54 protein-coding genes (2 of these 54 only partly in view) are annotated in these 57,124 nt (G+C 68.7%); 23 read left to right on the forward strand and 31 right to left on the reverse strand.

Annotation, left to right across the window (positions count from 1 at the left end):
• Positions 1–361, forward strand: partial view of an alpha/beta fold hydrolase gene (locus FDK12_RS08040; RefSeq protein ID WP_137369090.1) — the end only. It extends 473 nt beyond the left edge of the window; only the last 361 of its 834 coding nucleotides appear in the window; its start codon lies off the left edge, out of view; its stop codon occupies positions 359–361.
• A 104-nt stretch (positions 362–465) separates the two neighbouring features.
• On the opposite strand, the gene FDK12_RS08045 is transcribed toward FDK12_RS08040, so the two are convergent.
• The 7 genes from FDK12_RS08045 to FDK12_RS08075 all read right to left on the reverse strand — a co-directional run bounded on the left by FDK12_RS08045 (position 466) and on the right by FDK12_RS08075 (position 8,160).
• A complete protein-coding gene (locus tag FDK12_RS08045; RefSeq protein ID WP_137369091.1) occupies positions 466–1,467 on the reverse strand; it encodes an acetamidase/formamidase family protein in 1,002 nt (333 codons plus the stop codon).
• Positions 1,468–1,602: 135 nt separating this feature from the next.
• Positions 1,603–2,892, reverse strand: coding sequence for a glycerophosphodiester phosphodiesterase family protein (locus FDK12_RS08050; RefSeq protein ID WP_223263166.1), 1,290 nt, complete (start codon positions 2,890–2,892; stop codon positions 1,603–1,605).
• A gap of 126 nt (positions 2,893–3,018) precedes the next feature.
• The gene (locus tag FDK12_RS08055) at positions 3,019–4,233 is read right to left on the reverse strand and encodes an NAD(P)/FAD-dependent oxidoreductase (RefSeq protein WP_137369216.1); all 1,215 of its coding nucleotides are present in this window, start codon (positions 4,231–4,233) and stop codon (positions 3,019–3,021) included.
• Positions 4,234–4,412: 179 nt separating this feature from the next.
• Entirely contained in the window at positions 4,413–4,775 is a 363-nt protein-coding gene (locus FDK12_RS15225) for a hypothetical protein (RefSeq protein ID WP_137369092.1), read from the reverse strand.
• Between the two features lie 87 nt (positions 4,776–4,862).
• Positions 4,863–5,597: a glutamine amidotransferase gene (locus FDK12_RS08065; protein ID WP_137369093.1), complete on the reverse strand. Its 735-nt coding sequence runs from the start codon at positions 5,595–5,597 to the stop codon at positions 4,863–4,865.
• A 131-nt stretch (positions 5,598–5,728) separates the two neighbouring features.
• Positions 5,729–7,501, reverse strand: coding sequence for an MFS transporter (locus FDK12_RS08070; protein ID WP_137369217.1), 1,773 nt, complete (start codon positions 7,499–7,501; stop codon positions 5,729–5,731).
• A gap of 89 nt (positions 7,502–7,590) precedes the next feature.
• Positions 7,591–8,160: a MarR family winged helix-turn-helix transcriptional regulator gene (locus FDK12_RS08075; protein ID WP_137369094.1), complete on the reverse strand. Its 570-nt coding sequence runs from the start codon at positions 8,158–8,160 to the stop codon at positions 7,591–7,593.
• Positions 8,161–8,412: 252 nt separating this feature from the next.
• Here FDK12_RS08075 and FDK12_RS08080 point away from each other — a divergent pair, with 252 nt between their 5' ends.
• Positions 8,413–10,830, forward strand: coding sequence for an FdhF/YdeP family oxidoreductase (locus tag FDK12_RS08080; RefSeq protein ID WP_137369095.1), 2,418 nt, complete (start codon positions 8,413–8,415; stop codon positions 10,828–10,830).
• A 138-nt stretch (positions 10,831–10,968) separates the two neighbouring features.
• Entirely contained in the window at positions 10,969–12,219 is a 1,251-nt protein-coding gene (locus tag FDK12_RS08085; RefSeq protein ID WP_137369096.1) for an MFS transporter, read from the forward strand.
• 10 nt (positions 12,220–12,229) lie between these two features.
• On the opposite strand, the gene FDK12_RS08090 is transcribed toward FDK12_RS08085, so the two are convergent.
• Positions 12,230–12,541 carry a DUF6457 domain-containing protein gene (locus FDK12_RS08090; protein ID WP_137369097.1) on the reverse strand — a complete coding sequence of 104 codons (312 nt, stop codon included), beginning with the start codon at positions 12,539–12,541 and terminating at the stop codon, positions 12,230–12,232.
• 227 nt (positions 12,542–12,768) lie between these two features.
• Here FDK12_RS08090 and FDK12_RS08095 point away from each other — a divergent pair, with 227 nt between their 5' ends.
• Entirely contained in the window at positions 12,769–14,664 is a 1,896-nt protein-coding gene (locus FDK12_RS08095) for an adenylyl cyclase (RefSeq protein WP_137369098.1), read from the forward strand.
• 148 nt (positions 14,665–14,812) lie between these two features.
• Here the strand turns inward: FDK12_RS08095 and FDK12_RS08100 are convergent, their stop codons facing one another.
• Positions 14,813–15,793, reverse strand: coding sequence for a LacI family DNA-binding transcriptional regulator (locus FDK12_RS08100; RefSeq protein WP_223263167.1), 981 nt, complete (start codon positions 15,791–15,793; stop codon positions 14,813–14,815).
• Between the two features lie 65 nt (positions 15,794–15,858).
• A complete protein-coding gene (locus FDK12_RS08105; protein WP_137369100.1) occupies positions 15,859–16,029 on the reverse strand; it encodes a WYL domain-containing protein in 171 nt (56 codons plus the stop codon).
• Positions 16,030–16,126: 97 nt separating this feature from the next.
• On the opposite strand from FDK12_RS08105, the gene FDK12_RS08110 reads away from it, so the two are divergent.
• From FDK12_RS08110 to FDK12_RS08135, 6 genes are all read left to right on the forward strand, one after another.
• Positions 16,127–16,555 carry a GntR family transcriptional regulator gene (locus FDK12_RS08110; protein ID WP_137369101.1) on the forward strand — a complete coding sequence of 143 codons (429 nt, stop codon included), beginning with the start codon at positions 16,127–16,129 and terminating at the stop codon, positions 16,553–16,555.
• Positions 16,552–17,478 (forward strand): ABC transporter ATP-binding protein, encoded by a 927-nt coding sequence (locus FDK12_RS08115; RefSeq protein WP_137369102.1) that lies wholly within the window; start codon positions 16,552–16,554, stop codon positions 17,476–17,478. Before FDK12_RS08110 ends, FDK12_RS08115 begins: the two co-directional genes overlap by 4 nt.
• Positions 17,475–18,215 (forward strand): hypothetical protein, encoded by a 741-nt coding sequence (locus FDK12_RS08120; protein WP_137369103.1) that lies wholly within the window; start codon positions 17,475–17,477, stop codon positions 18,213–18,215. The genes FDK12_RS08115 and FDK12_RS08120 overlap by 4 nt, the downstream gene beginning before the upstream one ends.
• 175 nt (positions 18,216–18,390) lie before the next feature.
• Positions 18,391–19,908 carry a flavin-containing monooxygenase gene (locus FDK12_RS08125; protein WP_137369104.1) on the forward strand — a complete coding sequence of 506 codons (1,518 nt, stop codon included), beginning with the start codon at positions 18,391–18,393 and terminating at the stop codon, positions 19,906–19,908.
• A complete protein-coding gene (locus FDK12_RS08130) occupies positions 19,905–20,777 on the forward strand; it encodes an SDR family NAD(P)-dependent oxidoreductase (protein WP_137369105.1) in 873 nt (290 codons plus the stop codon). Before FDK12_RS08125 ends, FDK12_RS08130 begins: the two co-directional genes overlap by 4 nt.
• Before the next feature lie 207 nt (positions 20,778–20,984).
• Entirely contained in the window at positions 20,985–21,371 is a 387-nt protein-coding gene (locus FDK12_RS08135; RefSeq protein WP_137369106.1) for a hypothetical protein, read from the forward strand.
• A gap of 53 nt (positions 21,372–21,424) precedes the next feature.
• Here FDK12_RS08135 and FDK12_RS08140 read toward each other — a convergent pair whose 3' ends face one another.
• Positions 21,425–21,814, reverse strand: a complete 390-nt coding sequence (locus FDK12_RS08140) for a tautomerase family protein (RefSeq protein WP_137369107.1) — start codon at positions 21,812–21,814, stop codon at positions 21,425–21,427.
• Between the two features lie 75 nt (positions 21,815–21,889).
• Positions 21,890–22,879, reverse strand: coding sequence for an alpha/beta hydrolase (locus FDK12_RS08145; protein ID WP_223263168.1), 990 nt, complete (start codon positions 22,877–22,879; stop codon positions 21,890–21,892).
• 161 nt (positions 22,880–23,040) lie between these two features.
• Here FDK12_RS08145 and FDK12_RS08150 point away from each other — a divergent pair, with 161 nt between their 5' ends.
• Entirely contained in the window at positions 23,041–24,840 is a 1,800-nt protein-coding gene (locus tag FDK12_RS08150; protein WP_137369108.1) for a bifunctional metallophosphatase/5'-nucleotidase, read from the forward strand.
• 95 nt (positions 24,841–24,935) lie between these two features.
• On the forward strand, positions 24,936–25,484 hold the full coding sequence (locus FDK12_RS08155; protein WP_137369109.1) for a GNAT family N-acetyltransferase: 549 nt from the start codon (positions 24,936–24,938) through the stop codon (positions 25,482–25,484).
• Here the strand turns inward: FDK12_RS08155 and FDK12_RS08160 are convergent.
• Entirely contained in the window at positions 25,481–25,801 is a 321-nt protein-coding gene (locus FDK12_RS08160; protein WP_137369110.1) for a putative quinol monooxygenase, read from the reverse strand. The genes FDK12_RS08155 and FDK12_RS08160 overlap by 4 nt on opposite strands.
• A 92-nt stretch (positions 25,802–25,893) precedes the next feature.
• Entirely contained in the window at positions 25,894–26,664 is a 771-nt protein-coding gene (map, locus tag FDK12_RS08165; RefSeq protein WP_137369111.1) for a type I methionyl aminopeptidase, read from the reverse strand.
• 66 nt (positions 26,665–26,730) lie between these two features.
• Here map and FDK12_RS08170 point away from each other — a divergent pair, with 66 nt between their 5' ends.
• The 4 genes from FDK12_RS08170 to FDK12_RS08185 all read left to right on the forward strand — a co-directional run bounded on the left by FDK12_RS08170 (position 26,731) and on the right by FDK12_RS08185 (position 29,522).
• Complete coding sequence (locus tag FDK12_RS08170; protein ID WP_137369112.1) at positions 26,731–27,030, forward strand: helix-turn-helix transcriptional regulator; 300 nt, start codon at positions 26,731–26,733, stop codon at positions 27,028–27,030.
• A gap of 226 nt (positions 27,031–27,256) precedes the next feature.
• The gene (gene sigK / locus FDK12_RS08175) at positions 27,257–27,895 is read left to right on the forward strand and encodes an ECF RNA polymerase sigma factor SigK (RefSeq protein WP_137369113.1); all 639 of its coding nucleotides are present in this window, start codon (positions 27,257–27,259) and stop codon (positions 27,893–27,895) included.
• A gap of 110 nt (positions 27,896–28,005) precedes the next feature.
• Positions 28,006–28,449, forward strand: a complete 444-nt coding sequence (locus tag FDK12_RS08180; RefSeq protein WP_137369114.1) for a YkvA family protein — start codon at positions 28,006–28,008, stop codon at positions 28,447–28,449.
• Positions 28,450–28,493: 44 nt separating this feature from the next.
• Positions 28,494–29,522, forward strand: a complete 1,029-nt coding sequence (locus FDK12_RS08185) for an isopenicillin N synthase family dioxygenase (RefSeq protein ID WP_137369115.1) — start codon at positions 28,494–28,496, stop codon at positions 29,520–29,522.
• A 152-nt stretch (positions 29,523–29,674) separates the two neighbouring features.
• On the opposite strand, the gene FDK12_RS15405 is transcribed toward FDK12_RS08185, so the two are convergent.
• Genes FDK12_RS15405 through FDK12_RS08200 form a run of 3 tightly spaced genes read right to left on the reverse strand, consistent with a single transcriptional unit; the run spans position 29,675 to position 31,254 of the window.
• Positions 29,675–30,400: a DUF3253 domain-containing protein gene (locus FDK12_RS15405; RefSeq protein WP_317616723.1), complete on the reverse strand. Its 726-nt coding sequence runs from the start codon at positions 30,398–30,400 to the stop codon at positions 29,675–29,677.
• Complete coding sequence (locus FDK12_RS08195; RefSeq protein ID WP_137369116.1) at positions 30,393–30,785, reverse strand: 2-polyprenylphenol hydroxylase; 393 nt, start codon at positions 30,783–30,785, stop codon at positions 30,393–30,395. Before FDK12_RS08195 ends, FDK12_RS15405 begins: the two co-directional genes overlap by 8 nt.
• Before the next feature lie 10 nt (positions 30,786–30,795).
• Complete coding sequence (locus FDK12_RS08200; RefSeq protein ID WP_104116907.1) at positions 30,796–31,254, reverse strand: DUF3817 domain-containing protein; 459 nt, start codon at positions 31,252–31,254, stop codon at positions 30,796–30,798.
• 158 nt (positions 31,255–31,412) lie between these two features.
• Here FDK12_RS08200 and FDK12_RS08205 point away from each other — a divergent pair, with 158 nt between their 5' ends.
• Positions 31,413–35,027, forward strand: coding sequence for a TM0106 family RecB-like putative nuclease (locus FDK12_RS08205; protein WP_137369117.1), 3,615 nt, complete (start codon positions 31,413–31,415; stop codon positions 35,025–35,027).
• A gap of 130 nt (positions 35,028–35,157) precedes the next feature.
• Here the strand turns inward: FDK12_RS08205 and FDK12_RS08210 are convergent, their stop codons facing one another.
• A complete protein-coding gene (locus FDK12_RS08210) occupies positions 35,158–35,361 on the reverse strand; it encodes a cold-shock protein (RefSeq protein ID WP_026533290.1) in 204 nt (67 codons plus the stop codon).
• Positions 35,362–35,572: 211 nt separating this feature from the next.
• Complete coding sequence (locus FDK12_RS08215) at positions 35,573–36,562, reverse strand: LLM class flavin-dependent oxidoreductase (protein WP_137369118.1); 990 nt, start codon at positions 36,560–36,562, stop codon at positions 35,573–35,575.
• Between the two features lie 157 nt (positions 36,563–36,719).
• On the opposite strand from FDK12_RS08215, the gene FDK12_RS15055 reads away from it, so the two are divergent.
• Positions 36,720–36,881: a hypothetical protein gene (locus FDK12_RS15055; RefSeq protein WP_189636303.1), complete on the forward strand. Its 162-nt coding sequence runs from the start codon at positions 36,720–36,722 to the stop codon at positions 36,879–36,881.
• Here FDK12_RS15055 and FDK12_RS08220 read toward each other — a convergent pair whose 3' ends face one another.
• The gene (locus FDK12_RS08220; protein WP_223263169.1) at positions 36,882–37,475 is read right to left on the reverse strand and encodes a helix-turn-helix transcriptional regulator; all 594 of its coding nucleotides are present in this window, start codon (positions 37,473–37,475) and stop codon (positions 36,882–36,884) included. It abuts the gene before it with no gap.
• Between the two features lie 76 nt (positions 37,476–37,551).
• Here FDK12_RS08220 and FDK12_RS08225 point away from each other — a divergent pair, with 76 nt between their 5' ends.
• Positions 37,552–38,739, forward strand: coding sequence for a benzoate/H(+) symporter BenE family transporter (locus FDK12_RS08225; protein ID WP_223263170.1), 1,188 nt, complete (start codon positions 37,552–37,554; stop codon positions 38,737–38,739).
• Positions 38,740–38,743: 4 nt separating this feature from the next.
• Here FDK12_RS08225 and FDK12_RS08230 read toward each other — a convergent pair whose 3' ends face one another.
• Positions 38,744–40,045, reverse strand: a complete 1,302-nt coding sequence (locus FDK12_RS08230; protein ID WP_137369120.1) for a cation:proton antiporter — start codon at positions 40,043–40,045, stop codon at positions 38,744–38,746.
• Positions 40,046–40,224: 179 nt separating this feature from the next.
• Between FDK12_RS08230 and FDK12_RS08235 the strand changes: the two genes are divergently transcribed.
• Positions 40,225–43,521, forward strand: coding sequence for a DEAD/DEAH box helicase (locus FDK12_RS08235; protein WP_137369121.1), 3,297 nt, complete (start codon positions 40,225–40,227; stop codon positions 43,519–43,521).
• A 38-nt stretch (positions 43,522–43,559) separates the two neighbouring features.
• Here FDK12_RS08235 and FDK12_RS08240 read toward each other — a convergent pair whose 3' ends face one another.
• The 8 genes from FDK12_RS08240 to FDK12_RS08275 all read right to left on the reverse strand — a co-directional run bounded on the left by FDK12_RS08240 (position 43,560) and on the right by FDK12_RS08275 (position 52,802).
• Positions 43,560–44,423 carry an alpha/beta fold hydrolase gene (locus FDK12_RS08240; RefSeq protein ID WP_223263171.1) on the reverse strand — a complete coding sequence of 288 codons (864 nt, stop codon included), beginning with the start codon at positions 44,421–44,423 and terminating at the stop codon, positions 43,560–43,562.
• Positions 44,424–44,465: 42 nt separating this feature from the next.
• The gene (locus FDK12_RS08245; protein WP_137369122.1) at positions 44,466–45,959 is read right to left on the reverse strand and encodes an ABC transporter ATP-binding protein; all 1,494 of its coding nucleotides are present in this window, start codon (positions 45,957–45,959) and stop codon (positions 44,466–44,468) included.
• Entirely contained in the window at positions 45,956–46,714 is a 759-nt protein-coding gene (locus FDK12_RS08250) for an energy-coupling factor transporter transmembrane component T (RefSeq protein ID WP_137369123.1), read from the reverse strand. Before FDK12_RS08250 ends, FDK12_RS08245 begins: the two co-directional genes overlap by 4 nt.
• Positions 46,715–46,717: 3 nt before the next feature.
• Positions 46,718–47,560 (reverse strand): ECF transporter S component, encoded by an 843-nt coding sequence (locus FDK12_RS08255; RefSeq protein WP_317616724.1) that lies wholly within the window; start codon positions 47,558–47,560, stop codon positions 46,718–46,720.
• 212 nt (positions 47,561–47,772) lie between these two features.
• Positions 47,773–48,807: a nucleoside hydrolase gene (locus tag FDK12_RS08260; RefSeq protein WP_223263172.1), complete on the reverse strand. Its 1,035-nt coding sequence runs from the start codon at positions 48,805–48,807 to the stop codon at positions 47,773–47,775.
• 2 nt (positions 48,808–48,809) lie between these two features.
• Positions 48,810–49,475: a GntR family transcriptional regulator gene (locus tag FDK12_RS08265; RefSeq protein ID WP_137369124.1), complete on the reverse strand. Its 666-nt coding sequence runs from the start codon at positions 49,473–49,475 to the stop codon at positions 48,810–48,812.
• A 112-nt stretch (positions 49,476–49,587) separates the two neighbouring features.
• Entirely contained in the window at positions 49,588–52,431 is a 2,844-nt protein-coding gene (locus FDK12_RS08270) for an aconitate hydratase (RefSeq protein WP_137369125.1), read from the reverse strand.
• 107 nt (positions 52,432–52,538) lie between these two features.
• The gene (locus FDK12_RS08275) at positions 52,539–52,802 is read right to left on the reverse strand and encodes a YegP family protein (RefSeq protein WP_189636304.1); all 264 of its coding nucleotides are present in this window, start codon (positions 52,800–52,802) and stop codon (positions 52,539–52,541) included.
• A 219-nt stretch (positions 52,803–53,021) separates the two neighbouring features.
• Here FDK12_RS08275 and FDK12_RS08280 point away from each other — a divergent pair, with 219 nt between their 5' ends.
• On the forward strand, positions 53,022–53,468 hold the full coding sequence (locus FDK12_RS08280) for a hypothetical protein (protein WP_137369127.1): 447 nt from the start codon (positions 53,022–53,024) through the stop codon (positions 53,466–53,468).
• 8 nt (positions 53,469–53,476) lie between these two features.
• Here FDK12_RS08280 and FDK12_RS08285 read toward each other — a convergent pair whose 3' ends face one another.
• Positions 53,477–54,298: an SDR family NAD(P)-dependent oxidoreductase gene (locus tag FDK12_RS08285; RefSeq protein ID WP_137369128.1), complete on the reverse strand. Its 822-nt coding sequence runs from the start codon at positions 54,296–54,298 to the stop codon at positions 53,477–53,479.
• Between the two features lie 216 nt (positions 54,299–54,514).
• Here FDK12_RS08285 and fdhA point away from each other — a divergent pair, with 216 nt between their 5' ends.
• Complete coding sequence (fdhA, locus tag FDK12_RS08290; RefSeq protein ID WP_104116919.1) at positions 54,515–55,732, forward strand: formaldehyde dehydrogenase, glutathione-independent; 1,218 nt, start codon at positions 54,515–54,517, stop codon at positions 55,730–55,732.
• A gap of 399 nt (positions 55,733–56,131) precedes the next feature.
• On the forward strand, positions 56,132–56,791 hold the full coding sequence (locus FDK12_RS08295; protein ID WP_137369129.1) for a transglycosylase family protein: 660 nt from the start codon (positions 56,132–56,134) through the stop codon (positions 56,789–56,791).
• Positions 56,792–56,914: 123 nt separating this feature from the next.
• Here FDK12_RS08295 and FDK12_RS08300 read toward each other — a convergent pair whose 3' ends face one another.
• Positions 56,915–57,124, reverse strand: partial view of a hypothetical protein gene (locus FDK12_RS08300; RefSeq protein ID WP_137369130.1) — the final stretch only. The gene runs 462 nt beyond the window's last position; 210 of the gene's 672 nt are visible here — the last part of the coding sequence; the start codon falls outside the window, past its right edge; its stop codon occupies positions 56,915–56,917.

Here is a 57,124-nt window from a genome sequence, read left to right on the forward strand (position 1 = left end):
CTGGTTCACGAACTTCTACAACGACTTCTTCAACACCGACAACTTCCTCGGCAACCGCCTCAGCGAAGAAGCACTGCGCAACGCCTGGAACGTCGCCGCGGGCTCGTCCTGGTACGCCTCCTTCGCCGTCGTCGACTCCTGGCTCACCGACTTCCGCTCCGACATCGACAAGGTCACCGTTCCGGCCCTGATCGTCCACGGCACCGACGACCGCATCCTGCCCATCGACGCCACCGGCCGTGAGTTCACCAAGCGCCTGCCGTCCGCCGAATACGTCGAGATCGACGACGCACCCCACGGCATGCTCTGGACGCACGGCGCCGAGATCAACGAGATCCTCCTCCGCTTCCTCGCCAAGTAGCACCCCGAAGGCGAAGGGCGTCGGTCACCACCGGCGCCCTTCGCCATGCGCCGCCGGGCGGAGCTCCGCTGTGGCAGTCCGGCCGGCCGAGCCTCCGGTGCCGCTTAGCGGAGCTCCGCAGCGCGCCTCCGCAGGTTCGCGTGCAGGCCGCCGTAGGCGTCGACGGCCGGGAAGAGGGCCTTCGGTGCCTTCACAACCACGCTGTAGTTGGCGTCCACCGCGTTGGCGATCGGCGCCAGCGCGGTCTGGGTCAGGAGTTGGTAGGCGTCCAGCCGGTGCAGCCCGAAGAGATCGCCGAACCACCGCACCATCTCCAACTGGCCGATGCGCCACGAATCCTCCATGGGCCGGGAGGAGCCCACCGCCATCCAGTGGTAGTCGGTCTCGAGCCGGGGCCACGCAGGAGCCCCGCCCTTGATCAGCTCGACGATGATCGTCGAGTGCATGGCTCCCTCGACCGCGGTACCGCAGGCCTCGCCCTCACCCTGGCGGTAGTGCCCGTCGCCGATCGAGAAGAGAGCACCCTCGACGTTCACGCCGAGGTAGACCGTCGTCCCCGGTTTCACGTCCGGTGCGTCCATGTTGCCTCCGAACCGCTCAGGCACCAGCGCCGAGCGCACCTCCCCTCCGGGTGGCGCCACTCCGACCGTGCCGAGCATGGGTTCGAGCGGCAGCGCGACTTCGAAGTCCCCGAGCCGGGACTGGAACCCGACCGTCCGCCGTTCGGTGTCCACGTGGTAGATCCAGGTGATGTCCGGCAGGGGTTCCTGCAGCGTGGCGGTGCGGTCCGTGCTGGTGAGACCGCCGAAGAAGGGGATCGTGGCAGAAGCGCCGTAGGACCGGGCAGGTGTCAGGTCGGCGATGTGCAGGGCCAGCGTGTCCCCCGGTTCGGCGCCCTCCATGTAGAAGGGACCGGTCTGCGGATTGATGAAGTTGAGGTCCACCTTCTCCCCCGACACGTCGTGCACCGACGTCAGGGCGTTGTTGAAGGCGTCCTCCGACCAGAGCTTCAGCGCAGTCCCGGGCCGCACGCTCAGTACCGGGGCGCTGCCGCCGAAGGTGTACACGAGCTCGTCAGGCCGTGGGTGATACTCGACGATGTCCATGACCGGATGCTACGGGGCCGTTCAGGCGGGAACAAGGGTGCCGGAAGCGACGACGGCGGCACCCGTGGTGCCGCCGTCGTCACTGATACTGCCGTCGTCCTCGGTAGCGGGAAGCGATGCGCGAGAAGAACTACCTCAGTTCGCGAAGACGTCGACGAGGCGCAGGTCCGGCGTCCACAATCCGAGTGAATCCCCGGTGTTGTTGAGCAGGGACGCGCCCTGGCCGTTGTAGTAGTCGGAGGCGGAGTTCGTGCCCGGTCCCGTGTAGACACGCAGCTCACCGCCCGGCTGCAGCACGTAACCGTCCCCTACCACCAGGATGTTGTTGGCGGCGTCCCGCAGGAAGTAGCCGCTGACGTCCACAGCCGTTCCGGACGCGTTCCGCAGCGCGACGTACTCGCCCGTCTCTGGCTGCACGTCGTTGCCCAACGGGTCGTTCACCGCTCCGCTGATCTCGATGATGGCGCCCGGGAAGACCGGCAACCCACGGAGGTGGCGGCTGCTCTCGGTCGGGAAATCGGTGGTGACGGCGTCTACCCCGAGATCCGTGACCGCCTGCACGGCCTCCGGCGAGTTGACGGTGTAGACGCTCATGGCCAGTCCGGCGGCCTTCACCCTGGCGACGTCCTCCGCTTTCACCACCCGGTAGTTGGCACCGACGGAGTCCACGTAGGTTGCCCACGCGGCGAGCACATCGGCTCCGGGAACCGCACCGGTGAGCTGCTGCAGCTGCACCTCGGGGGCGAGCTCCGCGAAGCGCTGGTTGGATGCCTCGTCGAAGCCGATGACCTGCACCTTGTCCGCCGCGACCAGTTTCTGCCAGGCAGGGTTGGTGTGCAGCTCGTCCGCAACCAGCTGCTCGATCCCGGGGGAGTTCCAGGGAGACTTGATCTCGATGTAGACGCCCGTCGTGCGCGTTCCGACGGCGGCGGCGTCGTCGAGGTGGGGAATCCTCTCGCCGGTGAAGCGCCGGTCGAAGTACGAGCCTGCATCGAGCTGCTGCAGTTCCGCCCAGGTGAAGGACGTGATCGGATCGGCGGCGCGGGCGGGGAAGACGTCCTCGACGTTGGTCGTCCGCGCCGGGGTGTCGTCATGGAAGAGGAACGGAACGCCGTCGGCACTGAGTTGGACGTCGATCTCGATGAAGTCAGCACCGGAAGCGCGTCCACCCTTCAGCGCGGAAACCGTGTTCTCCGGAGCCGTGCCGCCCGCACCGCGGTGCCCCACCAGGATCGGCGTCGCGGCGGGGCGTTTCACGGACGCTTGCCGCAGGTCGGGTGCCGGCGTCGCGGGAGCGGAGACAGCGAGGAGCGAGAGACCGACGGCGGCGACGGCGGCGGTGCGGACGGAGCGGGCGGTACGGGTGGAGCCGATGGAACGGGAATTCTCGGCGGAGCGGGCAGAGCGGAAGGCGCGAACTGGCAAGGGTGGTCCCTTCGGAACTATCGGTGGCGGGACCGGCTGGACCGCCTCGACGATCCAACCGCCCCTACCCGACACCGCCGTCAACCGCGGATGAATTGCCGGTGAAGCGCGCACCCACTTTTGGGATCAGGCGCGGCCCTTGAGGATGAGGTTCCAGTAGACCTTCGGAAGCACGATGCGCTCGAGGAAGAACGTCAGTCTCCGCTCCCGGGCGAGGTTCTTCCACCCCGGCACAGTGGGCATGGGAGCGTACTTGTCGTCGAATTCCGAGAAGACCACCGTATTCCTGCTGACCACGAAGGGGCAGGCCGAATAGTGGTTGTACTTCGCCGTCGGCTTCCTGCCCCTGATGACCGCTCGGACGTTCTTGGCGAGCACCTTCGTCTGCATGCGCAGTGCCGCGCCGGACTTCGAGTTCAGCGTGGACGCGGCATCACCCAGGGACCAGATGGCCGGGAAACGCGTGTGCCGCAGGATGACCGGATCCACCTCGACGAAGCCGCCCGGGTTGCCCCGCGCCGGGAGGTCGGTGGTCTTCAGCCATTCCGGCGCGGACTGCGGGGGCACCGCGTGGAGGACGTCGTAGGACAGGGTCTCCGGGACGCCGGTAACGCTGTTCCTGAGCTCGACCGACCGGTTGTCCGGGTCCACGGAGGCGAGTTCCGTGCTGTAGCGGACCTCGATCCCGTATTCCTCGATCTTCCGGGTCAGCTCCTCGTCGATGATGTCCATGCCGAAGATCGTCGGCGTGGACACGGCCAGGACAACCCTGATGTCCTTGAGCACCCCGTTACGTCGCCAGTGGTCGCACGCGAGGTACATGGGTTTCTGGGCGGCGCCGTCGCACGAGGCCGGCCCGGGCGGCTGGGTGAAGACGACCGTTCCGCTGGTGAGGTCCCTGAAAAGTTTCCAGGCCTTCGGAGCGAGTTCGTACTCGTAGTTCGATCCACCGTGCGGACCCTCCATCGCCTCCTTGAGGCCCGGCACCACCGCCCAGTCGTTCTGGATGCCGGGACACACCACGAGGTGGTCATAGGTGACGGCGGAACCGGAGGCCAGGAGCACGGTGTTGGTGTCCGTACTGACGTCCGTCGCCTTGTCCTGGATCCAGGTGACACCCTTCGGCATCACGGCGGACTGCAGCCGGACTGCCTCCAGGGCGTCGGCTGTTCCACCTGCGATGTGCGAGAAGAGCGGCTGGTAGAAGTGGCGTTCCCGGGGCTCGATGACGGCGATGTCCTTCATCCGGTACCGGCGGAGGCGCCCGGCCAGGGACACCCCGGCATTGCCGCCGCCGATGATGAGCACCTGGTGGTGGCGTTTCTCGCCGGGCGCGGGAATGACCGGAACGGCCCGGCCCGCTGATGTGGTGCTCTTGCTGGAACCGATGACGGGTACCTCTTCCGTGTCGTCCTGCGCGGTGCTGTCCTTCGACACTACCGCCCGGCACCGACGCAGGGACAGGGACAGCGTGCCGACGAGGGAAACGATGCCCCACGAAGCAGCGGCACTGCCCCGGCTCACCCTCCGGAGCTGTACGAGGTACTTGCTTCGCCGACCACGGCGGGCTGATGGACGCTGTAGCCGGCGGCGTCCTGGCCGGGGCTCGCGAGGATGGCGAGCAGGAGATAGAAGGTCACGAACCAGACCGCGACGCCGACGCCGCGCTCTTTCCTGCGCAGCGGCCCTCGGCCTGTGCTTCGATGGGCGGCCGCGGCGTCGGCCGGCGGAACGGCCGGCGCCCCGTGCCGCCGGTGCAGCTCGAGCTCGCACCGGGCCCGGGTCAGTTCCTCGCGGAGCCGCTCGGCCTTCTCCGCAGCGACCCATGGCTCGTCCTGCCGGGAGCGGCGCGCCACTCCGAACGGATCTGCTGACTTCATCATCGTCGATTCCCCATGCCGTCATCGTAGGCAGGGCTTCACGCAACCGACCCTCAGCGTTGCGGCAGGATCGCCGCAGGCAAGGGCTGGTCAGTTCCGCGCGTAGCGGGTGACGAAGGCGCGGAGGATCGCCGCGGGCTGGTCGACCGCCGTGGCACGTGCGCGCTCGATGTAGTCGTCCGCCTGCTCCGGCGGGAAGTAGCCGGCATGGCGGTATGTGCTGATGCGGCCCACGAGCGCCTCGACGTCGAGTTCCGGGTGGAACTGCGTCGCGTACACGTTCTGCCTGACGCGGAACATCTGCACGGGGCACGTCGCGGAGGATGCCAGCAGCACTGCACTCTCCGGCAGCGTAGCGCACGCCTCCTTGTGCCCCACGTAGGCGGCGAACGACGACGGCAGGTCCGCGAGGAGCGGGTCGGCAACGCCGTCCTCGGTGAGCGTGATCTCGACCGCGCCGATCGGCTCGGCAAAGGAGGAGTCGATGACGGCGCCCTGGTGACGGCCCAGGGTCCCCACGCCGTAGCACGCACCGAAGAAGGGAAAGTCCTCGGCGACCACGCGGTCCAGCAGGCGCCCGAGCTCGTGCTCCACGCGCACCTGCACGGCACTCTTCGATTCCTCCGGATCCGAGGAATTGAAAGGGCTGCCGCCCAGGAAGATCCCCGAATAATCTGCGAGGTCCAGGTCCGGAAGTGGCTCCGCCTCCAGGCGGATGCGCCTCAATCCGGCCTCGTCGAGTCCCCCGTAGCGCAGGAAACTCCGGTACTCGGCGTCGGCGGCATAGTCTTCCGCGCGGGTGGCCAGGAGGAGGAACGGTTTCACCCTCCGATGCTACTGGCTGGCCCTTCACCCAAGGATGCTCGTCCGCCAGGGAAAAACGATTCCACCGATAACGGGCAGCAGGCCACCGGGGTCTCCCCCGATGGCCTGTTCCGGTTGGTGCGTGAGCCGGGCTAGCGGGCGGCGTCCGCTCCGCGCGGCGCACCGGCGTCGAGCTCGGACAGTTCCTGAGCGGCACGGTAGACGTCGTTCCTGGAGAGCGCGACCGGTCCGGCGCTGTGCCGGCCGTGCGATGGCTGCACGGCGACGACGTCGGGCTCCCCCGCCGCCTGCGTCCCGTTGGCCTGACCCGATCCGGCAGCAGGGCCCGCCTCCGCACCGGCAAGCGCAGGAGCGGCGCCGGTAGCCGCGGGTGACACCGAACCGGCAGGGCCGGCAGGGGCAGCCTGCACGAAGTCGACGGTGCGGCGCAGCGGCGCTTCCTTGATGAACAGGACGCACGCGAGGCCGATGACCGCGATGACCGCCGTGATCAGGAAGATCATGGCCGTGCTGTCACCGTAGGCGGCCCGCACTATGTCGGCGACGGGAGCGGGAAGGTCGACGAGGTCGAGCGTTCCTCCCGCCGCACCACCGGTGGTCGGGATGCCCGCCGCGGCGAGTCCCTCGGTCGTCTTGTTCTCCACCTGCGTGCCGAGGATCGCCCCCAGCACGGCAACGCCGGCAGCTCCGCCCATCGAGCGGAAGAACGCGACGGAGGCACTCGCCGAGCCGATGTCCTTGACCGCCACGGTGTTCTGGACGGCGAGGACGAGGTTCTGCAGCATGAGCCCGAGGCCCATACCGAAGAGGAAGGTGTAGATGCCGACGAGCCAGAGCTCGGTGAGGTGGTCGATGGTGCCGGCCAGGCCCAGGCCGGCGATGAGGAACAGGGCACCGGCGATCAGGTACCGCTTCCACTTGCCGTACTTGGTGACGAGTTGCCCCGCACCGATGGACCCCAGCAGGTTGCCCGCGATCATCGGCAGGGTCAGCAGGCCGGCCTCGGTGGGCGTGGCACCGCGGGCCACCTGGTAGTACTGGCCGAGGTAGCTCGAGCTCGCGAAGAGTGCGATGCCGACGGCGATGGAGGCGATGATCGCGAGGGCCGTGGTCCGCTCGGAGATGATCTTGAGCGGGATGATGGGCTCGGCCACCTTGGACTCCACCACGAGGAGGAGCGCCAGCAGGATCACGCTGCCCCCCACCATGAGGGCGCTCTCGCGGGAGAACCACTCGTAGTAGCCCTCCTTGCCCGCGAAGGAGACCCAGATGAGGAGGAGGCTCACGCCGGCTGTCAGGAGCACCGACCCGATCCAGTCGATCCTCGCCTTGCGGCGCGTGTCCGGGAGCTTGAGGGTCACCTGCAGCAGGATCAGCGCGATGATCGCGAGCGGCACGCAGACGAAGAACGTCCAGCGCCAGCCGAGCGGTGAGTCGACGATGAAGCCTCCGAGGAGTGGTCCGCCCGCCGTCGCGACCGCCATGACGCCGCCCATGTAGCCGGAGTACCGCCCGCGCTCACGCGGGGCGATGATGGTGCCGATGATGGCCTGCGCGAGTGCTGTCAGACCGCCCATCGCGACACCCTGGATGACGCGGGCCGTGAGGAGCAGGGGGATGGTCTGCGCGAAACCGGCGAGGACCGAGCCCGCCACGAAGATGACGATGCTGACCTGCACCAGGACCTTCTTGTCGAACAGGTCGGAGAACTTGCCCCAGATCGGGGTCGTCGCGGCATTGGCGAGCAGTGCGGCCGTGATGACCCAGGCGAAGTCCGTCTGGGAGCCGTTGAGGTCGCTCATGATCGTCGGCAGCGCGTTCGCGACGATCGTGCTGCTCAGGATCGCCGTGAACAGGCCTGCGAGCAGTCCCGTGAGTGCCTGCAGGATCTGCTTGTGGCTCATGGGCTCGTGTCCGTGGTGCTGACCGGCGGCTTCGGCCGCTGTCGGTGTCGTCGCCCCGGCGGTGTCCGCCTTGATGGGATGGATGGCCATCAGTGTTCTTCCTTCGTGGTCTCGGACGCGGGGTCCAGGTGGCGGCCGTCGTTGCCCGTTCGGTGTGCGGTGGTGGGTAGCGGCGTCGCGGCGCCCTGCGGGAGGGATTGTGCTGCCGCGGCCGGATGACCGGCGGCAGAGCGGAGAGCGGCGGTCAGGTGCTGCACGGACGACGACGCCGCCTCGGCCTCGCTCTCCGTCCAGTCGGACAGGATCTCCCGCAACGTCTCCGCCCTGCGCTCGTAGGTCTCGGCGAGGTACTTCTCGCCCTGCTGCGACAAGGACAGGAGGCAGGCCCGGCCGTCGAGCGGATCAGGCGTACGCACGACGAACCCGTGCTGCTCGAGGTCGGCGAGCTGCCGGCTGAGGGCGGACGCACCGATCCCGAGCCTGGCAGCGAGGGCCGACGCCCTCATTGGGCCGCCGTCGCCGATGAAGAACAGGACGCCGGTGTGCGCCGGGCCCAGGTCCGTGTACTTCGTCCCCGCGGCGGTGACCCCCCGCAGGGCCCGCTGCAGGTCGAAGATGTTGTGCACCAGCTCTGCAGCGGTGTGTTGCGCTACCGACATTCCGCACTCCTGGCCTCGTATACTTCGTTGCTCTAAGTAACTGTACGCTCGTCCTTTCGTTAGGTCAACTAAGTAAAACGGCACCGGGAAGGGATTTCCGGGCGCGCGCCCGCTCGAGAACCGTCAACCCCACCGGCTCACTGCGCGGAATGCTTGCGGTTCCTGCGCATGCCCTGTTAGGCCTGATACACAAGGGCAGTTGGATCACCTGCTGAGGAGCGCCCACCCGGGCCGCGGAAGAGGACGTTCGCCATGACGCGCAAGGAACCCCGTGTAGAGGAAGTCGACGAGAACGACCTCAAGGTCGAGAAACGCCCGAAGGACTGGGCAGCAGGCCTTCCCGGCGTCTACTACTCCATGAAGCCCGCCATCGAGCACATGGGTGTCGAGCGGACCCTCAAGACCGTGCTCAAGATGAACCACAAGGACGGCTTCGACTGCCCGAGCTGCGCCTGGCCCGATCCGGACAAGCGGAAGACGTTCGAGTTCTGCGAGAACGGTGCCAAGGCCGTCACCTGGGAGGCGACTCCCGTCGTCATCTCCTCCGAGTTCTGGGCGGAGCACTCGATCAGCGTCCTCCGCGAGCGCTCCGAGTACTGGCTCGGCATGCAGGGACGCCTCGTCGAACCCGTCTACAAGCCCGCCGGCGAGGATCACTACCGACCAGTGAGCTGGGACGAGGCCTTCGAGATCGTCGGCAACAAGCTGAAGAGCCTGGACTCGCCGGACGAGGCAGCGTTCTACACAAGCGGCCGCACGTCCAACGAAGCGGCGTTCCTGTACCAGTTGTTCGCTCGCGGTTTCGGCACCAACAACCTGCCCGACTGCTCCAACATGTGCCACGAATCCTCCGGCTGGGCCATGGGCCAGACGATCGGCATCGGCAAGGCGACCGTCACGTTCGACGACTATGCCCACGCGGACCTCATCATCGTCATGGGCCAGAACCCGGGCACCAACCATCCCCGCATGCTCACCGAGCTCGAGGCGTGCAAGCGCAACGGCGGACAGATCGTCGCCGTGAATCCACTTCCGGAGGCTGCCCTCAAGCGCTACAAGAACCCCCAGCTCGTCCGGGGCGTGCTCGGAAAGGGCACCGAGATCGCGGACCAGTTCCTCCAGATCCGGCTCGGCGGGGACATGGCCCTCCTGCAGGCGGTGTCCAAGCGCGTCTTCGAGGCCGAGGCGAAGAACCCCGGCACGGTGCTCGACCACGCGTTCCTCGAAGAGCACTGCGAGGGCCTCGACGAGCTGCGGGAGTACCTCCTGACGCTCGATGACCAGACCGTCCTCGAGGCCACCGGGCTGCGCACCGAGGAGATCGACGAACTCGCGGCACGCTACCTCGCGGCGGACAAGGTGATCATCACCTGGGCCATGGGCATCACGCAGCAGAAGAAAGGTGTCGCCACTATCAAGGAGATGATCAACCTCCTGCTGCTGCGCGGCAACATCGGCAAGCCCGGGGCCGGCGCCTCCCCCATCCGCGGCCACAGCAACGTCCAAGGTGACCGCACCATGGGCATCTGGGAGCAGATGCCACCCACGTTCATGGACGCCCTCGGCAAGGAGTTCAACTTCGAGCCACCTCGCGAACACGGAGCAGACGCCGTCGAATCCATCCGGCGGATGCGGGACGGCAAGGTCAAGGTGCTCGTGGCACTCGGCGGGAACCTCGTCGCGGCCATCTCCGACACCCAGGTGGCGGAGAAGGCTTTCGAGAACACCGACATGACCGTGCAGATCTCCATCAAGCTCAACCGCTCCCACCTCATCACGGGCGACGAGGCGCTGATCCTCCCCTGCAAGGGCCGCACCGAGATCGACCGCCAGGCGACGGGCGAGCAGTTCGTCTCCGTCGAGGACACCGTGTGCGCGGTGCATCCCTCCTGGGGCAGCGTGGAGCCCGTGTCCGAGAACCTGCTCTCCGAGCCCGCGATCATCAGCAGACTCGCCCGCGCGACGATCGACGGCAGGATCGATGCCGACTGGGAGGGCTTCGAGAAGGACTACGACCTCATCCGCGAGCACATCTCGCGCGTGGTCGAGGGCTGCCAGGACTACAACCGGAGGATCCGCCAGGAAGGCGGATTCATTCTCGCGAACGGTCCGCGTGATTCCCGCACCTTCAACACGCCGACGGGCAAGGCCGTCCTCACAGTCAATGACCTCGAGTACCTCGAGCGCCCCGAGGGCACGCTGATCCTGCAGTCGCTGCGCGCCCACGACCAGTGGAACACCACGATCTACGGCAACAACGACCGCTACCGCGGCATCAAGAAGGGCCGGCACGTCGTGTTCATCAACCCGGAGGACATCGCAGAGCTGGGGCTCAAGGACGGCCAGAACGTGGACATCCACGGCGTGCACGACGACGGCGTGCAGCGCGTGCTCCGGGCCTACCGCGTCGTCTCGTACCCGACCGCGCGGGGCTGCGCCGCCTCCTACTACCCTGAGGCGAACGTCCTCGTCCCGCTGGACCATGTGGCGCAGGGCAGCAACACACCCACGTCGAAGCAGATCATCGTCCGGTTCGAACCGAGCTCGCATGCCGCGCCCGCCGAACACGACTCCGCAGCGACCGCCCCCGCGCCGGACGCAGAAGCGGACGGCTTCCCGACCGCGACCACCGGGGCACCGGCGAAGGAAGCGGAGGCGGCGAACGCCTGATGCTCGCGCCCGCGGGCCGCGGAGCCGGGCCCCGGACGGCCGGTGCCCGTGCGCTCGGGCGCCGGCTCGTGCGCCGTCGGCCCGGTGAGGAGCCCCGGTAGACTGCTCCGGTCACAGCGACCACGAGGGGCGGATCGGATGGATCAGCAACAGGATCAGCAGCGTCGTGTCATCCGGGTCCTCGTCGTCGCCCAGGTCCTGGGCGGCGTCGGTGCGGGGGCGACACTGTCGCTGGGCGCGCTGCTCGCTGCCGAGACCTCGGGCTCGAGCGCGTGGTCCGGCATGGCTGCCACGATGGCGACGCTCGGCGCGGCCGCAGCCGCAGTCCCCCTCGCGTCCTTGGCACGGCGGAGGGGACGCAGTATCTCTCTCGCGACGGGCGCACTTCTCGCCGGTTGCGGTGCGCTGCTCGCCATCACGGCGGCGTCGCTGGCGCTCTTCCCACTCCTGCTCGTCGCCCTGGTACTCCTCGGCGCCGGGTCCGCCACCGGGCTGCAGGCCCGGTTCGCAGCCACCGACCTCGCAACGGACGCGACCCGCGGACGCAGCCTCGCCGTCGTCGTGTGGTCCACCACGGTGGGCGCCGTTCTCGGCCCGAACCTCTTCGAGCCCGGCGAGGTCGTGGCCGGGTTCCTGGGCATCCCGCCGCTCAGCGGAGGCTTCGTGTTCTCGGCCGCGGCTCAGGCCGCGGCCGCCGCCGTGTATCTCCTGGGTCTGCGCCCGGACCCGCTGCTGACCGCCCTGCGGCATCAGGCCGCCGCTCATCCGGCAGGCAGTGCCCCTCCACAGAAGCGGCGCGGGCTGACCATCCTCGCCCGCACTCCGGCTGCGCGCTTCGCCGTCGTGAGCATCGCGGTCAGTCACGGGGCAATGGTGGCCGTGATGTCAATGACGCCGGTGCACCTGCACGATCACGGGGCCGGGCTCACGGTCGTAGGTCTGACCATCAGCCTGCACGTGGCCGGGATGTACGCACTCTCACCGGTCTTCGGGTGGATCGCCGACCGCGCGGGAAGGACCCAGGGCATCCTGGTCGGGGAAGTGCTGCTGCTCGCGGCACTGCTCACAGCCTGGCGTGGCTCGGAATCCGAAGCGTGGGTGACGGTGAGCCTGATCCTCCTCGGCCTCGGTTGGTCGGCCGTCATCGTCTCCGCCTCGGCGCTCCTCGCCGGAGCGGTCGACGTCGGCGAGCGCGCGCCCGTGCAGGGGTCCTCGGACCTCGTCATGAACCTCGCAGGCGCCCTTGGCGGCGCGCTCGCCGGCCCGGCGCTCGTGCTGCTGGGCTACCCGGGCCTCGGCCTGGTGACAGCGGTGCCCGTCGCCGTCGTGCTGCTGTGGACCGTGGCGCGCCTGTCGGGAGCGCGGAGGCACGCGCGCGTGGCCGTCTGAGGACAGGAACCTACTGGGCCGAGCCCGTCCAGCCCTTTTCCTCCCTGGTCTCCTCGTCCTTCGCGATGACCGTCAGCGCGGTGTTGGCCGCCTTCTCGACAGCGGCGCTCGTCTCCTCGCGGCCGTCGGTCGTGACGGTGCCCGCGGCGTAGCCGACCATGAAGGCACTGATGGCTCCGGCATGCGGCGAGAGGTAGGAGGAGCGTGCTGCAAGCTCGACGATCCTCGGGTGGTCGACCTCGAGGTCGAGGATCTGCAGCGCCTGGGCCAGCGTCCGGCTCCACTCGCTGAGGGCGCGCTCTTCGTCGTCGGGCGTTGCCATGGTGTCTCCTCCGGTTGGGTGCAGTTCCTGGCTGCCGGCCGTGCCGGCAACGCTGCTCCAAGCTCTACCACCGGCCCGGTTGGCCTTCAAGAGCGGGGTGATGAATGTAGTTCCTCGGCTCTCCTTGACTTCGTCCCGCTCGGGGGATGTAATTCCTTCACGGCTTGGTGACACGATTCACCAAGCGATCGTAGCAGGACCACCTCGACGGAGAGGAACCGTTCAGCATGACCATCCCCCACCTCGCGCCGATCGGACGCGCCCGCATGGCGGCAGCACTCGGCGTCACGATGCTCCTGGCCACCGGCTCGGGAGTATCAGCCCTCGCAGCACCTCCCGTGGCCCCGGCGGGCACCGCGCCCGTCGCCACGAAGAAGGCACCCTCCTCCTCTACGGCCGACTTCGGCCCCAACGTGACGATCTTCGACCCGAGCATGCCGGTGAGTGAGATCCAGGCCGCGGTCGACGAGGTGAATGCCCGGCAGATCGACAACGAGATGGGTACCGAGCGCGAGGCCCTCCTGTTCCTGCCGGGCACCTACGGCACGGATGCCGAACCCCTCCAGATCAAGGTCGGCTACTACACCGAGGTCTCCGGCCTCGGCGCGTCGCCTTCCGATGTAACCATCAACGGGAAGATCGAGGTCTACAACCGGTGCCTCGAGAACAACGGCACCGCCAACTGCATCGCGCTCAACAATTTCTGGCGGACCCTCTCGAACCTGACCCTGAAGGTCAACGGCGCCGGCCAGGACGCCTGCCGGGCGGGAGCGAACTTCTGGGCCGTGTCGCAGGCCGTGTCCCTCCGACGCGTCAACGTCACCGGCGGAACCCTCTCGCTCATGGACTACTGCACCGCCGGGCCGCATTTCGCGAGCGGTGGCTACCTCGCCGACTCGAAGGCGGGCACGATCGTCAACGGGTCGCAGCAGCAGTGGCTGACCCGCAACAGCGAGATCGGCAGCTGGTCCAACGGCGTCTGGAACGCCGTCTTCTCCGGCACCGAGGGCGCTCCCGAGGATGACACGTTCCCCGCTCCCCCCTACACCACGCTCGACCAGACACCGGTCAGCCGGGAGAAGCCGTACCTGTTCGCCGACGCTGGCGGTTCGTACAGCGTGCGCGTGCCTGCAGCCCAGGTGAACTCGCGCGGCGTCTCGTGGGAGGCGGGCACGACGGCGGGGCGCACCATCCCGCTGTCCGAGTTCTTCGTGGCACGCCCGGGTGATTCCGTGCAGGCCATCAACAACGCGCTGGCCCGCGGCAAGCACCTCCTCCTCACGCCCGGCGTGTACGACATCGCCCAGACCATCGCCGTGAAGCGTGCCGACACCGTGGTGCTCGGGCTCGGCCATGCGACCCTGACGGCGGTGGACGGTGCGACGCCGATGCGCGTGGCCGACGTGCCCGGCGTCGTCGTCGCGGGCGTCACGATCGACGGCGGCACCGTCAACTCGCCCGTCCTGCTGCAGGTCGGGACGAAGAACGGGAACAACGGGGCCAAGCACAACAACCCCGCGAACCCGACGACGCTGAGCGACGTCTACTTCCGGATCGGCGGCCCGCACGTGGGCAAGGCCGACGTCAGCCTCGAGATCAACAGCGACGACGTCCTGATCGACCACACCTGGGTCTGGCGTGCCGACCACGGCAACCCGGGCTCATTCGGCTGGGATGTCAGCACCGGGCGTAACGGCGTGATCGTGAACGGCGACGACGTGACGGCCACGGGCCTGTTCGTCGAGCACTACCAGGAGTACAACGTCATCTGGAACGGCGAGAACGGCCGCACGGTCTTCTTCCAGAACGAACTCCCCTACGACCCGCCCAACCAGGCGGCATGGCAGCACGACGGCGTCCTCGGCTGGGCCGGCTACAAAGTGGCCGACCACGTGCGGAACCATACGCTATGGGGCGGTGGCTCGTACGTCTTCACCAACGTGGATCCGAGCATCCACGCCACGCGTGGCTTCGAGGTGCCGAACACACCTGGCGTCGTGCTGAACCACCTACTGACGGTCAATCTCGGTGCCGGCACGATCGATCACGTGGTGAACGACACCGGTGCTCCCGTCAGCAACGCGAACACCGGGACGCCGAGCTACGTGGTGCGCTACCCGTAGGCGTCGGCAGCAAGGCCGGGAAGGGGTCGGGGCCGCGCTCCGGCCCCTTCCTGTGCTCGAGGGCGCTGCGGCTGCCTGCTCTCCCGATCGATGGCGGTACATGAGCTCGGCTTACCGACGTGCGTGACCCGCCTGCCGGGCCTCGGCGTCAGGCCGAGTCCCGCTCCACCAGGCGCAGTCCGTGGCCGGGGTGCTCGGGCTTCACCATGGAGTCATCGAGATCCGCCAGCACGAGCGAGGCGAGGTAGCGGGCCTGCACCTCGATCGACTGGGAGACCGTCGTGAGCGGAGGCGCCGCGAGCCGTGCGGCAGGCACGTCGTCCACGCCCACCACGGCGCAGTCGTCCGGGCAGGAGAGGCCCTCTGACCGTATCCCCGCCAGGACCGCGAGCGCGACGTCGTCGTTGTAGGCGGCGACGGCGGTGACCCCCTGGCCGCGCCACTCGCGTACGCGGGCTGCTGCGGCGTGAGCGTCGAGGGCGACAGGTAGCACGACCGGTGCGGCAAGACCGAGCTCGGTGCAGGCGCGCTCGACGCCGAGGAGTCGGTCGCGCGCGAACACCTCGAGCCGCGGATCGGTGGGCCAGGCGTACCCGATCCGCGCCGGCTCGCGCTCAGCGAGACGCCCCACCTGCAGGGCGCCGATCTCCAGCTGGCTCTCCGCCGGCAGGGCGGGGTCCGGCTGGTGTTCCTCGCCGAGGGTCCCGAGCACCTGGATGCCGGCCTGGCGCATGGCGAGGAGATCGCCCTCGTCGAACGGCGCGAACCCGATCACGGCCCTGGGTGTCACGGCCCGCCACAGATCGGTGAGGGGGCGGCTGCCCCTGCCGTGATGCACGAGGACGGACAGGCCACGGCCTGACAACTCATCCGCGAGCTCGTCCAGCAGCGTCTCGATCACGGGGCCGACCGGCCAGTCCGGCAGGATGCACAACACCAGATCGCTGCGGCCGGTCCGCAGGGCGCGGGCAGCCGCTGACGGCGCGTAGCCGAGCCGCACGGCGGTGTCCCGCACCCGCTGTCGGGTCTCTTCCGAGATATTCACGCCCTCGCGCCCGGTGAGCACATAGCTGACGGTGGTGCGCGAGACACCGCTCTCCCGCGCCACGTCAGCGCTCGTGATTCCCACCACCGATCACCCTTCCGGCCAGTACGTCGTGACTGTCAGTGTAGGACGGGCACGACGACGGCGGCTCAGCGGCCGCGGCACACTGTCCTCGCTGCCTGGTCCGCAACCTCGCGGAAGGCCTGTGCCAGTGCCGGTGGTGCGATGACGGTGATGTCCCGTCCGGTGAGCAGCAACCACCGGGCGATGGATTCGTAGCTGCCCGCTCCCGCGTCCACGATGCAGGCGCGCGGTGTCACGACTGAACTTCCCCACGACAGCGGGGCGGGCTCTTGACCCCGACGTGGCTTAATGGTTCATTAGTTGGGTAACTAACCAATTGGGCAGGAGCGCATCGTGATCGAAGAAGGCAAGCCCCTGTTCGTGCAGATCGCGGAACAGGTCGAGGACTCGATCGTCGACGGAAGCATCGCCGAAGAGGCGCAGGCTCCGTCGACGAACGAGCTCGCTGCCTTCTTCCGCATCAACCCTGCCACCGCGGCGAAGGGGGTGAACATGCTCGTCGACAAGGGCGTGCTCTACAAGCGCCGGGGCATCGGCATGTTCGTCTCTCCAGGTGCCCGCGATCTACTCCTCAGCGAGCGTCGCAACGTCTTCGCCCTGCGTTACGTACAGCCCCTGCTGGCCGAGGCGCGCAAGATCGGGCTCGGACCGGATGACGTGGCCGACCTCATTCGTGTCAGCGCCGGACCGACGACACCGACGACACTGCCAACACCGACGACACTGCCAACCCTAGAACCGTCAGACCGAAGGACATCATGAACCCTGTCATCGAGGTCCGGAACCTCACGAAACGCTACAAGGACACGCTCGCCCTCGACAACGTCAGTTTCGACATCCAGAAGGACACTATCTACGGTTTCCTGGGGCGCAACGGAGCCGGCAAGACGACTGCGATGTCGATTCTCACGGCGCAGAATCTTCCGACGAGCGGGGAGGTTCGCGTCTTCGGGGAGAATCCCTACGAGAACGCTCGCGTCCTGAGCCGCATGTGCTTCGTGCGCGAGAGCCAGAAGTACCCGGACGACGCCACGCCGCGCCACGCTTTCGCTTCCGCGCGACTGTTCTTCCCGCGGTGGGACCAGGAACTCGCCGACGAGCTGATCGACGAGTTCCAACTGCCGCTCAAGCGCACGATCAAGAAGCTCTCGCGCGGGCAACTCTCCGCCGTCGGCGTCATCATCGGCCTCGCCTCCCGCGCGGAGATCACGTTCTTCGACGAGCCGTACCTCGGCCTCGACGCCGTGGCGCGGCAGATCTTCTACGACCGATTGCTGGCTGACTACGCCGAGCACCCACGGACGGTCCTGCTCTCGAGCCACCTCATCGATGAAGTCTCGAACCTCATCGAGCGCGTGCTCGTCATCGACGCGGGCCGGATCATCATGGACGAATCCACCGATGACGCCCGGGAGCAGGCCACGAACGTGGTCGGTGATGCCGCGGCGATCGAACGAGCTCTCGACGGGCGTGAAGTCATCCACCGGGAGAGCCTCGGCCGCGTCGCGTCGATCACGTTCCTCGGGCGGCTCGAGGACGCCGAGCGGGCCGCGCTGACCGCGGCAGGACTCGATCTGGCACCCGTGTCACTGCAACAACTCATCGTGCGCCGCACGCAGCAGCGCACACCTCGCCACGACGCCCTCGCCGCATCGGACGTCACCCAGGAAGGAGTTTCCCGATGACCGCCCTCGATTCCGGCAACGTCACCCGCCCTGCTGCCTCACACAGCCGCACTCTCAACGTCGTGCGCCTGCAGTTCGTGAATACCCAGACGTTCATCTGGGTACCCGCCCTCGTACTCGGTGGCGCGTGGGTCGTCACGATGCTCATCTACTGGATCCTTCAGGGCGCCGGTGTCGACGACGTCAAGATCGGCGGCGGCTCCCAGGCCCCACTGTGGTACTTCCTCGCCGTCGGCATCCAGGCCATGACCATGACCTTCCCCTTCTCGCAGGCGATGAGCCTCACGCGCCGCGAGTTCTACATCGGCTCCCTCGCGGCGGCCGGGGTCAGCGGCCTCGGAATGGCGGTCGTCTTCGTGCTGCTCGGACTGCTCGAGCGAGCGACCGACGGGTACGGCATGAACGGATACTTCGCCTACCTCGAATGGGTGTGGGAAGCAGGGCCACTAGCAGCGGGCCTGACGTACTTCGTGCTGACGATGTTCTTCTTCATCATCGGCTTCTGGTCCGCCACGATCTTCAAGCGGTTCGGCACGGCACGACTCGTGATGGTCCTGCTCGGCATCGGCCTGGTACTCGTCGGACTCGCCGCGCTCGTGACCCGGCAGCAGGCATGGTCGGACGTGTGGCGTTGGTTCATCGACACGGGCTCCCTCGGCCTGACACTGTGGACCGTCCTCGTCAGCGCGCTCCTCGCGGCCGGTTCCTACCTCACCCTGCGCACGATGCCCGCGTAACGGTCCGGGGCGACGACCTGCTGACCGACCCCACCCGGGTGTGGTCGATCAGGACCACGGGAAGGCGCCCCGACCGCCCGCGCCGACCGGTCGGATGACGGACCTCGAGCCGTCCAGGACCGGGGAGCCGTCGAGCGGAGCCAGGCCTTCCCTGAGGAGCCCGAATAATGGAGGCATGGATTTCAGCACCGAACACCTCGACGTCGTCATCGTGGGCGCAGGCCTCTCCGGCATCGGCGCCGCACACCGTGTCGCGACGGAACTGCCCGGCAAGAGCTTCGCCGTCCTGGAGTCCCGCTCTGCGATCGGTGGGACGTGGGACCTGTTCCGCTACCCCGGTGTCCGCTCCGACAGCGACATGTTCACCCTCGGCTACCCGTTCCGCCCCTGGACCGAGGCCAAGGCGATCGCCGACGGCACGTCGATCCTGCAGTACATCCGCGAGACGGCCGAGAACCCGGCCATCCGCGAGCGCCTCCGGTTCCGGACGAGGGTGGTCAGCGCGGCGTGGACCTCCGAGGACGCACGCTGGACCCTCGACCTGGACGTGACGGACGACGACGGCGCCACCGAGCGTCGCCGGCTCACGTGCGGCTTCCTCTACCTGTGCAGCGGCTACTACAACTACGAGCACGGGCACGAGCCGTCCTTCCCGGGCCTCGATGTGTACGAGGGGGAGATCGTCCGCCCCCAATTCTGGCCCGAGCACCTGGACTATGCGGGCAAGCGCGTGGTCGTGATCGGCAGTGGCGCAACCGCGGTGACCCTCGTGCCGTCGATGGCGAAGGACGCGGCGCACGTGACCATGCTTCAGCGCTCCCCCACCTACATCACGGCCGTGCCGGGTCGTGACAGGTTCTCAGACGCCGTGCGCCGCCACCTGCCCGCCGGCCTGGCCCACCACATGGCCCGCGCGAAGAACGTCCTGTTCACTCAGGCCTTCTACCAGCTGTGCCGCCGCCGGCCGGAGCTCGCGAAGAAGCTCATCCGCGCCCAGACCGTGCGGATCCTCGGGGACGAGAAGCTCGTGGCCGAGCACTTCACCCCCGCGTACAACCCGTGGGACCAGCGCCTGTGCGTCGCACCGAGCGCCGACTTCTTCAGGGCGCTGACGTCCGGCACCGCATCGGTCGTGACCGACACCGTCGAGACCTTCCTGCCGCACGGCATCCGGCTGGCGTCGGGCCGGGAACTCGAGGCCGACGTCGTCGTCGCGGCCACCGGACTCTCGATGCTCCCCCTCGGAGGGGCGACCTTCACCGTGGACGGACGGCCGGTGGAGCTCGGTGATGCGTGGGTGTACCGGGGGCTGATGGTCAGCGGCGTGCCGAACCTCGCGCTCTGCGTCGGGTACACCAACGCCTCGTGGACGCTCCGCGCGGACCTCAGCTCGCGCTACGTGTGCCGCCTGATCAGGCACCTGGACCGCCACGGCCACCGGTACGGGACACCCGCCCCGAGCGGCCGGATGACAGCGCGCCCGATCCTCGACCTGACGTCCGGGTACGTGCAGCGTTCCGTCTCCGATTTCCCGAAGCAGGGTGACCGGCAACCGTGGACCATGCGGCAGAACTACCTCCTGGACGCGCCCGCCGCCCTGTTCGGGAACCTGGCGAAGGACATGGAGTTCGACACGCCCCCGCTACCGGTCGGAACCCCGGCCGTCCAGGGGATCCAGGGAACCCACGCATGAGCCTTCGCCCTTTCCAGTTCGCTGGTGCGACCGCCGTCGTCACCGGGGCCGCAGGCGGGATGGGCGAGCACCTCGCCCGCGGTCTCGCGGAACGCGGCAGCACGCTCCTCCTCGTGGATCGCGACGCCGGGCGGCTCGACGCCGTCGCCTCCTCCATCCGCTCGTCGTTCCCCGGCTGCCCGGTCTCCACCTTCGTCGCGGATCTATCGAATCGCGACGCCGTCGAGGCCCTTGCCGTGGACCTCCGCGCCGCGACCGGGTCCGTCGACCTCCTGGTCAACAACGCCGGCGTGGCCCTCGCGGGCCGATTCGACCAGATCACCATGGCGGATTTCGACTGGGTCATGGCCATCAACTTCGCCGCACCGGTGCTGCTCACCCACAGCCTGCTGCCGAGCATCGGCCCCGGCGGACACATCGTCAACGTCTCGAGCGTATTCGGACTCGTGGGCCCGAGGGGCCAGACCGCGTACTCGTCCAGCAAGTTCGCGCTCCGCGGGTTCACGGAGTCCCTCCGCAACGAACTGCTGCCCCGCGGCATCGGCATCACCGCGGTACACCCCGGTGGTGTCCGGACGAGCATCGCCCTCAATGCCCGTATCGGCGGGGAGCTCAGCGACGCGGAGGTGAAACGGGCGAAGGAGGACTTCGACAAACTGCTCACCTTTCCCGCCGACCGAGCGGCCGGCCTCATTCTCGAGGCGGTCAGGGCACGCAGGCCGCGCCTGCTCATCGGGCTGACCGCCAAGGTTCCCGACGTCGTCGCCCGCGTTGCGCCGATGGCGTTCGGCACCGTCGAGCGGCGCGCGGTGCACCTCGCACGCCTCGCCGGCAAGGCCTGGCGGCGCAGCAAGGCGCCCCGAGCATAGGGCGGCACGGGCCTGCCGGGCCGGCTCCGCGTTCCCACCCCGCGGCAACTCCTTGCACTGATCTTGAGCAAACCCCGATACGCACTCCGTACAGCCTTGACCTTCGGACGCGAGACTGGCGATTCCAGTGGACCGGACCCACCCGCCGGCAGCCCTGGTGCCGCTGGCGGCCACCGGTTCGTCCCGCCGTCGTGAAGGGAGTTGACGTTGCAGCAGCCGATCCTCGACAGGGCAGCCTTCTCCCGCCTCGTGACCAACCTCGGTTCGTTCGAGCGTGCGGCTTCTGCCGTCAGCGACTTCACCTTCCGGCTGGACGAGCGCATACTCCTCATCGAGCACACGGTCGACGGCTCGGACGACCACGCGTGGAGGAGCGCGGTCCAGGGGCTGCGGACCGCGGCAGCGACGGCAGGCGCGGGACGCATCGCGGCGACGGCGGCCATGCTCCTGGAACCAGGGGCACGGGATGCGCACACTGCGCGGGGCCTGATCGACCAGCTGCGGTCCGACGGCCGGGTCTTCACCCTTGCTCACTCGGCGCTCCGCGAGGAACTCGCCTTCGCAAGCGAATTGACGTCGCGGCGTCGTCCGTAGGCCGCGGCTTCAGCGCCGTCCGAAGACTGCATCCCAGGAAAACGCCGGACGGATCAGAGCTCGACCGTGTAGCCGAGCGCGAGGTCCGCTGCGTTGGCGCCCCGGATCCCCCAGTTGACCTTCGGTGTCTCCGTGATCGTGATCTCGACGCTGTGGGGCGCGATTCCCGCTCCTGCTTCGATACGAACGAAGAGCTCGCGGATCAGCTCCCGCCGGACTGCCTCCGACCTGCCCTCGAACATCGAGATCTCGATGATCGTGTAGTCCCGTCCCCGATCCGGCGGGTGGACGAAGTCGCACGCGTCGAGCGCGATGAACCGGTGGAAGCGCTTGTCGGGCGGGTACGCCAGCGCGGACACGACTGCGCCGTGGATTGCCTCGGAAAGCGCATCACGTCGCTGCTCGACGGATTCCCGGTGTCCGTAGACGGTGACCTGCGCCATGTCGGCCACCGTACCGCCCTGATCGCAGCGGGGCAATCGCACGCCTGCCCGTCAGCCCGTCAGCCTGTCAGCCCGTCAGGCCTCGCCGTCCGCGCCCGGCACGTAGGCCTGCTGCCAGCGGGCGAGCTCGCTGAAGAACGCCGACCGGGCGGGCTCGGGCGAGAGTGCGAGGTCATGGATACCGCCCGCGATGCGCACGAGTGTCACGAGCCGACCGAGCCGGGGCGCGCGACCGGCGATGTGCGCGACGTCGAGCACGACATCCGTGGACGAGATCCGCCCGGGCTCCTTCGCCGGATCGGAGGTGGCGTCCGAGCACGCGACGAGCACAGGACAGTCGATGGCGAGGCCACGGTTCAGCTCCGCGTGCCCGCGCCGGATGGCACGCAACCAGCCGGCGACGACGGGAAATCCGCCGTGCGGCTTCCAGGCGAGGTCGTAGTCCCACTCCCCACCGCCCTCCCGGTGCAGGTAGCGGCCGTACGCCGTCCCGAGCTTCCCGACGACGGCGCGGGGCCGGAGCGTACCGAGCCGATGCACGGCCGCTGTGCCGACGGTGCGTTGGAAGAGGCTGGCGTTCAGGTCGAACCAGGGGCTGTTGAGGACCAGTGCGTCCACGATGCCCTGCCCGCGCCGACGATGCGCCCACAGGGAGGTGACCAAGCCGCCGGTGGAGTGCCCCATGACCACCAGGACCTCGTGGCGCTCGTCCTCCCGGATGATCCGCGCGGCCTCGTCGAGTTCCTCGTCGTAGTCCTCGAGCGAGGTGATGTAGTTCGGCGTCTGGTCCTCGAGGAGCGAGCGGCCGTACTTCCTCAGGTCGAGGGCGTAGAAGTCGAAGCCGGCGTCGTGCCAGGCATCGGCGAGATGAGTCTGGAAGAAGTAGTCGACGAAGCCGTGCACGTAAAGCACCGCGCGGCGGGAGCCCCCGGGAACCCTCCTCCGCACGAGCGTCGCGACGACATCGCCCTCGTCATCCGGGCGCAACGGCAGGGTCCGCGCCTCGTACCCGGGGCCCAGGACATCCTCCCGATACGTGCCCTGCTGCTCCGCCATGGTCGTCATTCCGGGCCTCCCAGACCTTCACCTGCCGGACGCTCGTCCGGCCACCGCACCTGCGGAGGGCCCGGCCGGCATCGTTCATCCGCAGCAAGACCCCCGTCACCAGTGTGTCACCCGTCACCGGTATGCTGGCGCCACCGCATCACGACAGGAGCTGATTCAACGTGTCAGAAAGTTTCACCAGGGGGCACCGTCGCGTCGCTGCGGCGGTCGCGCTCGGCTGCGTCGCAGCACTCGGTCTCGCCCCGGCAGCAAGCGCGGCACCCGGAGGAGGCAAGGGCCCCAAGGACGCTGTCACCATCACGGTCATGGGTACCAGCGACCTCCACGGGTACATCGAGAACTGGGACTACTTCACCAACACGGAGTACGACGACGCCGCCCACAACGACGTCGGCCTCGCCAAGGTCTCCGCCCTCGTCAACCAGGTCCGGGCCGAGCGCGGCGAGGAGTCGACCCTGCTGATCGACAACGGGGACACCATCCAGGGCACCTCGCTCACGGACTACTACGCGAACGTGGAGTCGGTGACCGACACCGGGGAGACCCACCCCATGGCCGCCGCCATGAACGCCATGGGTTACGACGCGACCACGCTCGGCAACCACGAGTTCAACTACGGCCTGCCGCTCCTGCGCACCTATGAGGAGCAGCTCGACTTCCCGCTTCTCGGCGCGAACGCCAAGGACTGGGAGACCGGCGCGGACGCCTTCACGCCGTACGTCCTGAAGACCGTCAAGCTCAAGGGCCAGAAGCCCATCCACGTCGGCATCCTCGGACTGACCACCCCGGGCAGCGCGATCTGGGACAAGAACAACGTCGAGGGGGAGCTCCGTTTCCTCGGCATGGTCGAGCAGGCGCAGAAGTACGTCCCGGAGATGAAGGCCGCGGGCGCCGACGTCGTGGTCGTCAGTTCGCACTCGGGCCCCTCCGGTACGTCCTCGTACGGCGGTGGCCTGCCGGTCGAGAACGCGTCCACGCTGATCGCCGAGCAGGTGCCGGGCATCGACGCGATCCTCGCCGGGCATGAGCACCAGGAGATCCCGGAGCGCTTCGTCACCAACAAGCAGACGGGCGATCAGGTGCTCCTCACCGAGCCCAAGAACTGGGGCCAGCGGCTGTCCGTGATGGACTTCGAGCTGACGAAGGTGCGCGGGCAGTGGGACGTCATCTCGGCGAACTCCGAGTTGCTCAACACCAATACCGTCGCTGCGGATCCGAAGATCTCCGCGCTCGCGGCCGAGCAGCACCAGCGCGTCATCGACTACGTGAACACCCCGATCGGCACGGCGACCGAGACGATGTCCGCTGCCGAGTCCCGCATCCGTGACACTGCCGTCATGGACTTCGTCAACACGGTGCAGGCTGAGGCCGTCGACAGGGCACTCGAGGGAACGGCCGACGCGGACTTGCCCGTCCTGTCGATCGTGGCTCCGTTCAACCGTGCAGCGGTCATCCCGCAGGGTCCCGTGACCATCCGCGACATGGCCGGCCTCTACGTCTTCCCGAACACGCTGTTCGGGGTCGAGATGACCGGCGGACAGGTCAAGGACTACCTCGAGTATTCGGCCAAGTACTTCCACCAGAGCGCCCCGGGCGCTCCGGTGGACCCCACGGCACTCACCAACGCCGCGGGGACGCCCGATTACAACTACGACATGATGTCCGGCGTCTCCTACGACATCGACATCAGCAAGCCGGTGGGCCAGCGCATCACGAACCTGAGCTACAACGGAGCACCGATCGACACTGCTCAGCGTTTCGCGGTGGCCACGAACAACTACCGCCAGTCAGGCGGCGGCAACTTCCCGCACATCGCCACCGCTCCGGTGCTCGTCAACCAGACCACGGAGATCCGTCAGCTGCTGATCGACTACCTGATCGCGGAAGGCACGATCGACCCGGCGACGTTCTTCGAGGAGAACTGGCAGCTCACCCGCAACGGCGAGCCCGTCTTCGGGTAAGCGGTAGCCCTCCTCGGGGCAGACCCGGGAGTGACAGCAGCAGGGCGCGAACCCTACGGTCGGCGCCCTGCTGCTGTTCGTCCTAGATTGGATTCATGACGATCGACATCTCGACGGCGTCGGCCACCGACGCCGTCGCACTGGCCGCCTGCGCGGCCGTCACCTTTCCGCTGGCCTGCCCTCCGGACTCACTGCCCGCGGATATCCAGCACCACCTCGAGACGGAGCTTTCGGCCGAGCGGTTCGTCGCCTGGATCAGCGCCCCGGGCCACACGATCCTGTGCATCCGCGACGGCGGGAGGATCATGGGGTACAGCATGATCGTCCTTGACCAGCCCTCGGACGCGGACGTGCTGGCTGCGCTGTCCATCACGCCTGCCGTCGAACTCAGCAAGTTCTACGTCCATCCCGATCACCACGGCCGGGGAGCCGCTGCCGCCCTGATGCAGCGGACCCTGGAACTCGCGGGCCGGTCCGGGCTGCCCGGCGTCTGGCTCGGGGTCAACCAGGAGAACACCCGAGCCATCCGCTTCTACAGCAAGAGCGGCTTCCGCAGGGTGGGGGCGAAGCGCTTCCGTCTCGGCGACCGCTTCGAGGACGATTTCATCCTCGAGCGACCCCTTCCGGTGCGCGCGGCGACCTAGCCGACCGACAATTCGCCCATCCGGCCCCAGCCCTCGGCGCTGATGCGCTCGCTGATGATCTCCGGGGTCTCGACGAGCGCCTGCGGCATGTCCTGCATAGCCTTCGAGAAGTGGGCGCTGTTCACGTGGGCCTCCGCGGCGTCGTCCTGGAACGCCTCGACGAGCACGAAGCGGTTGGGGTCCTCGACGCTGCGCGACCAATCGAACCAGAGGTTCCCCGGCTCCTGGCGCGTCGCCTCGGTGAAGTCCCGCGTCAGGTCGATCCAGCGGTCGCTCCACTCGGGCTTCACGTTGAACTTGACGACGATGAAGATCATGGGATGGTGCCTTTCGTTGCATGCTGCGCTTGGGTACGTTCCCAACCTATAAGCTCCCGCGATCCGGCGCATGCGCCGTGCTGCCACGGCGATCACCGAGGCAGCGTCAGGATCTCGGCTCCCTCGCCGGTGATGGCGATCGTGTGCTCGGTGTGTGCTGTCCGGCAACCTGTCGCACTGCGCAGCGTCCATCCGTCGGCGTCGGTGACGAGTTCCGCCGTATCGGCCATGACCCATGGTTCCAGGGCCAGCATCAGCCCGGGGCGCAGGGTGTAGCCGCGGCCGGGCCGTCCGGTATTCGCGATGTGGGGGTCCTGATGCATCGTCGATCCGATGCCGTGACCCCCGAACTGCGTATTGATCGGATACCCCGCCGCGCTGAGGACGGACCCGATGGCATGCGAGATGTCACCGATGCGCGCTCCGGGCCCGGCCACCGCGATCCCGGCACTCAGTGCACGCTGCGTCGCGTCGATCATCGCGTCGCTCTCGGGCGACGGCCCGCCGCCCACGACGAAGCTGATCGCGGCATCGGCGGCGACACCGGCCATGGACACTGCGAGGTCGAGAGTGAGCAGGTCGCCGTCGGCGAGCGCATAGTCGTGGGGCAGTCCATGCAGCACGGCGTCGTTGACCGCTGTGCAGATGTAGTGGCCGAACGGCCCGCGCCCGAAGGACGGTGCGTAGTCGACATAGCAGGACGACGCTCCGGCTTCGATGATCATGGCCTTCGCCCAACGGTCGATCTCGAGGAGGTTGGTGCCGGCAGTGCTGCGATCCTTCAGCGTCTGCAGGATGGTTCCGACGAGCGCCCCCGTATCCCTCGCTCGCCTCAGTTCCTTGGGGCTCAGAATCTCGATCATGTGGCGCCTCCCGTGGTGCTCCAATAACTATCCCGGTAATTGTATCCCGGTACTAGAATCGGGATCATGGTCCGACTACCCCTCACGTCCGCGGACATCGAACGCGGCCAGCGCCTCGGCGCCCTCCTGCGTTCCGCCCGAGGAGAGCGCTCGATGCTCCACGCCGCGCTCGACGCAGGGGTCTCGCCGGAGACCCTGCGGAAGATCGAGTCCGGCAGGGTTGCCACGCCCGCGTTCTCGACGATTGCGGCGATCGCCGAGGTCCTCGACCTGTCCCTCGATGCCGTGTGGGCAGAGATCAACCGATCGGACATCGGGACCGGACCAGGACGCGCCGTCGACGAACGCGGACAACTGGCCTCCTAGGCCGCGACCCGAGGGCGAACCCGAAAGCGAGGCGGCCCTGTTCCGCGCCTGGCGGCCGCGCGCCGCCGGCCACGGTGAGACAGAGTGCAGCACCGTCATGTACTTAGATTGTTTAGCTAATTCGTCCGGATTCTGCTAGACAGGTCGTGGCATCCTCAGCAGGCCTGCACCCGCCACCACGGCAACCGCGGATGTTCCAACTGTCTCCCGCTGAAGGTCCCCTCCTATGCCCCACGCACTCCCACCCACCCCTGACAGCCCGAACCGTCCGGCCCATGACACCACGGTGCTGGCTCCGGCGACCGACGCGCCGGTTCACCTCTCTGTCCTGCTGAGCGCTGTCGGTGGCAGGGACGAAAGGGCATTCGAGGAACTCTATGCACTCACCCACCGCCGCGTGTACGGCCTGGTACGCCGGGTCCTCGTCGACGCGGAGTTGAGCGTCGAGGTCACCCAGGAGGTGTTCCTTGCGCTCTGGCAATCGAATGCCGCCCTTTACGATCCGGCGAAGGGGACCCCCATGGCATGGCTCATGACCCTCGCCCACCGCAAGGCGGTCGACAAGGTCCGATCGGAGCAGTCCCGCCGTATCCGGGACCTCGCCTGGGGTGTACGCCACCACGGGACCGAGTACGACCAGGTCTCGGAGGCAGTCCTCCATCGGGAAGAAGCCGCCTCGGTCACCGCGTGCCTGGCCATCCTGACACCGGCTCAGCGGGAAGCCATCCAGCTCGCTTACTTCACCGGTCTCACCTATACCGACGTCGCCCAGCACCTCGCGATCCCCATCCCGACCGCCAAGACCCGCATCAGGGATGGCATCAGGAAGCTCGGGACCTGCCTGACGGACCAGGGGCTCGGCTAGCCTGAGGGTCGGCGCCCTCCTCCGCCAGGGCCGCGACGGGGTCCGCGGCGGTCACGCCCGTTTCGCATGGGAACGATATCCGCGGATGGCACGAACGGGAAGGAGCCGGGATGGCGTGGGAAGCAGTACTGCAGGTCGCCGTCATCGCCCTGGGCGCCTACCTCCTCCTCCTGGGCGGGCTGGCGGTCTACGCTCGGCGGCACCCCGAGGTCGTCTCGCTGCGCGACGCACTGCGCCTCGGACCGGATCTCCTGCGTCTGATCCGCCGCCTTGCGACAGACCGGGCCGTTCCCCTGCGCGCACGCCTCATGCTCGCCGCACTCGCGGTCTACCTCATCCTTCCGATCGACCTCATCCCCGATTTCCTGCCCGTGATCGGCTACGCCGACGACGTCGTGCTGCTCGCCGTCGTCCTTCGGGTGGCCGTCCGGAGTGCGGGAGCGGACGCACTGGTGCGGCATTGGCCGGGCTCGGCCGGTGGTCTCCGAGCCGTGCACGCGCTGGCGGGAGTCCGCGGTCCGGATCCTGACGGTCCGGACCGCAATACGGCGTAACGGAAACGCCGACAGCGCTTTCGAACGGGCGTAATCTCCACCGCATGCAGCACTCCACGGGATCGATCCCCACCCTTGACCTCAGCACCGCACGTTCCGCAGATGGCTCCTTCAACCCCGGCTTCATCGAGGAACTGCGCAATGCCGCGCACACCGTCGGCTTCTTCCACGTCATCAACTACGGCGCCGCCCCCACGCAGGTGGACGACCTCTTCGACGTCACCCGCCGTTTCTTCGACCTGCCTCTCGAGGAGCGCCTGAAGATCCACAACCGCACCTCGCCGCACTTCCGCGGCTACGCCGGCCTCGGCACCGAGATCACGCGGGGACGCCCCGATTCCCGGGAGCAGATCGACTTCTCCCCCGAGCGCGCCCCGATCACGGACTACCCGGCCGACGAGCCGTACTGGCTGCTCCAGGGGCCCAACCTGTGGCCGCGGGAAGCCCTGCCCGAACTCGAGCACGAGGCCATGGAATGGGCCGCCCTGATGTCCACGGTCGGAGCGGAGCTGCTCTCTGCCATCGCCGTCGCGCTCCACCTGCCGGAGGACTATTTCGCCGAGCCCTTCGAGCGGACACCGGCATGGATGGCGAAGCTCGTCCACTACGTCGGGGGCGTCGTCGAAGGTGCCGGGTCGCAGGGCGTCGGCTCGCACGCGGACTACGGCTTCGTCACCCTCCTGCTGCAGGACGAGGTGGGCGGCCTCGAGGTACTCCCCCACAGCGCCATCGAGTGGGTGCCCGTCACGCCGGTCCCTGGTGCGCTCGTGGTGAACCTCGGCGAGATGCTCGAGGTCGCCACCGAGGGGTACCTCGCCGCCACCATCCACCGCGTCACCGCGCCCGCCCCGGGCTTCGACCGCTACGCCATCCCGTTCTTCTGGTCGCCGCGCCTCGACGCCGTGATCGAGCCGGTGCCACTCACCGACGACCTCAGGGCAGCGGCGCGCGGGATCTCGGACGACCCCGACAACCCCATGCTGTCCTCCTACGGCTCGAACGTCCTGAAGGGCCGGCTCCGGGCCCACCCGGACGTCACCGAACTCCACCACCCCGAACTCCTCGCGAGGTAGCGGCGAACAGCAGGAACGACGACGGCGGCACCCGGTGGGTGCCGCCGTCGTCGTTCCAGCTAGCCGTCGTCAGCCCGCGGGTCGTCAGCTCCCGGGTTGTCGTCAGCTCGCAGGTTGTCAGCTCGCAAGGCGAGGCCGGGCTGGCGACCCGATCACGGCCGGAGCACGGGCCCCTGCCTCCGCGACGCCTCACCCGCCGCACCGACGGCGGCGACTGCCTCGAGCTCCACGAGTTGCCCCGGGTAGCCGAGCACGGCCACCCCCATGAGGGTGCTCGGCGGAGCGGGGGTGCCGAGCACCGCCGCGAGCGCGTCCCACGCCTCGACGAGGTGAGCGCGATCGGCGGAGGCCACCAGGACCCGCAGGTGGACGACGTCGGCAAGCACCGCGCCGCTTCCCCCGAGGGCACGGCTCAGATTCTCGAGGGCACGTGTCGCCTGTGCGGCGAACGAGTCGCCGGCAACGACGCCGTCGGCGGTGAGGGGGCATGCACCGGATCCGAAGACGAGACGAGATGCTGTATCCACCGAGGCAGCGTACGCATAGGGCACCGGAGCAAGGCCAGAGGACGACGTCCGCGCGGTCGTGTCCACACCCCCACTGCGGGACGGCGCGTCGATCCACCGGATCCGGATCGGTCCACGGGCGTCGGGCTCGACACGTTCTCCGCGCTGGGTGACATCGACCCGGCCTTCGCCCGCCAGCTCGAAAGCGATGCGGCGCGCCGCCGGCATGAGGTCCCGCCATTGCTCCCCGCCGACGCTGCGGGCGGCGTCGGAGGGGCACAGGGTGTTCGCACTCCCCCGCTGCTCGGCGATCCGCAGGATCTCCGCCCTGAGCACGTCGTCCGGGCCGTGCTCGGGTGCCGGCTCATCCACCTGTCGGCCCCTCTGCCGGGCGCCTGCGGACCGCGCCTGCCGGCCGTTCGACGGCGGCGTCGCCCGGCCGCTCGGAGTGCAGTGCGTCGAGTTCCTCCAGCGCCGCGGTCCACCGTGCCGTGCGCTCGTCCGCAGACTGCTCCCACCACGGCGTACCCCGTTCACCGAGGCCTTCCTTCGCGAGCTGCACCATGCGTCGCGCACGGGGCAGCGCACCGCCGTCGTCGCCCTTGGCGCTGTTGCGCACGCCGGACCGTCCGCGCCCGAGGTGGGACATCAGACGGGCCTTCACATCGGCGGGCAGCGACGGATCGGTCGTGCGCCAGCGGCGCCCGTTGTGGACGAAGAAGCGCTCGTCGTCAGGTGTGTTCCGCAGGTCGTCCATGGGGCCTCCGTCAGCTCCGGGAGCCAGGGGGGCCGACGATCAGCAGGACGGTGAAGACGACGGAGATTCCGGCGATGGCGACGAGCAGGGCCACGAGCGGACTGCGCAGGACCCACGCCTGGAGCTGCTCGAGGGGGTTCCGCGGCGATTCCGCACCCGGCGCGAGGCGCCACGCGCCGGTCAACTGGCCACGCCGTTCGATCCAGCGCTCGTACGGGACCGTGGCGAAGGGGACGATGGCCGAGGCGAGCCCGAGGATGCCTGTCACGACCGACCAGCGCTGGTTGATCCAGACGAAGGCGGTCGTGGCGACGAAGCACAGGAACACGAATCCGTGCACGGCCCCGGCAGGCGGCACGAGCGCCTCGGTGGTCCGGGTGACGTACTTGAGGAACATGCCCGCCAGCAGGAAGGCCCACGTCACCGCCTCCGCGACAGCGACGGTGCGGAATAGCGTGCGGGGGTTCATGGGCGCTCCTGGTCGGGTGGTCGGTGAACCCAATTCTTCCATCCATCGGCACCGGGGCCGTCCGGCCGTGCTACTCACGCCTCGTCCCGGTGCACGAAGGTCGGCGGAACGTGATGGACTGGCACCGACCGCCCGGTACGACGAAAGGTCCGTTGCACATGTTCCTGCTCGACGCCGACGGCACCTCTGACCCTGACGGCGCGGACCTCGTCTTCTCCGCGACGGATCTGGTGACGGCGTCCGAGTGCGGGTACAGGCTCCTGCGCATCCTCGACGAGAAGCTGGGCCGTTCCCCCCGCGCGGAGTTCCCCGCGGACGAGATGCTCGAGCGGGCTGCCGTGCTCGGGGACGTGCACGAGCGCCGCGTGCTGGACGACCTGGTGTCCGAGTACGGCCGGTGGTCGCCGGCCAGCACCGCCGGCGTGTACGACGTCGGACCGGCTGCCTCCATGGACCGCGGAACGCTGACGGCGAAGCACGAGGAATCGCTCGGCGCGCTGCGATCCGGTGCCTCCGTCGTCTTCCAGGCGGCCTTCTTCGACGGGACCTTCCACGGCCGCTCGGACTTCCTCGTGCGCCAGCCGGACGGCTCCTACGCGGTCTGGGACACCAAGCTCGCCCGCCATGCGAAGGTCGGCGCCCTGCTGCAGCTCGCCGCGTACGGGGACCAGCTGCTGGCTGCCGGAATTCCCACCTCGCCGACGGTCACCCTCGTGCTCGGCGACCGCACGCGCAGCACGCACAACCTGACCGACCTCCTACCGGTGTTCCGCGAGCGGCGCGGACGCTTCCTGGAGCTCGTGAACTCCCACCGCCGCCAGCCTTGGCCCGTCGCGTGGAACACCGAAGGCCTCGAGGCGTGCGGACGGTGCGGCTACTGCGCCGAACAGGTCGAGCTCACCCGGGATCTCCTGCTCGTCGCCTCGATGACGCGTGAACGCAGGGCGAGACTGAGGAGGGAGGGCGTCACCACCATCGACGAGCTCGCGGCGATGACGGCACGCCCGGAGGATCCGACCCTCGTACGGCTGCAGGAGCAGGCGCGGTTGCAGGTGGGCACCGCGGAGGTCGACGGCGGTGTCGGCTACGTGGACCCAGAGGGCAGGGAGCACACGGTGTCCTATCGCGTCCTGCCGCAGCACACGCTTGCGTCGCTGCCCACGCCGAGTCCGGGTGACATCTTCTTCGACTTCGAGGGGGACCCGCTCTGGCAGGACCCCGTGGATGGCAGTTGGGGCATCGAGTACCTCTTCGGCGTCGTGGAGCAGCCCGACGACGATGGCGCGGAGCCGCCCTTCCGCCCCTTCTGGGCGCACAGTCGCGCGGAGGAGCGCAGGGCGTTCACCCAGTTCCTCGACTACGTGGCCGAGCGCCGCCGGCGATACCCGGATCTGCACATCTACCACTACGCGTCCTACGAGAAGAGTGCGCTGCGTCGCCTGTCCCTGGTGCACGTCATCGGCGAGGACGCCGTGGACACCCTGCTGCGCGAGGGCGTCCTCGTCGACCTGTACGAGACGGTGCGGCAGAGCCTGCGCATCTCCGAACGCTCCTACAGCATCAAGAAGCTCGAGCCCCTGTACATGGGCACCGACCTCCGCTCGGGCGAGGTGATGGATGCCGGCGCTTCCGTGGTGGCATACGCCGCCTACTGTGCCGCGCGCGACACCGGGGAGTCATCCGCTGCAGAGGAGATGCTCGGCGGGATCAGCGACTACAACCGCTACGACTGCCTCTCGACACTGAGGCTGCGGGACTGGCTGCTGGGGCTCGCCAAGGGTCGCCCGCCGGCGGGGTCTCCTTCAGGGGGTGTCCCAGCGGTGGAGGACCCTGTCGGCGGGGTCACCGCCGAATCCGTCGCCGGATCGACCGCCGCTGCGGAGCGTACTGCTCCGTCCTACGGGCCCGCTCCCGAGGAGGCGCGCCTGCTGGACTACCTCGCCACCCTGCCGCCCGAGGGGTCGAAGCACCCCGATGAACAGGCCGTGGCACTCGTCGCCGCCGCGGTCGGGTACCACCGCCGCGAACGGAAGCAGTTCTGGTGGTCGCACTTCGACCGGCTCTCGGCGGGTGATGACGAGTGGGAGCAGTCCCGCGACGTGCTGGTGTTCCGCACGCTCGAGGTGGTGCAGGACTGGGCCAGACCGACACCACGCTCGAACCCCGCGCGTACGTTGAAGGCGACGGCCCGCCTGCAGCCGGGCGCTGACTTCCGCGAAGGCTCGTCCTACTTCGCCATCTACGACGTTCCGGTCCCCGAGGGTGCCGACATCACGGACAGCAGCGGCACGGGACGCGGCGGCTGGTTCGGCGTCGAGGTGACGGAACTATCGGAGGACGACAACGGACTCACCACCGTGCTCCTCAGGGAGAAGCTCAAGCGCGGGGCCGCGCCCCGGCCCGAACTCCCCGTGGCTCTCGCTCCCGACCAGCCCCTCATGACGAGATCCATGCAGGAGGCATTGGTGCATCTCGCCGACCGCGTCGGCCGCTCCCTGCCGGAGGTACCCGCCGGTCCGGCGCTCGACCTGCTCCGACGAATACCGCCCCGGCTCGCCGGCGGCGTTCCCCTGCCCGCCGTCCCTCCAGGGGACGACGGGTATGCGGTGGCGATCACGGCTGCCCTGCACCTCCTGACGGACTCCTACCTGGCGGTTCAGGGTCCTCCCGGAACCGGCAAGACACACGTCGGCGCGGACGTGATCGAGCGGCTGGTCTGCCTCGGCTGGAAGGTGGGCGTCGTCGCGCAGTCCCACGCCGTCGTCGACAACCTGTTGTGCAGGGCGATCGAGGCCGGCGTGCCGGAGCATCAGGTAGCGAAACGGACGGAGGACCCCGGCTCACCGTGGAGTCAGCGATCCGATGATGACGTCGCTCGCCTGGTCGGCGCGGACGGCGGCTGCCTGATCGGAGGCACAGCATGGACGATGACCGGCAGCAGGGTGGCGGCCGATTCGCTCGACCTGTTGGTGATCGACGAGGCCGGCCAGTTCTCGCTGGCCAACACGATGGCGGCGGCGCAGGCAGCGCGGCGGCTCCTGCTCCTGGGTGATCCGCAGCAACTTCCCCAGGTCACCCAGGGCACCCACCCCGAGCCTGTCGACGAGTCAGCACTGGGCTGGCTCTCCGACGGCCGTGCGACCCTGCCTCCGACACTCGGGTACTTCCTTGCGGACACCTGGCGGATGCACCCGGACCTCTGTGCCCCGGTATCCCTGTTCGCCTACGACGGACGCCTGACCACCGCTCCCGCCGCCCGCAGGCGACGGCTGGAGAGTCTCCGGCCAGGAATCGAATGCGTGAGCGTCGATCATGCGGACAATGCCACGTCCTCGCCCGAGGAAGCGTCGGAGGTCGTCACGCAGGTCGCCCGTCATCTGGGCATTCCCTGGATCGATGCGGCAGGTGCGGCGCCGCGCCCGCTCGCACAGACCGACATCCTGGTCGTGGCGGCCTACAACGCGCACGTGCACCTGATCCGCCGGGCGCTGGCCCGCGCCGGCTACCCGCATGTCCGCGTGGGGACTGTGGACAGGTTCCAGGGCCAGCAGGCCGCCGTCGTGATCGTCAGCATGGCCGCCTCCTCCGCGGCGCAGGCACCGCGGGGCATCGGGTTCCTCCTCAACCGCAACCGGGTGAACGTCGCGGTCTCCCGCGGGCAGTGGCGCGCGGTCATCGTCCGGTCGCCCCGGCTGACGCATCACATGCCTGCTACGCCCGCCGCGCTCGAGGAGCTCGGCGCCTTCATCGGGCTGTGCGGCGGCCCATCCTGAGCCAGCGCCGGGCACCGCTCCGACGTCAGCCTGCCTCCTCGGGACCGGAGGCCGAGGGTTGAACGAAGAAGCAGGCCGGACCGGAGTCCGACCTGCTTCCTACGAAAAGATCTAGTTGAAGATCCGAGCCTTAGAGGGGCTGGATGTTCGACGCCTGGGGACCCTTGGGGCCCTGCTCGGTGTCGAAGCTGACCTTCTGGTTCTCATCGAGCGAGCGGTAGCCGCTTGCATTGATGGCGGAGAAGTGTGCGAACACGTCTGCGCTTCCGTCGTCGGGAGCAATGAATCCAAAGCCCTTTTCAGCGTTGAACCACTTCACGGTACCTGTTGCCATTTTTGTTTATCCTTCTGAAACTCAGACGCATTCCGACTTTCGGAACGCCCCAGTCGCGGCGTGCTTGTCCGCTTTTTCAGAGACGCGGCCTATCCCGCGAGGGCTAAACCGCGCGAAATACAAATGCGCAACACTACAACCGACACCCACTTAACCAAACCTTGGAGGGTTATGGCAAGCAGGAACACAAAGGTTCTTGTTTCCGTGACCTTCAGGCCGCCACCGGCAGCATCGCGCCGGCGAGCAATTCGAACGATCGCAGCCACGTCTCGGTGGTGCCGGCCTGCGTCGCGACGATGAGTTCGTCCGCCTCGGTCTGCGCCGCGAAGCGTTCGAGGTAGTCCCGGACGACCTCTGGCGTGCCGACCGCGCTGTAGCGCGCCATATCGGCCATCTGCCGCCCACCGGGTGAGGCGAGGATCGCCTCGGACTCCTCCCTGGTGAAGGTCTGACCGCGTCCGAGGAGGAGCGTCACGCGGCGCAGCATCGCCTCGTGGAACTCGTGATGCGCATCATTGGCACTGTCGGCGGCGATCACGTTGACGCCGGCGATGAAGTGGGGTTTCTCGAGCTGCGCCGACGGTTTGAACTCCCTGCGGTAGATGCTCGCGGCGTCCTGCAGTGCCTGCGGCGCGAAGTGCGACGCGAAGGCGAACGGCAGTCCGAGGGCTGCGGCGAGCTGCGCCCCGAAGAGTGAGGATCCCAGGATGTACAGGGGAACGTTGGTGCCCCTGCCGGGCGTGGCCTGGACACCGGGCACACGGGTCTCCCCGGTGAGGTAGCCCTGCAGCTCGAGTACGTCCTGCGGGAAGCTGTCGGCCGCCATGGGATCCCGCCGCAGGGCACGTGCCGTCGTCTGGTCGCTTCCCGGAGCCCGCCCGAGGCCCAGGTCGATCCGTCCGGGATGCAGGCTCTCCAGCGTGCCGAACTGCTCGGCGATCGTCAGCGGCGAGTGGTTGGGCAGCATGACGCCGCCCGAACCGAGCCGGATGGTGGAGGTGTGAGCGGCGATGTGAGCGATCAGCACGCTCGTGGCCGAGGACGCGATGCTGCCCATGTTGTGGTGCTCCGCGTACCAGATCCTCCGGTACCCCCACTTCTCGGCGTGCTGCGCGAGCAAGACGCTGGCGGCGAAGGTCTCCGCGGGCGTGGAGCCTTCGGCGACGTGCGCCAGATCCAGGATGGACAGGGGAACAGTCATGGGGTATGCCTTCCGATTCGGGAACCACTGCGGGGTGCGCCGCGGACCTCTCAAGGGAACGGTTGCCTGAGCGCATCTATTTCCTCAGGGGCGACGGACCGGACTCGTCGTGGCGGATCTCACGCCGACGCCTGCCTGCCTCTGCGAGACTGGAACCATGCCCATCAGCGAACAGCAACCCACCGAGGCCGAACTCCGCGAGCGCCAGGACTACCTCGTCCGCCAACTCGCCGTCGAGCAGAACACGGCGCGCCTGCAGTCCTTCAGCGACGAGCTGGAAGCCGTGCAGCGGCTCCTGGAGCAGGTCCGCAACGCCTGATCAGGGCTCGCCTGTCGGCGCCGCCGGAGCGTCCGGCGGCTGCATCCCGCTCGGGGGCGTCTCGATCGTGAGGATCCCCTCCGTGATGCCGCTCGTCGAGCGGTAGCTGTGCGCGGTGCCGCCGCTCCAGGAGTGTGCCTCGCCCGCGGGCACGAGCCGTTCGGCGTGCAGCGGCCCTACCCGCGCCAGGCCTCGTACCACTCGGAGATGCTCGACGGTCCCGGGCTGGTGCGCCGGCGAGACCCGCGTACCCTGCTCGGCGATGGTGAGCCAGAAGACCTCCGTGGTCCCGCCGTCGTCGTGCCGCTGTACCGTCAGCAGCCGGGCATCGACGACGCCGTCCGAGACACTGTGTCCCGTCTCCTCGCCCAGGAGTCGGCTCAGGGGGACGCCCAGCGGTCCCGCGAGCGCGTAGAGCGTCTCGAGGGTCGGATTGCGAGCCCCCGCCTCGAGCTCGGACAGTGTGCCTTTCCCGATACCAGCCTGGACGGCAAGTGCGCTCAGCGACAGTCCCCGTGCCCGGCGCAGCGCCGTAATGCGCCGGGCCACGGTGAGCCGCAGCGACGCATTGCGGTCGGGCTTGTCCTCGGGCACTCCTGCATCCTACGCTTGCCGTTCCATAAACAGAACGAATGCGAGGTGCGCTGGCCCTGCGGATAGGAGAGCTACGGTGCACACCCATCAGGCCGCACGGCAGGGCCTGCTCGAACCCGTGCTGGCCGGCGTGGTCACGGCTCTCGTGGGATTCACGTCCTCGTTCGCCGTCGTGCTCGCCGGGCTCCGAGCCACCGGCGCGACGCCGGAACAGGCGGCCTCGGGACTGCTCGCCCTGACCGCCGTCGTCGGGCTCGGCATCGTCCTGCTGTCGCTGCGCTACCGCATCCCCGTGACGCTCTCGTGGTCGACCCCCGGGGCAGCGCTGCTGGCAGGAGCGAGCATCCCGGCCGGGGGCTGGCCGGCAGCGGTGGGCGCCTTTCTCGTCACCGGCGCCATGATCGCCCTCACCGGCGCGGTGCCCTGGCTCGGGCACCTCGTCGCCCGGATTCCGCAGCACCTCGCGCAGGCGATGCTCGCCGGGGTACTGCTGCCCCTGTGCCTGGCTCCGTTCCAGGCCCTCGGCACCATCCCCCTCTTGGTGCTTCCGGTGATCGTGATCTGGCTGGCCGCGTCGGCCGTCGTCCCGAAGTGGGCCGTTCCGCTCGCACTCGCCGCCGCCCTGGCCGTGATCGCCCTCCAGTTCGCAGTGGACGGCACGAGGATCGAAGCGTCCACCCTCGCCCCGACGCTCACCCTCACCCTTCCCGCACTGGAGCCTGCCGCGCTCGTGGGCATCGCCCTGCCGCTGTACGTCGTGACGATGGCATCGCAGAACCTTCCGGGCGTCGCCGTCCTCTCCTCGTTCGGGTACCGGGCGCCCTGGCGGCCCGCGATGGCGGTGACGGGCGCCGGCACGGCCATCGCGGCCCCGTTCGGGGGCCATGCCGTCAATCTCGCGGCACTGTCCGCGGCGCTGTCCGCGGGCGACGGCGCAGGACGGGACCCGGATCGCCGCTGGATCGCGGCACTGACGGCGGGGCTGACCTACCTGCTGCTGGCCGGGGCGTCGGGGGCGCTCGTCGTCGTCGTGGGTGCCGCGCCGGCCGGGCTCGTCGAGGCCGTGGCAGGGCTCGCCCTGATCAGCACCATGGCGACGGCGGCGACGGCCTCCTTCAGCGATCCGACCGGTCGCATGAGTGGTGCCGTGACGTTCCTCCTGGCGGCGTCGGGCCTGTCGATCGCAGGCATCGGCGGAGCGTTCTGGGCTCTCGTCGGCGGGCTCGCCGTTCGGGCCGCGCTCGAGCGCAGATCGGCGCTGTGACGCCCTAGACCGGCGTGTTGGGGGCCTGCGCCTCGTCCCCCTGCTCGCGCGCCTTGCGCTGGCGGGCGCGATCCAGCGCATTGATGACCGGCGCTGCAGTGATGCCGTGCACGACGATGGACAGGACGACGACGAGGCCGCCGATGCGCCACAGCGCACTCTCGTCCGTGGCGAAATCGCCCTTGGACAGCGCATAGCTGAGGTAGTAGATGGATCCGATGCCGCGCACCCCGAAGAAGGCGAGTACCCCGCGCTCCCGAGGGCCCGTCTTGCCGCGCGCCAGGCTGAGCCACGCGGTGATCGGCCGCACCAGCAGGATGAACGCGACGGCGACCACCACCTCGAGGGGCTGCAGTCCGTCGAACAGACCGCGCGCGACGGCGCCGCCCAGCAGGACGAGCACGACGACGGTCAGGAGGCGTTCGAGTTGCTCGATGTAGCTGTGGAGGACGCCGTGGTAGCCGTGGGTCTGCTCGCCTGCGCGGATGGTTACGGCGCAGACGAAGACGGCGATGAAGCCGTAACCCTCGACGGCCTCGGTCACCCCGTAGGTCAGGAACGTGGCCGCAAGCGCGACGAAGCCCTCGGAGTGGTTGGCCAGGCGGACGCTCTTCAACGGAGTGCGGAAGAACACGCGGCCCAGGAACTTGCCGATGCCGAACCCGAGCGCACAGCCGATGGTCATGCGCCACAGCACGTCCAGAAGAATCCATTCCGGGAACCAGGCCGACGGCGCAAGACCGACCGTGCTGAGCAGGATCGCAAGGTAGACGAAGGGGAACGCCAGCCCGTCGTTCAGGCCGGCCTCGGAGGTGAGTCCGAAACGCACCTCGTCCTCGGCTTCGAGCTCCTCCTCCGATTCGGAGGGCTCGCCCACCTGGACCTCCGACGCCAGCACGGGGTCCGTCGGCGCCAGCGCGGCCGCTACCAGGAGGGCGGATGCGAGTCCGAGCCCGAGGATCCACATCCCCATCAGGGTCAGGGCGAGGATGCAGAGCGGCATGGCGATGCCGAGCAGCCGCCAGGTCGTGGACCACCGGTGCCACCCCAGCCTGCGGTCCAGCGCAAGCCCTGCCCCCATCAGCGAGATGATGACGCACACCTCACTGAGGTGGATCGTGACGTCGCTGTACTTGACCGGATCCGGGTCCGGAAGATCCTTCGCGAAGGTGAAGATGAGGATCCCCGCGGCGAGAAAGACCATGGGCATGGATACCGGCGCCCGCATCAGCAGCCGGGGAAGGAGTGCCGCCGCGAACACCGCCAGTCCCGCTGCCGCGAAAATGATGCTTGGTGCCTCGAACACGCACGACCTCTTCCGTTGTACTGCCCACTGTCGACCCCCTCGTCAACAGTAGGGCAGGGTCGGGGCCGCGCCGGGCTGCCCGGGCCGGGGCCTCCGGGCTTGCACAATCGACCGGCCGCTGTCAGCGGAACGGCACTCCCCGGCAGGGAAGCGTCACCGTCACGTGAGAGCATGGAATTATGCCCAATTCCAGCCACCCCATGGTCGATGTCACGGACATCGTCCGCATCGTGGGCGGGGTTGCCTTCCAGCGCGGCCAGACCTACGCCAAGGACGGCGCCGTCAGTTCGCTGGCGTGGGACGCGGAGTCCAAGATCCTGACAGGCAAGGTGCGCGGCTCCGCTCCGTCGGACTACCGCACCAAACTCAGGCTCGGCGTCAAGGGTGACGGCCGGTTCAGGCCCCTCGAGAATTTCTGCAGCTGCCCCATCGGCGCCGACTGCAAGCACGTCGCGGCAACGGCTCTGCAGAGCAACACCGAGAACCTGCTCGCCCAGCACGAACGCGAACTCGGGGCCCGCCCCGTGCCGCGACAGCCGGCACCGGAAGGGTGGCAGACCTCGCTCACCGAGCTTCTCGAGGCCGACGGAGCAGCCGGCGCCACGCCCGGCGCTCCCACGCCCCTCGGACTGCAGTTCGAGCTCCGGACCCCCGAGGTCGCAGTACAGCGGTGGGGGTCGGCAGCCGAGCGACAGGGCCAGCGCACCCTCAACACGCGCCTCGGGGTGCGGCCCGTCAGCCAGAACAGCAAGGGCAAGTGGATCAAGAACAACCTGTCCTGGGGCAGCATCAGCTACCAGACGTACGGGCTTACCCTGGACGCGGACCAGCACCGCTGGTTCTCCCAGTTCCCGGCACTGCACCGCGGAACGGGCGTGAACTACTTCGGCAACAACGATTCCTGGCTGTATCTCGACGACTTCAGCAACCCGCTGCTCTGGCAACTGCTGGACGAGGCGCAGCGCCTCGGCATCGCCTTCGTCGGATCGAAGAAGTCCGTCTCCATCGAGCTCGCCGGCCGTGCGACCCTGAAGCTCGACGCGACGGAGACGGAGGACGGCGCGCTCCGGTTGTGCCCGGCGCTGGACGTCGACGGGCAGCCGCACCCCGCGGAGACCGCCCACGTCATCAGCACCCACGGCATCTACACCGTCGCTCCCGATGACACCATCACCCTGGCTCCGACGTCCCGGAGGCTGACGCCGAAGGACATCGAACTCCTGCAGCGCGGCCGGGCCGTCGTCGTTCCCGAGGAGGAGAAGTCCCTCTTCCTGCAGGAGTACTACCCCAAGCTGCGGCAGTCCATCCACGTGGATAGCAGCGATGGCAGCGTGGATCTTCCCGAGATCCAGCCGCCCGTGCTCGTGCTCACCACCGCGTACGGTGCTGACGGCTCGGTAGCGCTCGACTGGCACTTCGACTACCCGCTGGGCGACGCCGTCCAGCGGAGGCCCTTCCGCAGGGGTGGCCCGGGCAGCGACGACGGCTACCGCGACGCCGACGCGGAGGACGCGCTCGCCGGTGCCGCCCGCCAGGTGCTCGGATCCCTGCCCCTCAAGTCCCTCACGCTCGAGGACATGCAGGCCGTGGAGTTCGCGGAGCAGGTCCTGCCGAGGCTCCTGGAACTCGACGGCGTGACGGTGGACGTCGTCGGGGAGAAGCCCGACTACCGGGAACTGACGGAGACGCCGACGCTCCGCATCAGCACCGTCGAGACGGACAACCGTGACTGGTTCGACCTCGGCGTCATGGTCACGGTCAGCGGCCGCACCATCCCCTTCGACTCGATCTTCCGTGCGCTCGCCCAGGGCCGGAAGAAGCTGAAACTCGTCGACAACACGTACCTGTCCCTCGAACAGCCCGTCTTCGACCAGCTCCGGGAGCTGATCGAGGAGGCGCGGGCGCTGAGTGAGTGGGACCCGGAGACCGGGCTGCAGATCAGCCGCTACCAGGCGGGGCTGTGGGCGGATTTCGAGGACCTCGCGGAGGAGACCGAGCAGGCCCAGTCCTGGCGCGACGCCGTGAGCGGCCTGCTCGAACTGAAGGACGTCGGGGCCACCCCGCCGCCGATCGGGCTCGTCGCCCGGATGCGCCCGTACCAGGCGGAAGGCTTCAGCTGGCTCGCCTTCCTGTGGCGGCACCAGCTGGGGGGTGTGCTGGCCGACGACATGGGCCTCGGCAAGACCCTGCAGGCCCTCGCGCTGATGGCCTACGCGAAGGAGAGCACGGGGCTCGACGCTCCGTTCCTCGTCGTCGCGCCCACCTCCGTGGTACCGAACTGGTCCAAGGAGGCGCACCGCTTCACCCCGGGCCTCAAGGTCGTCGCCATCACCGACACGCAGGGGGCATCGGGGGTCCCGATCCGCGAACAGGTGGGCGACGCCGACATCGTCATCACCTCGTACACCCTCTTCCGGCTCGACTTCTCCGCCTACCAGGACCTCGCCTGGTCGGGGCTCGTGCTCGACGAGGCGCAGTTCGTGAAGAACCGGGCCTCCAAGGTGCACCAGGCCGCGAAGGACTTCAGCGCGCCCTTCAAGCTCGCCATCACGGGAACGCCCATGGAGAACAACCTCATGGAACTGTGGTCCCTGTTCAACATCGTGGCACCCGGCCTGTTCCCCTCGGCGCGGAAGTTCACCGAGGACTACCGGACGCCCATCGAGAAGATCGGCGACAACAGGCCCCTCGTCCGGCTGCGCAAGCGTATCCGACCCCTGATGATGCGTCGCACCAAGGAAGCCGTGGCGTCGGATCTTCCGCCGAAGCAGGAGCAGGTGCTCGAGGTGGAACTGCACCCGGAGCACCGCCACATCTACGAAACCTACCTGCAGCGCGAGCGGCAGAAGCTCCTCGGCCTGATCGAGGACATGAACCGGAACCGGATGATCGTCTTCCGGTCACTCACCCTGTTGCGCATGCTGAGCCTCGATGCCTCCCTCGTCGACCCGGTCCACGAAGGCGTTCCGTCGGCCAAGCTCGAGGTCCTGTTCGAGAACCTCGAGGGCATCCTCGCGGAAGGCCACCGGGCGCTCGTGTTCAGCCAGTTCACCTCCTACCTCAAGAAGGCAGCCGAGCAGCTCGACGCCCGCGGCATCGACTACGCGTACCTCGACGGGTCCACGCGCAGCCGCGGTGAGGTCATCGATTCGTTCAAGGACGGCAAGGCGCCCGTGTTCCTGATCAGCCTCAAGGCCGGCGGCTTTGGACTGAACCTCACGGAGGCGGACTACTGCTTCCTGCTCGACCCCTGGTGGAATCCAGCCTCCGAGGCGCAGGCCGTGGACCGCACGCACCGCATCGGGCAGACGAAGAACGTGATGGTCTACCGCATGGTGTCCAAGGGCACGATCGAGGAGAAGGTCATGAAGCTCAAGGAGCAGAAGGCCAAGCTGTTCACCTCGGTGATGGACGACGACGCCGTCTTCAGTTCCGCGCTCACCGCGGACGACATCCGGGGACTCCTCGAGGCGTAACCCCTGGGCGGGTCCTCGAGGGACAGCACGACGGCGGGTCAGGCGCCGCCGTCCGCCACGCGGAGCGCCGGATCGAGGAGCTCCGCGAAGGCACGCGGGCGGGACGCGATCCACCAGTGGCCCCCCGGGACGGTGGTCACGGTCAGGTCCTCCACCCAGTCCTCCAGCCCGTCAACGAGGCGCGGTGAGAGGAAGGGATCCCCGAGGGGCACGATCACGTGGACCGGGATCGAGACGGGACGACGCGGTGCCGGCTTCACCGCGCTGAACATGTTGGTCCTGTACAGGGCGAGACCCCGCACGCCGTCCGATCCGATGTTCCGGCGCGCTGCGAACTCGTAGCGCCGCGTCAGGCCGAGCGTCCAGAGCAGCTCGGGAAGGACCGGGAGCTGGAAGGCGGCGATGTACGAGCTGCGCAGCATCTGCCCGATGCCCTGGTACATCAGCCGCGGCGATCGGAGACGGCCGCGGAGCCAGCGGGAGAAGTGACGCAGGTCCGGCCCTGAGATACTCGTGTAGCCGATGATGCGCCCGTCCGCGCGCGCGTCCTGGGTCACGGCCCAGGCCTGGATGGAGCCCCAGTCGTGCCCGACCAGCCGCACGCCACCCGGCGCGCCCACGCCGGCGAGGACGGCGAAGACGTCGTCGACGAGCTCCGCGAGGGTGAAGCCCGCCCCCTCCCGCGGGCGCGAGCGCCCCGCGTTCCGGGAGTCGAAGGTGACGAGATGGTGCGTCCCGGCGAGCTCCCTCAGGACAGGGTGGAAGACGCGGTGGTCGTCCGGATAGCCGTGCAGCAGGAGCATGGTCGGAACGTCGGGTGCGGGATCCCGCCCGAATTCGAAGACAGCGAGGTCGGCGCCCGCCGTGCGGATCATCCGGTGCCTCTCGCGCAACACGTCCATGCTCCCCACCCTAGGGTCTGGACCGTGACTGCGGGAGGGCAGTCACTGTCCCGTCGGCAGGTCTTCCGGACGGACGCGTCCGCCCTCGAGCCGGACGCTCCGGTGGGCGACGGCGCGCGCGAAGGCCTCGTCGTGGGTGGCCAGCACGACCGCTCCCCCGCCCCGGGCGTGGGCGGTCACGAGTGCGGCGAGAAGGGTACGGGCCGGATCGTCGAGGCCTGCGGTCGGTTCGTCCAGGGCCCAGACAGCGGGACCGGTGGCGATGATGGATGCCAGGGCTACCAGTCTCCGCTGGACGAATCCCAGCTCGTACGGGTGGACTTCCTCCAGTGCTCCGAGCCCCACGCGTTCGAGGGCCTCCGACGCGCGGCGGACGGCGTCGTCCCTGCGGTGTCCGGCAGCGACGGGACCGTAGGACACCTCGCGGAGGACGGTTCGCTCGAACAGTTGCTGGTCGGTGTCCTGGAACAGGAATCCCACGGACGCGGCGAGGGCCCCGGTCGGCTGGCGCAGGATCGGCACGCCGGCCAGCGAGACCGATCCCGCATCCGCCCGGCACAACCCGTTGAGGTGCTGCAGCAGCGTGGACTTGCCCGAACCGTTGGCGCCTCGCAGGGCGACGATCTCGCCCGCATGCACCGTGAGGTCGACCCCCGCCAGGCACGCGCTGCGGTCCTCCCCCGGGCGGTCGGAGGGGTACGAGAAGTCGACTCCACGCAGCGTCACGAGCTCCCTGCCGTGCGGGCCGGTGGGGTCGCTCGCGGGATCGAGGCGCGGTGGGTCGCCGGCTGTCCCGATGCCGTAACTCCGTAGTCCCGCTCCGCGTGCGTCGGTCAGCAGCCCGTCGAACACCGGACGGCCGTCGGCCAACGCGAGGACGCGGGCGCCCTCAGGTGCTGCGCGGGGAAGCATGGGCTCGCACACCACGACGGCGGTGCCGGCACCACGAAGGACCTCCAGGGCATGCGCGACATCCTGCGCCGAGTCGTCGTCGAGCCCCTGGAAGGGCTCGTCGAGCACGAGGACCGCGGGCCGCTGGGCCATGGCGGCCGCGATGACGGTGCGCTGCAGCTGGCCGCCGGAGAGCCGGCGAGGGTCGTGGTCCAGGAGCGGCGTCAACGTGAGCGCGGCAGCGACGTCGGCGACGAGGCGCCGCAACTGGTCCGTCGGCACCCCGAGATTGGCGGGACCGAAGGCGATCTCCTCGCCGACACTGGCCGACATCATCGACAGCTGACCCCACGCGCCCTGCGCGACGTACCCGACCCGCGCGCTCCAGGCCGTGGGGTCGATACGCGGATCGGCGGGGCTGCCGTCGAAGCGGATCGTCTCGCCGTCGAGCGTCACGGCGCCCCGGAACACCGCACCGGCATCCGCGCCGGTCTGGCCCGCCAGGAGGCGGGCCAGGGTCGTCTTGCCCGACGCCGAGGCCCCGGCGACCACCACGTACTCCCCCGGCTGCACCGCCAGGGTGACGCCGACGAGCAGCGGCGCGCCGTCGTCGTACGCGAAGGACGTACTCTCGATGCTGATCACCCGGCGACCACCGGGAGGATCAGCCAGGCCGTCGAGAACACGGCCGTGGCCGCAAGCATGACCCGGCGTGCGATCCGCTGCCCGGGAGTGTCCGTGTCCGGCAGGTAGCTCGTACGCGCCACCGTGGACGAGAAACCGCGGGCGCCGAGCATGTGGTTCCGCTCGGACGCATCGACCAGCAGGCCGATGACCAGGGGCGTGGTGACGGTCAGCAGGGCACGGAGGCGCGAAAGCGGCCCACGCCCGACGACGAGCCCCCGGGCCTGCTGGGCGCGTGTGATCTGCCGGGCGCGCAGCGCGACGTGGGGGACGAGCCCGACGGCGGACCCCACGACGAACACGAGCTTCCGGTTCCAGCCCCGGTGCGTCATGGTCGCCAGGAGCTCAGGGACCTCCAGCGTCATGGCCGCCGTGAGGAGCACCCCGGTGAAGACGCTCATGCGCAGGCCCATCAGGGCGGCGAAGGACAGCCCCTCCGCCGTCACCCGGGCCGGGCCGAGGTCCGCCAGGACTGTGGTGCCCTCCGGGTAGAACAGCCCGTGCAGCAGAAGGGACGACACAAGCAGCGGCCCGGCGACGACTGCCACGGCCAGTCCGATCTGCCGCGGCCGGCCGGAGGACACCACGGCGGGAACCACCACGAGAACCAGGACCGCGAGGGAGAACTCCCAGCGATTGACCACCAGGACGAGCACCACCAGCAGGACCGCTGCCAGCAGTTCCGTGAGGGGGTTGTAGATCCTGCGGCGCCGCACGGCTCAGGCGACGCGGTCGTTCCCGGCCGCCGGCTGCGCCGTACGCTCGCCGCTTCGCGCCCCGAGGACCCGGTAGGTCCTCGCGAAGGGGAACTGGCGCACGGCCCGCTGGGGCAGTGCGTACACGATCAGTGCGACGACGACGAAGACGACGATCTTGTCCAGGGAGTCCGACAGCAGGCCCTGCTTCGTCGCGGCGACCAGGAGCTTGTCACCCATCGAGCGGAAGACGGCGATGATCGCGTTCGTGCCGAAAGTCCCTGCCGCCCCGAACATGAAGACCGCGACAGGGGCTGCGACGAGACCGCCGATGGCCCCGACGACGAGTCCCGCCAGCGGCGCGAGGTACACGCGGCGGAATGCGCCGTGCTTCGCGGCCAGGCCGGCGAGCAGGCCGATCAGCGCAGCGCCGGCGGCGAAGGGCAGGGCGAACGGGTTGAAGAGACCCCAGATCGCGTTGCTGAGGGCACCGGTCGCTGCTCCGGCGGCGGGGCCGGCCAGGACGGCGACGAGCACCGTACCGATGGCGTCGAGGTAGATCTGCATCCCCAGTGAACCGGCGACCTGGCCGATCGCGATGTTCAGGGCGATCCCCAGGGGCATGACGACGAGGGAGCTCGTGGTCAGCGTCGGCAGGATCCCGCCCACCAGGAGTGCTCCCCCGCCGAGGAAACCGAAGAGCGAGACGAGCGACGCGACGCTGCCCATGCCGCCGGCGATCTCGGACGGCTGGACGATGACGAGGAACAGGTACGTGGCGACGATGAGCGCTCCGCCGAGTGCGACCAGCAGGCGTCGCGGGCGCTGGGCTGTGGGCTCGGTGGACAGGGTCAGGGATGAACTCACGATTTTCCTTGGGCACGGAGGGAGGAGGACGCACCTCATGTCACCTCGGCGCCGGCCGCGCAGCAGTGCGGGCAGGTCCAGTGTACCGGTGATGGGTTCGCCGCGCCGGGTGTGGGCGCCCGGGCAGCGTTCCTCAGGGCGAGGGCAGCCAGGCGGATTCGACGCTGCGGGTCCACGGGCGGCGCGCCCCTGCGGATCGGTTGCGGGAAGGCTCAGCCGTGCATGCGTGCGAGGTGCGACAACCGGCGCACCATCAGCTCGAAGACGGCCTCGGGGTCGTTGCCCGTGACGATCCTGGCGTTCGGCGCCCTCTTCCACATGCCGGCGAAGTCCGCCACCGTCTGCCCGATGGTCAGCGGGGACTGGGTCTCGACGTCGACCGTCGCCAGCCGCTCCTCGAACTGCGCTTCCCCGGTCGCGACCATCGCCGCGAACAGGTCGTGCAGGTGGGCCACGTAGCCCTGGTCGTACAGGCGGTGGAACTCCATGTAGAACCGGAGGGCGTCCGACAGGCAGGCGACGACCGCGTTGTCGCTGGTGCTGCGCATCCCCTCCGGTCCTTGAGGGTCCAGCAGCTCCGGCCCCGCACCGGCCGCGCGCGCGACGGCGTCGACATGGGCCGGGGTGCACTCGATCCGCTCCGTGGTCTCGAGCGCGCAGACGATGGGCAGCTTCTCGAACGGCAGGCCCTCGTAGGCGGCGAACACCTCCTTGGCGGCGTGCGGGTCCACATGCGTGTTCCACTCGGCTACCGGAGTGGTGTTGCCCGGGTAGTTGAACGCTCCGCCCATGATGACGAGGCCCTTGAGGAGCGTCGGGAGCTCGGGCTCGGCGCGCAGGGCCAGGGCGAGGTTGGTGAGCGGACCCGTGACGAGCCCGGTGACCTGCCCGGGGTGGCAGCGGACCGCCTCCAGCCAGACGTCGACGGCGTGACGCCCCGAGATGCGTCCACGTGGAGGCGGCAGCACGGCGTACCCGATGCCCTGGTCACCGTGGGTCTCCTCCGTCGTGACGAGCGGGATCTCCAGCGGTACCTCGCTGCCCACGGCGACCTCGATACCGGCGTGCCCGCAGAGCTCCAAGAGGGCGAGGTTGTTGACGGCGACCTGCCGCGCGCCCACATTGCCGGCCGTGCAGGTGATGGCCTCGATGCCCGCTCCCGGCGTCGCAAGCAGGTACAGCAGGGCGACGGCGTCGTCGATCCCGGTGTCGACGTCGAGCAGCAGGCGGTGGCGGGACTCTGCCACGATCAGTCCGCCGCGGTGGTGCGGAGCAGTTGCAGGCGGAGTGTCCGGGCCGTCTCCATGTGCCTACGGGCGATGGCCCGGGCATCATCGCTGCGCCGGTCCGAGATCGCGTTGATCAGCGCCTCGTGCTCCCTGAGCACCTCCTGCCAGCGGTCACCCACGGACAGCGTGGAGCGCGGCGTGTGGATGAGGTGGGTCGAGAGCCGCTGCAGGAGGTCCATGAGGATGGGATTGCGCGCGGAGGCCCAGAGCGAGGTGTGGAACTCCAGGTTGTTGGTGACCTTCGTGGTGTCATCGGGGTCGACGACGGCGCGGTCGCGTTCCAGCAGCGCCTCGAGGCGCATGATGTCCGCCGTACCCCGGTTCAGTGCGGCCTGGCCGGCGGCTTCCTCCTCGAGCATGACGCGCAGGTCGTAGATCTGGATGACCTCCTGCGGATCGATCTGGGGAACCTGCAGGCCACGGGCCGCCCGCTCGAGCAGGCGTTCGTGCTGGAGTCTGCTGAGGGCCTCGCGCACGGGAGTCCGCGACACCCCGAAACGCTCGGAGATGACGACCTCCCGCAGGGCTGTTCCGGGAGGGTGGACACCGGCGAGGATCTCGCTGCGCAGGACACGGAAGATGGCGTCGCCGTCCACGCGCGCCGACAGGTCGGTCGACTCGCCCATGGCGCCCCCTTCAGTGGTGTCCTTGTTCGGATTACGGTCGGATCCCAGGGCGGGTGCCCCGAGTACGGCCCGGGCCGGGAGCTGGTACTCCCGGCCCGGAACCTCGCGAACGCTAGCTGGCGAGCTGGCGCAGCACGTACTGCAGGATGCCGCCGTTGCGGTAGTAGTCCGCCTCGCCCGGCGTGTCGATGCGCAGGACGGCGTCGAACTCGACCGGGGAACCACCGTCGGCAGGGGTCGCGGTGACCCTGACCGTGCGGGGCGTGCGGCCCTCGTTCAGCTCGGTGACTCCGCTGACCGCGAAGGTCTCCGTGCCCGTGAGTCCGAGGGTCTCGGCGTTCTGGCCCGCGGGGTACTGCAGCGGCAGGACGCCCATGCCGATGAGGTTGGAGCGGTGGATCCGCTCGTAGCTCTCGGCGATGACTGCCTTGACGCCCAGGAGCGCGGTGCCCTTGGCTGCCCAGTCACGGGACGAACCGGAACCGTATTCCTTGCCCGCGAGGACCACGAGTGGGGTACCCGCTGCGCGGTAGTTCTCGGCGGCGTCGTACACGGCTGCCTGGGGCGCGTCCGGCTGCGAGAAGTCCCTCGTGAACCCGCCCTCGACGCCGTCGAGCAGCTGGTTCTTGATGCGGATGTTCGCGAACGTGCCGCGGATCATGACCTCGTGGTTGCCACGGCGCGAGCCGTACGAGTTGAAGTCCTTGCGCTGCACGCCCTTCTCGGTCAGGTAGCGGCCTGCCGGGGTGTCCGACTTGAAGGAGCCCGCCGGCGAGATGTGGTCGGTGGTGACCGAATCGCCGAGCTTCAGCAGGACGCGTGCGCCGTCGATGTCCTCGACCGGGCTCGCCTCGCGCTGCATGCCCTCGAAGTACGGAGGCTTCCGCACGTAGGTGGACTCGGGATCCCAGGCGAAGGTGTCGCCGGCGGGCGTCGGCAGGGACTGCCAGCGCTCGTCGCCCTCGAAGATCGTCCGGTAGCTCGACGTGAACATGTCTTCGTCGATCGACTCGTCGATGACCTTCTGGACCTCGACGGGGTTCGGCCAGATGTCCTTCAGGAAGACGTCGTTCCCGGCTTCGTCCTGGCCGAGGGGCTCGGAGTCGAAGTCGAAGTCCATCGTGCCGGCCAGTGCGTAGGCGACCACCAGCGGCGGCGACGCCAGGTAGTTCATCTTCACGTCGGGGTTGATGCGACCCTCGAAGTTGCGGTTACCGGACAGGACGGCGGTGACAGCGAGGTCGTTGTCCTGGATGGCCTGCGAGATCTCTTCCTCCAGCGGGCCGGAGTTGCCGATGCAGGTGGCACAGCCGTAGCCGACGGTGAAGAATCCGAGCTTCTCCAGGTACGGGATCAGGCCGGACTTCTCGTAGTAGTCCGTGACGACCTTGGAGCCCGGTGCGACCGAGGTCTTGACCCACGGCTTGGACACGAGGCCCTTCTCGACGGCGTTCCGTGCCAGCACGGCGGCCGCGAGCATCACCGATGGGTTCGAGGTGTTCGTGCACGAGGTGATCGACGCGATGCTGACAGCCCCGTGGTCGAGTTCGAACTCGCGGCCGTCCTTCATCGTCACGCTGACCTTCTTGGACGGACGCGTGGAAGCGCTCGCGTCGGCCGGGACGGTCTCGCGCGGCTCGGCGTTCTCGTCCGTGACCGACGACGACGTGCCGGGGGTGAAGCTCGGGGAGTCCGACGCCGGGAAGCTCTCCTGCGACGACTCGTCCACGGTGCCCCCTGGGGCGAAGTCGAGGTCCGGGTCGTCCGAGTAGTTGCGCAGGTCCTCGCGGAACTGGGTCTTGGACTTGCTGAGCTCGACGCGGTCCTGCGGGCGCTTCGGTCCGGCGATCGAGGGAACGACCGTGGACAGGTCCAGCTCGAGGTACTCCGAGAAACGGATCTCGCGCGACGGGTCGTGCCAGAGTCCCTGCTCCTTGGCGTAGGCCTCGACGAGGGCGACGTTCTCGGCCGGGCGGCCGGTGAGGCGCAGGTAGTCGAGCGTGACGTCGTCGATGGGGAACATCGCGGCGGTGGAGCCGAACTCCGGGCTCATGTTGCCGATGGTGGCCCGGTTGGCCAGGGGCACCGAGGCGACGCCATCACCGTAGAACTCGACGAACTTGCCGACCACGCCGTGCTTGCGCAGCATCTGCGTGATGGTGAGCACGACGTCGGTCGCCGTGGCGCCCGCGGGGATGTCGCCGGTCAGCTTGAAGCCGACCACGCGCGGGATGAGCATCGACACGGGCTGGCCGAGCATGGCTGCCTCGGCTTCGATCCCGCCGACGCCCCAGCCGAGGACGCCCAGGCCGTTGACCATCGTGGTGTGCGAGTCGGTCCCGACGCAGGTGTCGGGGTACGCGCGGAGCACGCCGTCGACCTCACGGGTCATGACCGTCCTGGCCAGGTACTCGAGGTTGACCTGGTGCACGATGCCCATGCCCGGCGGAACGACCTTGAAGTCGTCGAACGCTGTCTGGCCCCACCGGAGGAACTGGTACCGCTCGCCATTGCGCTGGTACTCGATCTCCATGTTCCGCTCGAGGGCGCCTGCGTTGCCGAAGGCGTCGATCTGCACCGAGTGGTCGATGACCATCTCGGCCGGCGCGAGCGGGTTGACGCGCTTGGGGTCCCCACCGAGGTCGGCGACGGCTTCGCGCATCGTTGCGAGGTCGACGACGCAGGGAACACCCGTGAAGTCCTGCATGATGACGCGTGCCGGCGTGAACTGGATCTCGGTGTCGGGCTCGGCGTCGGCGTCCCACGCAGCGAGCGCCCGGACGTGGTCCGCGGTGATGTTCGCACCGTCTTCGGTGCGGAGCAGGTTCTCCAGCAGGACCTTGAGGCTGAATGGAAGGTTCTCGGCGCCCTCGACCGCACCTAGCCTGAAAATTTCGTATTCGGCACCGGCGACATCGAGTACGCCCTTTGCGCCGAATGAGTCCGCGGTCGACATGACGTTGGCTCCCTTCAGAGAGATTGTGGAATGGTTCCATCCTAATCCACGCCCGCCATCACTGTATACAATCGTACACCGAACGACGAGACCCTCTCCGGGTAGCTCTACGCCTCCTCGCGCACGCCCCCACCACGCCTGTGCGATGCCTGGCCGTCGAAGACCAGTTCACCCTGGTCCGGAGCCTCCTGGCGGCTGTGATCCACGATCGGGCCCGTGCCGGCGATCTCCCGGATCAGTTCGATGCCGGCGATCGCCTCTTCCTTGGATGCGTAGAAAGTGGACACTGCGACGAGCGTGCCGTCGGGAGCGGTCAGTTTCACGCGGAAACCGTCGTCGTGCGCGTCCACCAGCTTGAAGTATCCAGCCATTGTCCTACCTCCTTGTAAGGGGCATCTCCAGAGCGTGCGGTCCCTTATCATAAGCATACTTATTGACCTGTTCTTCACCTCACGTTCACGTTCGGCGGGTGGGGGTGGACAAGCAACGACACAGTGCGGCAGGCGCGGCCCTGCTCGCGTAGTCTTCCGGATGCCACCCCCGTTTCGACGAGCGACTCCGGCCCCAGTGTCGGCACCAGAAGGAGCACGATGACCGAGTCAAGCAGCGCAGGCAATCCCGGCGGAGCAGCCCTCCCTCCGGACCATCCCCTCGGGCCCGCGGTACCGATCCCCCCGCTGGAGAAGGAAGCCGGGCGCGCTGAGGAATCAGCGCGCGACGGTGCGGGCACCTCCGGCAGCGGGTCCGACAGGGAGTCCACGGCCGAGGAGTTCTCGGCCGGGCAGTCCGACGGATCGGAGTCCGACCGGGACGGCGGGCCCCGTGCCGATCGTCGGGAGAGCGTGCTCGACCCATCGGCCGGATCCACCGGCCCCCGGGCCGGGAGCATCCGGGACGAGCAGGGGACGCACAGTGCAGGCGCCGTGCCGGCCGCGTACAACGGCGAGGGTGCTCCGGAGGATCCGGCGGAGGACCGCCACCCGGAGGACGCTGCGGCCGAGCCCGATTCGTGGGACAGCGGTGGAGCGGGCGCCTGACGACGGCGTCAGCGGCCTCGGCGCGCAAGCCGGGCCACGACCGACGACGGCGCCACGCGGGCCAGTGCCGTAAGCGCCTTGTACCGTGCACTGGGGACGGAGACCGCCCTGCCCGCAGCCGTATCCCGGAGTGCCGCACGGACCACCGACCCGGCGTCGAGCCACAGGAATCCAGGGACGCTCGCCTTATCGGCGCCCATTCGCTGGTGGAACTCGGTGTGCACGAACCCCGGGCACACGGCGGTGACCCGGATGCCCTCCGGCCCATAGGTCAGGTTCGCCCAGCGACTGAAACTGATCATGGCCGCTTTGGCCGCCCCGTAGGTTCCCCTCGGAACAAAGCCTGCGACGCTCGCGACGTTGATGATGGTTCCCGCTCCTCGCGGACGCATCGACGCCAGGGCGGCGTGCGCAAGAGACACAGGTACCTCGACGTGGATCCGGAGGTGCCGGACCTCCTCGGCGAGCGGATTGTCCGCGAAGGGCCGCACCAGCCCGTACCCGGCGTTGTTGACCAGCACCGTCACCGGAGCCGGCCCACGGCCGGGCTGCTGCGCACTCCCGGTCGCCCCCGACTCCTCGCCAGCCTCCGGGGCCCCGCCGGGTCGAAGTCGTGCGAGCACGGATTCCAGGCCGTCGTCGTTGAGCAGATCCGCCGCGATCGTCTCGACGTCGACGCCCCACCGGCCGCACAGCGCAACGGCCGCCTCCTGCAGGGCACCGCGGGCCCTCGCCACCAGCACGAGATTGCACCCGCGCGCCGCGAACTGCCGGGCGAACTCCGCTCCGATACCGGAGGTGGCACCGGTGATGAGCACGGTCTCTGACATGCAGACACCTTCCCCCACCGAAGCAGCTCGCACAAGGCGGCGCCTGCGCGACGACGTCGGAAGGCAGGCGCGGGCAAGCCCGACGATGCAACGTCCGCGCAACCCCCTGGACTGTAGGTTCGGCGGTACGGCGGGCAGCGGGCGACGACGCTCCGCAGCGGGCCGGTTCCAGCGCGGGGGCACCAGGCGCACCGAACGCATACGAGAGGAAGTTCCATGAGCGGTAACAGAGCTGTTGCGTACAAGGGACCAGGGAAGGTGGAGGTCATCGACATCGACTACCCCACCTTCGAACTCAAGGACGGGCCGGGGGTGAATCCGGCCAACGTCGGCCGGCCGGTACACCATGGCGTGATCCTCAAGACCGTCACCACCAACATCTGCGGCTCGGACCAGCACATGGTCCGCGGGCGCACCTCGGCTCCGGCCGACCTCGTCCTGGGCCACGAGATCACCGGCGAGGTCGTTGAGGTCGGACGGGACGTCGAATTCATCAAGAAGGGGGACATCTGTTCGGTCCCCTTCAACATCGCCTGCGGCCGGTGCCGTAACTGCAAGGAGCGCAAGACCGGGATCTGCCTCAACGTCAATCCGGACCGGCCGGGCAGCGCGTACGGCTACGTCGACATGGGCGGCTGGGTCGGCGGCCAGGCCGAGTACGTCCTGGTGCCCTACGCGGACTGGAACCTGCTGAAGTTCCCGGACCGTGACCAGGCCCTGGAGAAGATCCTGGACCTGACGATGCTCTCGGACATCTTCCCCACCGGCTTCCACGGCGCCGTCACGGCAGGCGTGGGTGTCGGCTCGACGGTCTACATCGCAGGCGCCGGACCGGTCGGCCTCGCCGCCGCGGTTTCGGCGCAGCTCCTGGGTGCCGCCGTCGTGATCGTGGGCGACCTCAACGAGGGCCGGCTGGCGCAGGCGCGGAGCTTCGGCTGCGAGACGGTCGACGTGTCCAAGGGAGATCCCCGTGACCAGATCGAGCAGCTGCTGGGTGTCCCGGAAGTCGACTGCGGCGTGGACGCCGTCGGATTCGAAGCCCGTGGCCATGGCGAGGGAGCCGCCACGGAGGCACCAGCCACGGTCCTCAACTCGCTCATGGAGATCACGGCTGCGGGTGGCGCCCTCGGCATCCCCGGGCTCTACGTCACGAGCGATCCAGGAGCGGGAGACGACGCCGCGAAGGTGGGTTCGCTCTCGATCAGCCTCGGGACGGGGTGGGCGAAGTCGCTGTCCTTCACCACCGGCCAGTGCCCTGTCATGAAGTACAACCGAGGCCTCATGATGGCCATCCTGCACGACCGCGTCTCGATCGCGAAGGCAGTCAACGCCACAGCGATCGGGCTCGAGGAGGCCCCCCGCGGGTACGAGGAATTCGACGCCGGCGCCGCGACGAAGTACGTCCTGGACCCGCACGGCTACGTAGCCGCCTGACGGGCGCGTCGTTCCGTCTCGACCCTGCACTGAAAGGGCCCGGACCGCTTCGGTTCGGGCCCTTCCTGCGCATGCTGCGCCCAGGAGCGGTAGTGTGGCAGAGGAATTCTTGATGGTCCAGTTTTTCTTCCCTCGATGTTGATCAATGTCAAGCACCGCTCAGTACCGGTTTGGCAACGAATGAAAATTGCCCTAGGGTGGGGGTAGTTCCCCGTCCCGGGGAAGCGAAAAAGCTGCCGACATTCGGGCAGCGATCTATGCCCGGCACCGCCCTCCACCGCTCGTTGCTCAACAGGCGGCTGCCGAACCATGACCTCTATATCGTCAAGGTGAGCAGCGGCGCGAAGAAGTCCGGGGACGGACCTAGTGCGGGTGGCCTTTCGGAGCATCGTAACCCCCATGAATACACACACCTTCAGCACCAGCGCACGTCGCGGACTCGCAGCAGTAGCACTCACCGGCCTCGGGCTCGGCGCAGCAGCCGGTGCAGCCAACGCCGACACCTGGGATGATCTGGCACAGTGCGAGAGTGGCGGCAACTGGAGCATCAACACCGGCAACGGTTACCAGGGCGGCCTGCAGTTCTCCCAGTCCAGCTGGAACGCTGCCGGCGGCACCGGCTCCCCTGCCCAGGCCAGCGTTGCGGAGCAGAAGCGCGTAGCCGCCAATCTCCAGCAGATGCAGGGCTGGGGCGCCTGGCCCGCCTGCTCGGCGAAGCTCGGCCTGAACGGGTCGTCCTCGACGGGCTTCACCTCCACGCAGCAGGCACCTGCCGCCGCGGCTCCGGTCCAGGTCCAGGCTCCCGTCCAGGTCCAGGCTCCCGTGCAGGTCCAGGCTCCCGTGCAGGTCCAGGCTCCCGTGCAGGTCCAGGCTCCCGTCGTAGCCCCCGTGACGCTGAGCGGCGAGACCTACACCATCCAGTCCGGTGACACCCTCAGCTCCATCGCCGACAAGCTCGGCGTCAACGGCGGTTGGCAGGCCCTGTTCGCGGCCAACGCCGACACCGTCATCCACGCGGACCTGATCTTCACCGGTCACGTCCTGCAGCTCCCGGCCTAGTCTGGACGATCGTCGTCGGGACTGACATCACGCCTCCCGCGTGATCGGTCCGGCACTGTTCCACCACTGAACCCCCGCCTCCTCGAGGCGGGGGTTCAGTCGTCTGACCAGCCTGACCGAGATCTAGGCGCAGGACGTCGCATCGACGTCGATCTTGAGGTTGTGCGCCACGGAGTAGTCCCGCTCGGGAGTGGAGAATGCCACGAGGATGTTGTCGGCGCTGCCGTGGGTGGCGCCCTCCGCGAGTTCGACGGTGACGATGATGTTGACGTGTGCGTCCGGCACGAGCTGATAGCCGTCGGCGGGCACTGGCGGCCCGATGGGCTCGGGAGG

It is taken from the genome of Arthrobacter sp. NamB2 (assembly GCF_005281365.1).
In the GTDB taxonomy this organism is placed as follows: Bacteria; Actinomycetota; Actinomycetes; order Actinomycetales; family Micrococcaceae; genus Arthrobacter_D.

What these genes read in the sequence shown, in the direction of transcription:
- FDK12_RS08045 (WP_137369091.1), bottom strand. Translation starts at nt 1,467, where the DNA reads ATGGACATCGTCGAGTATCACCCACGGCCTGACGAGCTCGTGTACACC.
- FDK12_RS15225 (WP_137369092.1), bottom strand. Translation starts at nt 4,775, where the DNA reads ATGATGAAGTCAGCAGATCCGTTCGGAGTGGCGCGCCGCTCCCGGCAG.
- FDK12_RS08070 (WP_137369217.1), bottom strand. Translation starts at nt 7,501, where the DNA reads ATGAGCCACAAGCAGATCCTGCAGGCACTCACGGGACTGCTCGCAGGC.
- FDK12_RS08075 (WP_137369094.1), bottom strand. Translation starts at nt 8,160, where the DNA reads ATGTCGGTAGCGCAACACACCGCTGCAGAGCTGGTGCACAACATCTTC.
- FDK12_RS08080 (WP_137369095.1), top strand. Translation starts at nt 8,413, where the DNA reads ATGACGCGCAAGGAACCCCGTGTAGAGGAAGTCGACGAGAACGACCTC.
- FDK12_RS08085 (WP_137369096.1), top strand. Translation starts at nt 10,969, where the DNA reads ATGGATCAGCAACAGGATCAGCAGCGTCGTGTCATCCGGGTCCTCGTC.
- FDK12_RS08090 (WP_137369097.1), bottom strand. Translation starts at nt 12,541, where the DNA reads ATGGCAACGCCCGACGACGAAGAGCGCGCCCTCAGCGAGTGGAGCCGG.
- FDK12_RS08095 (WP_137369098.1), top strand. Translation starts at nt 12,769, where the DNA reads ATGACCATCCCCCACCTCGCGCCGATCGGACGCGCCCGCATGGCGGCA.
- FDK12_RS08115 (WP_137369102.1), top strand. Translation starts at nt 16,552, where the DNA reads ATGAACCCTGTCATCGAGGTCCGGAACCTCACGAAACGCTACAAGGAC.
- FDK12_RS08120 (WP_137369103.1), top strand. Translation starts at nt 17,475, where the DNA reads ATGACCGCCCTCGATTCCGGCAACGTCACCCGCCCTGCTGCCTCACAC.
- FDK12_RS08125 (WP_137369104.1), top strand. Translation starts at nt 18,391, where the DNA reads ATGGATTTCAGCACCGAACACCTCGACGTCGTCATCGTGGGCGCAGGC.
- FDK12_RS08130 (WP_137369105.1), top strand. Translation starts at nt 19,905, where the DNA reads ATGAGCCTTCGCCCTTTCCAGTTCGCTGGTGCGACCGCCGTCGTCACC.
- FDK12_RS08140 (WP_137369107.1), bottom strand. Translation starts at nt 21,814, where the DNA reads ATGGCGCAGGTCACCGTCTACGGACACCGGGAATCCGTCGAGCAGCGA.
- FDK12_RS08145 (WP_223263168.1), bottom strand. Translation starts at nt 22,879, where the DNA reads ATGACGACCATGGCGGAGCAGCAGGGCACGTATCGGGAGGATGTCCTG.
- FDK12_RS08155 (WP_137369109.1), top strand. Translation starts at nt 24,936, where the DNA reads ATGACGATCGACATCTCGACGGCGTCGGCCACCGACGCCGTCGCACTG.
- FDK12_RS08160 (WP_137369110.1), bottom strand. Translation starts at nt 25,801, where the DNA reads ATGATCTTCATCGTCGTCAAGTTCAACGTGAAGCCCGAGTGGAGCGAC.
- map (WP_137369111.1), bottom strand. Translation starts at nt 26,664, where the DNA reads ATGATCGAGATTCTGAGCCCCAAGGAACTGAGGCGAGCGAGGGATACG.
- FDK12_RS08170 (WP_137369112.1), top strand. Translation starts at nt 26,731, where the DNA reads ATGGTCCGACTACCCCTCACGTCCGCGGACATCGAACGCGGCCAGCGC.
- sigK (WP_137369113.1), top strand. Translation starts at nt 27,257, where the DNA reads ATGCCCCACGCACTCCCACCCACCCCTGACAGCCCGAACCGTCCGGCC.
- FDK12_RS08180 (WP_137369114.1), top strand. Translation starts at nt 28,006, where the DNA reads ATGGCGTGGGAAGCAGTACTGCAGGTCGCCGTCATCGCCCTGGGCGCC.
- FDK12_RS08185 (WP_137369115.1), top strand. Translation starts at nt 28,494, where the DNA reads ATGCAGCACTCCACGGGATCGATCCCCACCCTTGACCTCAGCACCGCA.
- FDK12_RS08195 (WP_137369116.1), bottom strand. Translation starts at nt 30,785, where the DNA reads ATGGACGACCTGCGGAACACACCTGACGACGAGCGCTTCTTCGTCCAC.
- FDK12_RS08200 (WP_104116907.1), bottom strand. Translation starts at nt 31,254, where the DNA reads ATGAACCCCCGCACGCTATTCCGCACCGTCGCTGTCGCGGAGGCGGTG.
- FDK12_RS08205 (WP_137369117.1), top strand. Translation starts at nt 31,413, where the DNA reads ATGTTCCTGCTCGACGCCGACGGCACCTCTGACCCTGACGGCGCGGAC.
- FDK12_RS08210 (WP_026533290.1), bottom strand. Translation starts at nt 35,361, where the DNA reads ATGGCAACAGGTACCGTGAAGTGGTTCAACGCTGAAAAGGGCTTTGGA.
- FDK12_RS08215 (WP_137369118.1), bottom strand. Translation starts at nt 36,562, where the DNA reads ATGACTGTTCCCCTGTCCATCCTGGATCTGGCGCACGTCGCCGAAGGC.
- FDK12_RS15055 (WP_189636303.1), top strand. Translation starts at nt 36,720, where the DNA reads ATGCCCATCAGCGAACAGCAACCCACCGAGGCCGAACTCCGCGAGCGC.
- FDK12_RS08235 (WP_137369121.1), top strand. Translation starts at nt 40,225, where the DNA reads ATGCCCAATTCCAGCCACCCCATGGTCGATGTCACGGACATCGTCCGC.
- FDK12_RS08240 (WP_223263171.1), bottom strand. Translation starts at nt 44,423, where the DNA reads ATGGACGTGTTGCGCGAGAGGCACCGGATGATCCGCACGGCGGGCGCC.
- FDK12_RS08265 (WP_137369124.1), bottom strand. Translation starts at nt 49,475, where the DNA reads ATGGGCGAGTCGACCGACCTGTCGGCGCGCGTGGACGGCGACGCCATC.
- FDK12_RS08270 (WP_137369125.1), bottom strand. Translation starts at nt 52,431, where the DNA reads ATGTCGACCGCGGACTCATTCGGCGCAAAGGGCGTACTCGATGTCGCC.
- FDK12_RS08275 (WP_189636304.1), bottom strand. Translation starts at nt 52,802, where the DNA reads ATGGCTGGATACTTCAAGCTGGTGGACGCGCACGACGACGGTTTCCGC.
- FDK12_RS08280 (WP_137369127.1), top strand. Translation starts at nt 53,022, where the DNA reads ATGACCGAGTCAAGCAGCGCAGGCAATCCCGGCGGAGCAGCCCTCCCT.
- FDK12_RS08285 (WP_137369128.1), bottom strand. Translation starts at nt 54,298, where the DNA reads ATGTCAGAGACCGTGCTCATCACCGGTGCCACCTCCGGTATCGGAGCG.
- fdhA (WP_104116919.1), top strand. Translation starts at nt 54,515, where the DNA reads ATGAGCGGTAACAGAGCTGTTGCGTACAAGGGACCAGGGAAGGTGGAG.
- FDK12_RS08295 (WP_137369129.1), top strand. Translation starts at nt 56,132, where the DNA reads ATGAATACACACACCTTCAGCACCAGCGCACGTCGCGGACTCGCAGCA.